The sequence below is a fragment of the Bradyrhizobium sp. AS23.2 genome (genome assembly GCF_001908185.1).
Classification (GTDB): Bacteria; Pseudomonadota; Alphaproteobacteria; order Rhizobiales; family Xanthobacteraceae; genus Bradyrhizobium.
The window spans coordinates 1-55,841 of the sequence record NZ_LGHM01000121.1; the positions used below are offsets into that span (position 1 = coordinate 1).

General features: G+C 64.0%; 54 protein-coding genes, 2 tRNA genes and 2 pseudogenes. 20 read left to right on the top strand and 38 right to left on the bottom strand.

Annotated elements, in window-relative coordinates:
• Window positions 1–182: pseudogene (locus AC630_RS24970) on the top strand (AEC family transporter); the annotation flags it as partial.
• Between the two features lie 612 nt (window positions 183–794).
• On the opposite strand, the gene AC630_RS24975 reads toward AC630_RS24970, so the two are convergent.
• Together AC630_RS24975 and AC630_RS24980 are read right to left on the bottom strand one after the other, a co-directional pair.
• On the bottom strand, window positions 795–1,187 hold the full coding sequence (locus AC630_RS24975; RefSeq protein WP_074121079.1) for a DUF4435 domain-containing protein: 393 nt from the start codon (window positions 1,185–1,187) through the stop codon (window positions 795–797).
• Complete coding sequence (locus AC630_RS24980; RefSeq protein ID WP_074121080.1) at window positions 1,180–1,674, bottom strand: AAA family ATPase; 495 nt, start codon at window positions 1,672–1,674, stop codon at window positions 1,180–1,182. The genes AC630_RS24975 and AC630_RS24980 overlap by 8 nt, the downstream gene beginning before the upstream one ends.
• Before the next feature lie 141 nt (window positions 1,675–1,815).
• Between AC630_RS24980 and AC630_RS24985 the strand changes: the two genes are divergently transcribed.
• Window positions 1,816–2,373: a hypothetical protein gene (locus AC630_RS24985; RefSeq protein WP_143198293.1), complete on the top strand. Its 558-nt coding sequence runs from the start codon at window positions 1,816–1,818 to the stop codon at window positions 2,371–2,373.
• Window positions 2,374–2,491: 118 nt separating this feature from the next.
• On the opposite strand, the gene AC630_RS24990 is transcribed toward AC630_RS24985, so the two are convergent.
• Window positions 2,492–2,568, bottom strand: a tRNA-His gene (locus AC630_RS24990).
• A gap of 68 nt (window positions 2,569–2,636) precedes the next feature.
• On the opposite strand from AC630_RS24990, the gene AC630_RS44205 reads away from it, so the two are divergent.
• Window positions 2,637–2,780 carry a hypothetical protein gene (locus tag AC630_RS44205; protein WP_245330511.1) on the top strand — a complete coding sequence of 48 codons (144 nt, stop codon included), beginning with the start codon at window positions 2,637–2,639 and terminating at the stop codon, window positions 2,778–2,780.
• Window positions 2,781–2,801: 21 nt separating this feature from the next.
• Here the strand turns inward: AC630_RS44205 and AC630_RS24995 are convergent, their stop codons facing one another.
• The 4 genes from AC630_RS24995 to AC630_RS25010 form a co-directional block, all read right to left on the bottom strand.
• Complete coding sequence (locus tag AC630_RS24995) at window positions 2,802–4,871, bottom strand: acyltransferase family protein (protein ID WP_083636383.1); 2,070 nt, start codon at window positions 4,869–4,871, stop codon at window positions 2,802–2,804.
• 368 nt (window positions 4,872–5,239) lie between these two features.
• Window positions 5,240–5,316 (bottom strand) — tRNA-His (locus AC630_RS25000).
• 193 nt (window positions 5,317–5,509) lie between these two features.
• Window positions 5,510–5,944: a phasin gene (locus tag AC630_RS25005; protein ID WP_074121083.1), complete on the bottom strand. Its 435-nt coding sequence runs from the start codon at window positions 5,942–5,944 to the stop codon at window positions 5,510–5,512.
• A 400-nt stretch (window positions 5,945–6,344) separates the two neighbouring features.
• Entirely contained in the window at window positions 6,345–6,728 is a 384-nt protein-coding gene (locus tag AC630_RS25010) for a phasin family protein (RefSeq protein WP_074121084.1), read from the bottom strand.
• A 390-nt stretch (window positions 6,729–7,118) separates the two neighbouring features.
• On the opposite strand from AC630_RS25010, the gene AC630_RS25015 reads away from it, so the two are divergent.
• Window positions 7,119–10,616: a PAS domain-containing sensor histidine kinase gene (locus tag AC630_RS25015; protein WP_074121125.1), complete on the top strand. Its 3,498-nt coding sequence runs from the start codon at window positions 7,119–7,121 to the stop codon at window positions 10,614–10,616.
• 576 nt (window positions 10,617–11,192) lie between these two features.
• Here AC630_RS25015 and AC630_RS25025 read toward each other — a convergent pair.
• From AC630_RS25025 to AC630_RS45600, 12 genes are all read right to left on the bottom strand, one after another.
• The gene (locus AC630_RS25025; RefSeq protein WP_074121085.1) at window positions 11,193–12,365 is read right to left on the bottom strand and encodes a thiolase family protein; all 1,173 of its coding nucleotides are present in this window, start codon (window positions 12,363–12,365) and stop codon (window positions 11,193–11,195) included.
• A 198-nt stretch (window positions 12,366–12,563) separates the two neighbouring features.
• Window positions 12,564–14,153, bottom strand: coding sequence for a phosphoglycerate dehydrogenase (serA, locus tag AC630_RS25030; protein ID WP_074121086.1), 1,590 nt, complete (start codon window positions 14,151–14,153; stop codon window positions 12,564–12,566).
• Between the two features lie 17 nt (window positions 14,154–14,170).
• The gene (locus tag AC630_RS25035) at window positions 14,171–14,686 is read right to left on the bottom strand and encodes an enhanced serine sensitivity protein SseB C-terminal domain-containing protein (RefSeq protein WP_074121087.1); all 516 of its coding nucleotides are present in this window, start codon (window positions 14,684–14,686) and stop codon (window positions 14,171–14,173) included.
• A gap of 107 nt (window positions 14,687–14,793) precedes the next feature.
• Window positions 14,794–15,966 (bottom strand): phosphoserine transaminase, encoded by a 1,173-nt coding sequence (locus tag AC630_RS25040; protein ID WP_074121088.1) that lies wholly within the window; start codon window positions 15,964–15,966, stop codon window positions 14,794–14,796.
• A 79-nt stretch (window positions 15,967–16,045) separates the two neighbouring features.
• Window positions 16,046–16,252 carry a hypothetical protein gene (locus AC630_RS25045; RefSeq protein WP_074121089.1) on the bottom strand — a complete coding sequence of 69 codons (207 nt, stop codon included), beginning with the start codon at window positions 16,250–16,252 and terminating at the stop codon, window positions 16,046–16,048.
• 158 nt (window positions 16,253–16,410) lie between these two features.
• Window positions 16,411–16,875 carry a GNAT family N-acetyltransferase gene (locus AC630_RS25050; protein WP_074121090.1) on the bottom strand — a complete coding sequence of 155 codons (465 nt, stop codon included), beginning with the start codon at window positions 16,873–16,875 and terminating at the stop codon, window positions 16,411–16,413.
• 16 nt (window positions 16,876–16,891) lie between these two features.
• A complete protein-coding gene (locus tag AC630_RS25055) occupies window positions 16,892–17,482 on the bottom strand; it encodes a glutathione S-transferase family protein (RefSeq protein WP_074121091.1) in 591 nt (196 codons plus the stop codon).
• Between the two features lie 71 nt (window positions 17,483–17,553).
• Window positions 17,554–18,372 carry an outer membrane protein gene (locus AC630_RS25060; protein WP_349539210.1) on the bottom strand — a complete coding sequence of 273 codons (819 nt, stop codon included), beginning with the start codon at window positions 18,370–18,372 and terminating at the stop codon, window positions 17,554–17,556.
• Between the two features lie 232 nt (window positions 18,373–18,604).
• A complete protein-coding gene (locus AC630_RS25065) occupies window positions 18,605–19,447 on the bottom strand; it encodes an outer membrane protein (RefSeq protein WP_167561275.1) in 843 nt (280 codons plus the stop codon).
• 227 nt (window positions 19,448–19,674) lie between these two features.
• On the bottom strand, window positions 19,675–20,940 hold the full coding sequence (locus AC630_RS25075) for an MFS transporter (protein WP_074121095.1): 1,266 nt from the start codon (window positions 20,938–20,940) through the stop codon (window positions 19,675–19,677).
• Between the two features lie 170 nt (window positions 20,941–21,110).
• Window positions 21,111–22,454: a phosphoglucosamine mutase gene (gene glmM / locus AC630_RS25080; RefSeq protein WP_074121096.1), complete on the bottom strand. Its 1,344-nt coding sequence runs from the start codon at window positions 22,452–22,454 to the stop codon at window positions 21,111–21,113.
• A 220-nt stretch (window positions 22,455–22,674) separates the two neighbouring features.
• Window positions 22,675–22,842 (bottom strand): hypothetical protein, encoded by a 168-nt coding sequence (locus tag AC630_RS45600; protein ID WP_167561276.1) that lies wholly within the window; start codon window positions 22,840–22,842, stop codon window positions 22,675–22,677.
• Between the two features lie 91 nt (window positions 22,843–22,933).
• Here AC630_RS45600 and AC630_RS25085 point away from each other — a divergent pair, with 91 nt between their 5' ends.
• Entirely contained in the window at window positions 22,934–24,076 is a 1,143-nt protein-coding gene (locus tag AC630_RS25085) for an alpha-hydroxy acid oxidase (RefSeq protein ID WP_074121097.1), read from the top strand.
• Between the two features lie 171 nt (window positions 24,077–24,247).
• On the opposite strand, the gene AC630_RS25090 is transcribed toward AC630_RS25085, so the two are convergent.
• The 9 genes and pseudogenes from AC630_RS25090 to AC630_RS25130 all read right to left on the bottom strand — a co-directional run bounded on the left by AC630_RS25090 (window position 24,248) and on the right by AC630_RS25130 (window position 33,784).
• Complete coding sequence (locus AC630_RS25090) at window positions 24,248–24,853, bottom strand: single stranded DNA-binding domain-containing protein (protein ID WP_502691535.1); 606 nt, start codon at window positions 24,851–24,853, stop codon at window positions 24,248–24,250.
• Window positions 24,854–25,040: 187 nt separating this feature from the next.
• On the bottom strand, window positions 25,041–25,667 hold the full coding sequence (locus AC630_RS25095) for a hypothetical protein (protein ID WP_074121098.1): 627 nt from the start codon (window positions 25,665–25,667) through the stop codon (window positions 25,041–25,043).
• Between the two features lie 56 nt (window positions 25,668–25,723).
• A pseudogene (locus AC630_RS25100) lies at window positions 25,724–26,564 on the bottom strand (shikimate dehydrogenase).
• A 52-nt stretch (window positions 26,565–26,616) separates the two neighbouring features.
• The gene (locus AC630_RS25105; RefSeq protein WP_074121099.1) at window positions 26,617–27,261 is read right to left on the bottom strand and encodes a YoaK family protein; all 645 of its coding nucleotides are present in this window, start codon (window positions 27,259–27,261) and stop codon (window positions 26,617–26,619) included.
• 66 nt (window positions 27,262–27,327) lie between these two features.
• A complete protein-coding gene (locus AC630_RS25110; RefSeq protein WP_074121100.1) occupies window positions 27,328–29,082 on the bottom strand; it encodes a SulP family inorganic anion transporter in 1,755 nt (584 codons plus the stop codon).
• Window positions 29,083–29,176: 94 nt separating this feature from the next.
• Window positions 29,177–29,449: a helix-turn-helix domain-containing protein gene (locus AC630_RS25115; RefSeq protein WP_027547696.1), complete on the bottom strand. Its 273-nt coding sequence runs from the start codon at window positions 29,447–29,449 to the stop codon at window positions 29,177–29,179.
• A 311-nt stretch (window positions 29,450–29,760) separates the two neighbouring features.
• Window positions 29,761–31,809, bottom strand: a complete 2,049-nt coding sequence (locus tag AC630_RS25120; protein ID WP_074121101.1) for an elongation factor G — start codon at window positions 31,807–31,809, stop codon at window positions 29,761–29,763.
• Between the two features lie 129 nt (window positions 31,810–31,938).
• A complete protein-coding gene (locus tag AC630_RS25125) occupies window positions 31,939–32,421 on the bottom strand; it encodes a DUF992 domain-containing protein (protein ID WP_074121102.1) in 483 nt (160 codons plus the stop codon).
• Window positions 32,422–32,581: 160 nt separating this feature from the next.
• Window positions 32,582–33,784, bottom strand: coding sequence for a pyridoxal phosphate-dependent aminotransferase (locus tag AC630_RS25130; RefSeq protein ID WP_074121128.1), 1,203 nt, complete (start codon window positions 33,782–33,784; stop codon window positions 32,582–32,584).
• A gap of 701 nt (window positions 33,785–34,485) precedes the next feature.
• Here AC630_RS25130 and AC630_RS25135 point away from each other — a divergent pair.
• From AC630_RS25135 to AC630_RS25150, 6 genes are all read left to right on the top strand, one after another.
• Window positions 34,486–35,136, top strand: a complete 651-nt coding sequence (locus AC630_RS25135; RefSeq protein WP_074121103.1) for a glutathione S-transferase family protein — start codon at window positions 34,486–34,488, stop codon at window positions 35,134–35,136.
• Window positions 35,137–35,280: 144 nt separating this feature from the next.
• Window positions 35,281–35,457: a hypothetical protein gene (locus tag AC630_RS45605; protein WP_167561277.1), complete on the top strand. Its 177-nt coding sequence runs from the start codon at window positions 35,281–35,283 to the stop codon at window positions 35,455–35,457.
• Window positions 35,458–35,494: 37 nt separating this feature from the next.
• The gene (locus tag AC630_RS44220; protein WP_143198296.1) at window positions 35,495–35,689 is read left to right on the top strand and encodes a hypothetical protein; all 195 of its coding nucleotides are present in this window, start codon (window positions 35,495–35,497) and stop codon (window positions 35,687–35,689) included.
• Between the two features lie 129 nt (window positions 35,690–35,818).
• Entirely contained in the window at window positions 35,819–36,631 is an 813-nt protein-coding gene (locus tag AC630_RS25140) for a PAS-domain containing protein (RefSeq protein ID WP_074121104.1), read from the top strand.
• A 97-nt stretch (window positions 36,632–36,728) separates the two neighbouring features.
• Window positions 36,729–37,184 (top strand): GNAT family N-acetyltransferase, encoded by a 456-nt coding sequence (locus tag AC630_RS25145; RefSeq protein WP_074121105.1) that lies wholly within the window; start codon window positions 36,729–36,731, stop codon window positions 37,182–37,184.
• A gap of 260 nt (window positions 37,185–37,444) precedes the next feature.
• Window positions 37,445–38,386 (top strand): aldo/keto reductase, encoded by a 942-nt coding sequence (locus tag AC630_RS25150; protein WP_074121106.1) that lies wholly within the window; start codon window positions 37,445–37,447, stop codon window positions 38,384–38,386.
• Window positions 38,387–38,402: 16 nt separating this feature from the next.
• On the opposite strand, the gene hmuQ is transcribed toward AC630_RS25150, so the two are convergent.
• The 5 genes from hmuQ to AC630_RS25180 form a co-directional block, all read right to left on the bottom strand.
• On the bottom strand, window positions 38,403–38,726 hold the full coding sequence (gene hmuQ / locus AC630_RS25155; RefSeq protein WP_074121107.1) for a heme-degrading protein HmuQ: 324 nt from the start codon (window positions 38,724–38,726) through the stop codon (window positions 38,403–38,405).
• Window positions 38,727–38,859: 133 nt separating this feature from the next.
• A complete protein-coding gene (locus AC630_RS25160; protein ID WP_074121129.1) occupies window positions 38,860–40,077 on the bottom strand; it encodes a DUF1501 domain-containing protein in 1,218 nt (405 codons plus the stop codon).
• Window positions 40,078–40,079: 2 nt separating this feature from the next.
• Entirely contained in the window at window positions 40,080–41,639 is a 1,560-nt protein-coding gene (locus tag AC630_RS25165) for a DUF1800 domain-containing protein (RefSeq protein WP_074121130.1), read from the bottom strand.
• A gap of 397 nt (window positions 41,640–42,036) precedes the next feature.
• Window positions 42,037–42,735, bottom strand: a complete 699-nt coding sequence (locus AC630_RS25175; RefSeq protein WP_074121109.1) for a glutathione S-transferase family protein — start codon at window positions 42,733–42,735, stop codon at window positions 42,037–42,039.
• A gap of 112 nt (window positions 42,736–42,847) precedes the next feature.
• The gene (locus tag AC630_RS25180; protein ID WP_074121110.1) at window positions 42,848–43,555 is read right to left on the bottom strand and encodes a glutathione S-transferase N-terminal domain-containing protein; all 708 of its coding nucleotides are present in this window, start codon (window positions 43,553–43,555) and stop codon (window positions 42,848–42,850) included.
• Window positions 43,556–43,759: 204 nt separating this feature from the next.
• Here AC630_RS25180 and AC630_RS25185 point away from each other — a divergent pair, with 204 nt between their 5' ends.
• Together AC630_RS25185 and AC630_RS25190 are read left to right on the top strand one after the other, a co-directional pair.
• Entirely contained in the window at window positions 43,760–44,875 is a 1,116-nt protein-coding gene (locus AC630_RS25185; RefSeq protein WP_143198299.1) for an MBL fold metallo-hydrolase, read from the top strand.
• Window positions 44,872–45,486, top strand: a complete 615-nt coding sequence (locus AC630_RS25190) for an SCO family protein (protein ID WP_074121112.1) — start codon at window positions 44,872–44,874, stop codon at window positions 45,484–45,486. The genes AC630_RS25185 and AC630_RS25190 overlap by 4 nt, the downstream gene beginning before the upstream one ends.
• 6 nt (window positions 45,487–45,492) lie before the next feature.
• On the opposite strand, the gene AC630_RS25195 is transcribed toward AC630_RS25190, so the two are convergent.
• Together AC630_RS25195 and AC630_RS25200 are read right to left on the bottom strand one after the other, a co-directional pair.
• On the bottom strand, window positions 45,493–45,723 hold the full coding sequence (locus AC630_RS25195; RefSeq protein ID WP_074121113.1) for a hypothetical protein: 231 nt from the start codon (window positions 45,721–45,723) through the stop codon (window positions 45,493–45,495).
• Entirely contained in the window at window positions 45,720–46,499 is a 780-nt protein-coding gene (locus AC630_RS25200; protein WP_074121114.1) for a sulfite exporter TauE/SafE family protein, read from the bottom strand. Before AC630_RS25200 ends, AC630_RS25195 begins: the two co-directional genes overlap by 4 nt.
• Window positions 46,500–46,829: 330 nt before the next feature.
• On the opposite strand from AC630_RS25200, the gene AC630_RS25205 reads away from it, so the two are divergent.
• From AC630_RS25205 to uvrB, 4 genes are all read left to right on the top strand, one after another.
• On the top strand, window positions 46,830–47,747 hold the full coding sequence (locus tag AC630_RS25205; protein WP_074121115.1) for a LysR substrate-binding domain-containing protein: 918 nt from the start codon (window positions 46,830–46,832) through the stop codon (window positions 47,745–47,747).
• A gap of 124 nt (window positions 47,748–47,871) precedes the next feature.
• Window positions 47,872–48,096 (top strand): hypothetical protein, encoded by a 225-nt coding sequence (locus AC630_RS25210; protein ID WP_074121116.1) that lies wholly within the window; start codon window positions 47,872–47,874, stop codon window positions 48,094–48,096.
• Between the two features lie 56 nt (window positions 48,097–48,152).
• Window positions 48,153–48,383 carry a hypothetical protein gene (locus AC630_RS25215; RefSeq protein ID WP_074121117.1) on the top strand — a complete coding sequence of 77 codons (231 nt, stop codon included), beginning with the start codon at window positions 48,153–48,155 and terminating at the stop codon, window positions 48,381–48,383.
• A gap of 93 nt (window positions 48,384–48,476) precedes the next feature.
• Complete coding sequence (gene uvrB, locus AC630_RS25220) at window positions 48,477–51,473, top strand: excinuclease ABC subunit UvrB (protein ID WP_074121118.1); 2,997 nt, start codon at window positions 48,477–48,479, stop codon at window positions 51,471–51,473.
• A 17-nt stretch (window positions 51,474–51,490) separates the two neighbouring features.
• Here the strand turns inward: uvrB and AC630_RS25225 are convergent, their stop codons facing one another.
• The 3 genes from AC630_RS25225 to AC630_RS25235 all read right to left on the bottom strand — a co-directional run bounded on the left by AC630_RS25225 (window position 51,491) and on the right by AC630_RS25235 (window position 52,814).
• Complete coding sequence (locus tag AC630_RS25225; protein WP_074121119.1) at window positions 51,491–51,805, bottom strand: hypothetical protein; 315 nt, start codon at window positions 51,803–51,805, stop codon at window positions 51,491–51,493.
• 117 nt (window positions 51,806–51,922) lie between these two features.
• Complete coding sequence (locus tag AC630_RS25230; protein WP_074121120.1) at window positions 51,923–52,309, bottom strand: hypothetical protein; 387 nt, start codon at window positions 52,307–52,309, stop codon at window positions 51,923–51,925.
• A 271-nt stretch (window positions 52,310–52,580) separates the two neighbouring features.
• The gene (locus AC630_RS25235) at window positions 52,581–52,814 is read right to left on the bottom strand and encodes a hypothetical protein (protein ID WP_074121121.1); all 234 of its coding nucleotides are present in this window, start codon (window positions 52,812–52,814) and stop codon (window positions 52,581–52,583) included.
• Window positions 52,815–53,201: 387 nt separating this feature from the next.
• Here AC630_RS25235 and AC630_RS25240 point away from each other — a divergent pair, with 387 nt between their 5' ends.
• The 3 genes from AC630_RS25240 to AC630_RS25250 all read left to right on the top strand — a co-directional run bounded on the left by AC630_RS25240 (window position 53,202) and on the right by AC630_RS25250 (window position 55,559).
• A complete protein-coding gene (locus AC630_RS25240) occupies window positions 53,202–53,642 on the top strand; it encodes a nuclear transport factor 2 family protein (RefSeq protein WP_074121122.1) in 441 nt (146 codons plus the stop codon).
• Between the two features lie 268 nt (window positions 53,643–53,910).
• Entirely contained in the window at window positions 53,911–54,810 is a 900-nt protein-coding gene (locus AC630_RS25245; RefSeq protein WP_074121123.1) for a hypothetical protein, read from the top strand.
• Between the two features lie 323 nt (window positions 54,811–55,133).
• On the top strand, window positions 55,134–55,559 hold the full coding sequence (locus tag AC630_RS25250) for a hypothetical protein (protein WP_074121124.1): 426 nt from the start codon (window positions 55,134–55,136) through the stop codon (window positions 55,557–55,559).
• Window positions 55,560–55,841: the final 282 nt, after the last annotated feature.

Genomic DNA, 55,841 nt, shown 5'->3' on the forward strand with positions numbered 1-55,841 from the left:
CGCCGCTTGCTGCCGGCGTGGTCGTGCTGTTCGCGGCGATGCCGACCGGCGCGAACGCGTACATCTTTGCGGTTCAGTATCAGCGGCTGGTGAACCCGGTGTCGGGCGCGGTTGCGCTGGGAACGTTGCTGGCTGCGGTGACGTTGCCGGTGGTGGTGATGCTGGTGGCGGGGGCTAGGTAGCGTTGTGCGCGACGTGCTGGCCGCTCAGACCATCACGGAACGAAGGCGTGCGCTGCGCGTAGCGGACAAAAGGACGTCAGAGCAGCACTGGCCAGACCAGCAGCGCGAGGATGCAGAGGCTCGAGCCGACGCCCAAGGCATAGCCCAGATCGACTGGACTCAGAAGATGAGGTTGGGACTAAGCTAATTCAAAAACTGAACTACAACAGAAATGAGGCCTTCGCCCTCTGCAATAAGCTGAAGATTGAAATTCTTGAGAATGCGCCTGAGGCGAGTGCAGTTCTGAACGCAATTAAAAAGGGAATACGCGACACTGAGGTAGTGTATTTGCCGACATACCGGCGAATTGAGTTGGCAATTGCACCCGTGGCAGACCGGTACGGAAGATCGCGAAAAACAACCATTCCCTCAATCAGAACCAGCCTTTATTCGGGCGAGATTCAATTCGGCCTTGCAGATATTCTAGAGCGATTGGCTCAACTGAACCAGCGGATCGTCCTCGACTCCAACCTTGGCTATCGAGAGATTAGCGCTAGCATCATCAATGAGCTGATCGACGGGAGATTCGATCAAGTAAATCCCACTATCGAAGATATTCCTGACAAAGACGAACTAGAACTCTTTTTCTCTCGCCTGAAAGATCAGCGCCAGCGTCCTCGCTTTGGCGTTCTCTTCATGACCGGCGAGGTCATCGAAATCGCGGTCGATGAAAAAATGCACTCGCGATGCCAAGCCGGTAAGATCGCGGCGTAACATCTCGCGAAATAGAAACACCTGCTTCTTTCCGTCACACGGGAACGGTTCGTAAGAGAGGTCTGGCCGAATGCGACGGACCCACTGGAAGTAGACTGCCTTGTCGGCATCGCCCTCGAATGCAAAGACGAGGCAGTTCGGCAGTTTGCTTCTTAATATGGCAAGCTTAGTTTTTAATACCGCTGGGCTCTTTCGTGCATCCTTTAGCTTGGCAATGTACGCGTCACTCGTCTTTTTTGTCTCCTCATTCATGAGTATCTTCCTCGGCGTCGTCAGCCGCGACGTCAATGAAAGATGCAAAGGATCTGGCGAAAGGCTCCAGAGCGTTGTCGAAGATGAATGGTGAATGGGTAATCGCAATCACCTGCTTACAAAGTGGTGCGTTTATTACATCGACCAAAATCTGCTTTTGCCAGTCGATAGAAAGCGAAAGCTCTGGCTCATCAATTAAGATGATCTTGTTGTCTGGATATAAGAACAGTTTCGCTAGTAGGGAGATCATCTGCTTCTCGCCAGACGACAGGGCATCTAGAGGTATTGTGCGGCCTGCCTTCACGCTACGAACTGTGACCTCCAAGTTCCGCCGACTCAAAGTGAGTATCTTGTCGTCAACGTCGCCGCCTTCTGAGTGCCCCTCGCGCGGTAACGATGTGCTGGGATCAACCGAGGAAAGGTAGCGATTGCAGTTGTCAATGAAATCTCGGACTAGGCTTTCGATGTCCCTTGTCGCGCGTATCACCGCATTGAGCTTTGCGAGAAAGTACCTAAGAAATTTGTTTCTCTCGTCTGAGATATCTTGGCCTGTGTATATCCGGTCGATGTTCGGGAGCGATAGCTCATCGATGTAGGGGCCAATACGTTCGTGACGGATCAGTATTCAGTGGAGAATTATCTGGTCGCCAAAGACGTTTTTGAGGAGCTGCTGAAGGACGAATTCCACTGCCATGCGGAGCCACAGGTACGCGAAAAGGTCATCGTAGAATTTGAACGCCGCTTCTCCGAGTTTTTGCAAGTCACGAAAGAGATAAACAGAAGACTTTTTATAGCTCGGCGGCTTGGATTGCGTCTCGCCAAAGGCTTACCAAAATCGATCAATCATCTGGCCGTCGTCGGGTTGCGTAGCGTTGCAGCGGGCGCATTCTCGCCCGAGGCTATTGTTGCGTTCGAAACCGAGCCCCCGAAGGAAGATCATGATCAGCTGACCGATGAATTTCTAAAGCTCGACCCACAGACACGCTACCGCGGTAAGTTCAACCATTTATTTTTCATAAAGTGGCTCGATTTGCTTTGCTCGGAGCGTCGGGAAACAGATTCTGAAATTTTCGGTCGATTACAAAAGCCACGCACGGTGAGCATTCAAAGCATCTCGCTCGGAATGTTGGCATCGAAGTCGAGCCTGCCTGCAGGACTTTCGGGCTTTATCGAAGCGGTAGAGTGAGAAGTATCAATCACAAACGTATCATGCATGACACGCTCACTCACCATTTGAGATCTTGAGCGTCTTGGACCGGTCACTAAGCGCCGCCCTTCAAAAACCTGCAAGCATTTGAAATCACTGGTACATTTTGGTGGGCTCGAACCACCGACCTCCTGTTCCACAGACAGGCGCTCTAACCAACTGAGCTACAACTGCATCCTTGCGAGCCGCCGCAGGGCGGGCCTTGGACAGGGCGGTCACCGAGGGGGAGGCTGTTCGCGGCGATGCCGACCGGCGCGAACGCGTACATCTTTGCGGTTCAGTATCAGCGGCTGGTGAACCCGGTGTCGGGCGCGGTCGCGCTGGGCACGCTGCTGGCTGCGGTGACGTTGCCGGTGGTGGTGATGATCGTGGTGGGGTCGAAGTAGCGTTGCGTGTGATCGATGGTCCTATCGCTTTCCCAAAGCCGATTTGAAGGCAGCATCGAACAAGCCCCGGTACTGAAGCGCATTGACGTTGGAAATGTGGGCTGTATCGCGGAAATTGGCTTGCCCGTTCCTGACCAGATAACACTCGTTGCGCTCGCAGACCACGGACTGCGGGTCCACCAAGACCAGTCGCGGGTTATCTCTGTGCTTGCTAAGATGTTGAGAAATTTCGGCCCTGAGGCCGCTCATCGTCAGGCTGGGGTCGGCGTCCACCTTCCATTCATCAATCTCCTGACCGGCCCGAACCTGGTTTTCGATCCATCTCTGCGGCAGGTCGAAACCGACGTTCAGCAAGGGCATGACCAGCACAACCGTCTTGCCTGAAGAAAGCAATCTGTCGGTCAGCGAAGAAACCTCAAGGGCACTTCCCCAATTGCCTCCAAGGACAACGATGCCCGGTTCCGTATGGCTCTGCACGAAATCCAGTGTGCTGCGATTGAATTCCCGGCACGGCTGCTGATCTGCGGAGTTCCTGACAGGATCGTCAAGGAATGGCCTGCATGCGCTCTGTGTCGCGATCAAGCCGTGTATCCCGTTGGCAAGCGCTGCAGAAGAGATGGGCTCAAGGTACTGGTTCGCGAACGAGTCTCCCCACAAGATTGCAGACGGCGTCCCCGCGACCTCCTCGCTGCCGAAACTGCAATAAGTCGGCGAAGCCGTCTTGGCAGAGTTCGCGTTCCTGAAACACTCGTCCCGTGGCGTGTTGGTTCTCCTCGCCTCTTCGGCTGGCCGCAGATAGTCCGGCAGCCTGTTGGGGAAACCGTTGGTCAGGAAGGCCAGCGCAGTGAAAACGAGCAGCAACGCAAATGCTGCACCAGAACTGGCCAGCAGCCGGCGCGGCGTCCAGAAGTCCCGCCGCGTTCTGAACGGTTGCTCCACGTAACGATAGCAGGCGATGCTGATCGCAAGCGTCGCCAGCACCATCAGCACCTTCTGCGTGGCATCGACGCGATGTCCACGCAAGGACAGCCAACCAAGTGCGAAGACCCAGATCGGCCAATGCCAGAGGTAAATCGAGTAGGACCAGTCGCCCAATCGCTGAATGCCCGACATCCTCAGCAAACTCGCTTCCCCAATCCATTGTCGCGCTCCAACTATCATTGTTGCGCCAAGGATCGGCAGGATTGTGAGCGCACCTGGCCATCGCGATTCAGGAAGAGGATAGACCATGCAACCGACGACCAGCATCCAGCCTGCAGCGGCGGTTGTCCGCGTCTCGAGCCATGGAATTTTGCGACCACCTTCAAATCGTCGCCGGATCTCCGCGACAGCGATCAATCCACCAGCCAATGGCTCCCAAGCTCTCGCACGCAAGGAGAAAAACGAGGAGCCCATTGCGTCGCTGTAGCTCTGCCACAAGCACCACGCCAGGGAGAGGGCAGCCACGACCTGAATCGTCGTTGTCACGGCGCTGATCCCAGACTTCGAGCGGGAGCCTAGACGCCAGACTAGCGATGCGACCAAAGGCATCCAGATGTAGAATTGCCACTCCACCGAAAGGGACCAAGTGTGCAAGAGGGGCTTGGTCTGGGCGGCCATGGCGAAGTAGCCATTGTCACTATCGAAAGCAAAATTGGAGACGAATGTCAGCGCGGAAAGCGCCTGTAGCAGGTGCTTCAGGTATTCGCGTGGCAAGGTCACAAACCAGCCAGCGACGACCGATGACAGAATCATAACTGCAAGCGCAGGACAGATGCGCCGCATCCGCATCACCGTGAAATGACGGAAGGAAAAGCGACCCAAAGCGAGTTCGGCCAACACCTTACCCGTCATCAGATAGCCGGTTATCACGAGGAAGGCGTCGACGCCGACAAATCCCCCCGCGAACCCCGGTATTTGGAAGTGATAGCCAACGACAGCGGCGACTGAAAGCGCGCGCAAAGCGTTGATGTCCAGGCGGAAGACGCCGGCGTCACGCTCCACTCCCGGAGACAGCGGACGAAAGCTCAAAAGCGAGGTGCGCCCGCCGAATGGTGCAGCCAGCGAAGTGCTCTGCCGCACCTCCGGTTGAGCGTCAAACGAAGAAGACAAGTGAGGCCCCCCGCCCCTTTGCGAATGCTGGTGGAGAGTATAGGGCGTCCGCTGCTACCTCGCCAACGACACCGTTGTTGGCATCGCGATCCCGCCTTTCCACCAGATGGCACCGAGACAGCTCGAAAGTTCGAGCTATGCAGAAGGGAGCCGCTGGAATTCCGGGGCGGCCGTTGTCTAGATTCTAAATGGTCGATTGTGCGGTGGACTGGCTTTCGCCGTTAGTGGCAAGCCGGAAACGACCGCGACGAAGTGAGCAAGACTCACCATCCAACCTTCCTGGACGGCGCTAAGACCGGCCAAAACTTGATGACCGAGGGCATTGCAACTTTGCGGGCCTAGTTTGCGGGCCAAGTCATTGCCGGCGCTGGTACAGTTGGGTGGGCTCGAACCACCGACCTCCTGTTCCACAGACAGGCGCTCTAACCAACTGAGCTACAACTGCATCCTTGCGAGCCGCCGCAGGGCGAGCCTTGGACAGGCCGGTCACCGAGGGGGGCTGGACGGGGCGGAAACTAGGTGCAACGGCCTCCTTTGGCAAGGCCGCAATCCCGTCGAATCGTCCCTTAAGCAACGTTATTTCCAGAACAAAACCCGGGCCCTGGGGCCCGGGTTTCTTAACTTAAACGGCCGATCGCTTAGGCGGCGGGCTTGTAGAACTTCGAGGCGCTGGCCTTGATCGGCTCGGCGGTCTCGGCGGCGACGCGCTGGCCGATCTCGGCCAGCTCCTTGGCCTGGACCTGGAACGTCTCGAACTGCTTGCGGGCGTGGCCGCTCCACAGCTGCATCGCCTCCGTCGGCGACTTGATGCCGAGCAGCTCCTGGGCGAAGTCCAGATGGGCGCTGGTGTTGGCCTTCATGAACTCCATCAGCTTGGCGGTGTACTCGCTCGCGCCCTTGCTGGCGCAGGTGAACACGGCCTCGATCGTGCCGTTCTGGCTTTCGGCGGCATCCTTGAACTTCGCGTAGCTCTCCCGGGCCTGCGAAACGCCCTTTTCGGCGAACGCCCGCATCTGCTCGGGGACCTCGAACGGAATGATCGAGGCAGAGAATGGATCAGTCGCACCTGTCATGGTTGTCCCTCACGCTAATGTAAAATGGAGTGAACTTTCCGGCGCGCCCGCTGGCCCCAATCTGGGCCTGAATTCAGCGGGTACGAAGACTGGAGACGCGAAACAAACGAGATGGCTCGCCCAGCGTCCAGCACTATTCCTGCCTATCATGTCAACATTGTGCATCGCAATGCATCCTGAGGTGCATCGCGGCAATTTAATCCCGGCCAGGATGCGGTTCCGAGCCGGGGAGCTCAGGGTTGAGGTATTTAGGTGCTGAAAACGCGATATCGGGCTCCCGTCATTCCGGGGCCCGGAGCGGAGCGAAGGGAGCCCGGAATCCATCGGGCCGCAGAGTTGGTGGAGGAATGGATTCCGGGCTCGCCTCTTCGAGGCGCCCCGGAATGACAGCGGAGGGGGCTCAGTGCTTGGGCCTAGTCGCATCCATCGCGGCGCGGCTGACGATCTGGCCCATTTCGTTGGCCTGCTCGGCCAGCGCGCGCATCTGGGCCTGCACATATTCGCTGTGCAGCCGCATCACCTCGGACACGTCCCTGGCGAGAACCAGCGACTGGGCGTAGTCGAGCGAGGCCTGCACGTTGGTCTCGGCAAAAGCGATCGCCCGCGCGCCGATGTCCCTGGCGCCGGCCCGCATGCTGGCGCCGCGCTCCTCGATCGAGCCGGCGGCGGCTTCGGCGTTGGCGAGAAACTTCTCGAACGCCTCGCGCGCCTGCTTGAAGTTCGATTCCGCCATCGATCGCATCTCCGGCGGAAGTTCGAAACGCTCATGTCCCTGGTCGGTCATCCCTACCACTCCTGTTGTCCTGCCGATTTGTCCCCGGCGCGCCCGCGTCAAGCCTAATGCGCGATGAGATTGGGATGAATCGTCATCGCGCTTTAGGTTGTTGTTTGACCATGATCTTTCCGGAAAACCGCTTCGCACTTTTCCGGATCATGCTCTACCGGCAAAGGGTATTGCCGGTATGACGAGAGGCCGCGCACGAATCCTGCGGATGCAACGCCTGCGCGGGCTTGCGGGTTCATCCACATTAAGGTTATCGCGGCTTTAGGCTGCCCCTTGAGGACCGGGACGTGGACCTGCCCGCGCCCGCGCGCGATACTAACCCTTTCTTAAGGCTGTCATTCCCGGCAGCCGCCATGCCAGATGCATGACAGCGAGAAGCAAGCCGGTCGGATGAGCAGTTCGGAATTCCAGTTGCGAGGCGTGGGCGATCCGCGGCTGGCCCTGCATGCGACATCCCCGCTGCCCGCATGGCTCTGGTCGATCGACGGCACGCGCGTGCTGTGGGCCAATCCGGTCGGCATAAGGTTGTTCGGGGCGCCCAACGCCGCCGCGCTCGCCGCGAAGACCTTCGGACCGGCGGATGTACATCGCCGCCAGGTGACCCAGCTCGGCCGCCGGCTGCCCGCGGGCGGCGCTACCAGGCTCGAACGGCTGCGCGGCTTCGGCGCCTCCCTCGGCACCCTCATGACCTGCGCCTGCGCGCGGCTCGACTTCGCCGATGGCGGCCATTTCGCCGAAAGATCTGGCGTGCTCGTCACCGCGCTGGACCCCACGGGGCGCACCATGCCGCTGGTCGAGCGGCTGCACCGGCTGGTCGAGGGCGCGAAGGTGCCGATGGCGGCATTCGCGCCCGATGGACTGTTCGTCGGCGCGAGCGAAGCCGCCCGCCCCCTGCTCGGCTTCCGCGATCTCGGCGAAGCCGGCCTCGAACAGGCGCGCAGCGATGCGCTTCGCCAAGGCCGCGCGGAGACGCCGATCGGCATCGGCCAGATGGTGCTGCAACGGGTCGGCCAGGGTGCCGATATCGGCCTGGTCGCGCTGATCGAGCCTGCCGTACAGCAGGCGGCGACGACGACGGATGCCGCGCCTGACGCGACCGAAGATACTGTGCGCGAAGGAGTCGCGCGCGAAGAGGCCGCTGCACCCGCGCCCGAGGCCCCGTTTCCGGCCGCGGTGCCGGACCATGCGCAGCCGGCGCTGTCGAACGAGGCACCGTCCGAATTCGCGCTGTTCGACGCCTTCGCCGAGCCGGTCGAAACGCCTGACCCAAGCGAGACGATCGCGCACGCGCCCGAGCCGCCCGCAGGCGAGCCGACGCCGGAGGCCGTGCCGGTCCAAGAAACTGTGCAGGAGACTCTTCAAGCGACGGTCGAACGGGCCATCGAAGCCGGGCCTGAATCTCCGGTTGAAAACACGCCGGAGGCCATTGTATCGCCGCAGGCCGGGCCGATCACGGCCGGCATGGCCGACCCGCCGTCAGCAGAGCCGCCCGCTCCGCGTCAGCATCCGCTGCGCTTTCTGTGGCAGATGGATGCCGAGGGGCGCTTTGTGCTCGGCTCCGACGAGTTCATCCGCCTGATGGGCGCGCACACCGCGGCCGGCTTCGGCCGCCCCTGGCGCGAGATCGCCGACGAATTTTCACTCGATCCCGAGGGGCGCGTCGCGCAGGCGCTTGCCAGCCACGACACCTGGGCCGGGATCACCGTGAACTGGCCGGCCGATGGCGGCGAGCATGTGCCGGTCGAGCTTGCGGGTCTGCCGATTTACGACCGCGAGCGCAACTTTGCGGGCTTCAGGGGTTTTGGCGTCTGCCGCGATCTCGACGCCCTCAACCGGCTCGATGCTATCAGGCGCTTTGAGCTGTTCGTCGAGCCACCCGCGCAGCACGCGCTGTCCGCCGACGTCGTCGAGCCCGAGTCCGAGCTCAAGTCCGAGCTCGAGGCCAAGCTCTTGGCAGAGGCTCCGCTGGCAGAGACTCCGCCGCCGATCGAGCCGCCCGCACCTGAGCCTGAAGCTGAACTGCCCGAACCCGTCACCGAAGCGAATTCACATCCAACCGATCCGGAAACGCCAGTGGAAACGCCTCCCAATGTCGTGCCGTTCCGCGCGCCCGGCGATGCAAGATCGCCGACGCTGACGCCCGTCGAGAACAGCGCGTTCAACGAGCTCGCCCGGCAATTGTCCGAGCGACTCGAACGCGAGCGCGAGACGATCGCTTCTGTAACCTCCGAGCCGCCGGCGGCGGAGATCACACCCGAACCACTGACGCCAGAGCCTGAGGCTCCGGACGCGCCGGCAGAGTGGCTCACCGAACCCGCGCCGCCGGCGTACGGCCACAGCACGCGCGACCGCACGCTGCTCGACCTCTTGCCGACGGGCATCCTGATCTATCGCCTCGACCGCCTGCTTTACGCGAACCCCGCCTTCCTCGCGCGCATGGGCTATGCCAGCCTCGGTGCGCTGGAGGATGCCGGCGGGCTCGATGCGCTCTATGTCGAACCGGGCGTGTCGCCCGCGAGCAGCACGTCGCAGGCCGGCACGCCGGTGACCATCAGCGCAACCGTCGCCGACGGCGAGCGGCCGCTCGCGACGACCGAAGCGCATCTGCACACGATCGACTGGGACGGCGAGAGCGCGCATGCGCTGATCTGCGCGCTGCCCGAGGCTACAACTGTCATCGCTGCACCCGCTGTCGCGGCGCCCGCGTTCGTCGAGACCGTCGTCACCGAGTCCCTGGCAACAATCCCTGACGCGCCCGAGGCTGAACCCGAAGCGGGCGACGCCGATGCCGAGGATCTCGCCGCGATCCTGGACACCACGGCCGAAGGCATCGTCATGTTCGATGCCGAAGGCAACATCCACGCCTGCAACCGCAGCGCCGAGGCGCTGTTCGGCTATGACGGCGAAGAGCTGCTGCAGCAGACTCTCATGACGCTGTTTGCGCCCGAGAGCCAGCACGTCGTCGTCGACTATCTGGAAAACCTCAAGGGCCAGGACATCGCGAGCCTGCTCGACCACGGCCGCGAGGTGCTCGGACGCGAAAAGAAGGGCGGTGTCATTCCGCTCGCCATGATCATGGGCCGCACCCGGCCCGACGGCCCGAACTTCTTCGCCGTGTTCCGCGACCTGTCGCAGAGCAAGAAGGGCGAGAGCGAGCTGAAGCAGGCGCGGCGCCTCGCCGACGGCGCCGCCAACGCCAAGGCCGACATGCTGGCGCGGATCAGCCACGAGATCCGCACGCCGCTCAACGCCATCATCGGCTTCGCCGAGGTGATGATCTCCGAGCGCTTCGGCACGCTCGGCAACGAGCGCTACGGCGAATACCTGAAGGACATCCGCGCCTCCGGCGAGCGCGTGATCGCGATCATCGACGATCTCTTGGAGCTGTCGCGCATCGAGACCGGCAAGCTCGACCTCAACTTCGCCAATCTCAACCTCAACGATCTCGTGGAAGCCTGCGTTACGGTGATGCAGCCGCAGGCCAATCGCGAGCGCATCATCATCCGCACCTCGCTCGCCCATGCACTGCCGCATGTGACCGCGGATGCACGCGCGATGCGGCAGATCACCATGAATCTGATCTCGAACTCGATAAGGCTTGCGAGCGCCGGGGGCCAGGTCATCGTCTCGACCGCGCTGACCGATCGCGGCGAGATTGCCTTGCGCATCCGCGACACCGGCCATGGCCTTTCCGAGCGGGAACTCGCAGCCGCGATGGAGCCGTTCCGCACCCCGCCGCCCGGCGATGCCTCGGATAGTACGGCGCTCAACCTGTCCCTGACCAAGGCGCTGGTCGAAGCCAACCGCGCCCAGTTCAACATCAAGAGCGCAGCCAATTCCGGCACGCTGATCGAAGTGGTGTTCGCACAGGCGCTGGCGAAGGCGTAAGGTCCAGAGCCATTTCCGTTCCGATGGAATCGGAACGGCGCTCTAGATTCTTGTGGCGCGTTTTCTTTACGCGAACCGGTATCCACTTCGCTCGAAAACGCTCTAGATCAGGTTGGACTTGATTGATGCCGCGGTGTGTTTCGCCGCGGTCGCCATATCGTGAAAGCGGACTGTCGCGATCACGCGGCCATGACGGGGAATATTGCGTCTCCAAGGCAAATCCAGATGTCAGACCCCCGCATGCAGGGCGGGATCCATTTGGAGACACATATGATTACCTCAAAGATGCTGGTTGTGGTCGCGATCGTATCGACAATGAGCACGGTGTCCGCGCAATCCTTTCATCCTTCGGCGGCTGGAAAGGAAACGACCACCAGGCCCTGGACGGCGCCGGTCGGCCACCGGCAACCCCACGCGTCGGACGTTCCCGCGACAACCCCGGGATCGCAGTATGTCCTTGATCAGGAGGATGCCGCCATCGACCGCAAGATCAGTGGCATTTGCCGAGGTTGCTGATCGAGCCAACAAAAAGGGCACGGCTCACGCCGTGCCCTTTCGCATTCAATGAGACTTGGTTCAGCTATAGATCTCGAACAGGCCGGCGCCGCCCTGGCCGCCGCCGATGCACATGGTCACGACGCCCCACTTGGCCTTGCGGCGCGCACCTTCCTGCAGGAGATGGCCAGTGAGACGCGCGCCCGTCATGCCGAAGGGATGGCCGATCGCGATCGAGCCACCGTTGACATTGTACTTGGCGGGGTCGATGCCGAGCTTGTCGCGCGAGTAGAGGCACTGGCTGGCGAAAGCCTCGTTGAGCTCCCAGAGATCGATGTCGTCGATCTTCAGGCCATGACGCTTCAACAGCTTCGGCACGGCGAAGATCGGGCCGATGCCCATCTCGTCCGGCTCGCAGCCCGCCGAGGCCCAGGCGACGAAGCGGCCCATCGGATTGAGGCCGCGCTTCTCCGCATCCTTGGCCTCCATCAGCACCACGGCGGCAGCACCGTCCGAGAGCTGGCTGGCATTGCCGGCGGTGACGAACTTGCCGGGGCCCCTCACCGGCTCGAGCTTGGCGAGGCCCTCCAGCGTGGTCTCGGGACGGTTGCACTCGTCGCGGTCGACGACGTAGTCGACGATCGATTCCGCCTTGGTCTGCTTGTCGACGACCTTCATCCTGGTCTTCATCGGGACGATCTCGTCCTTGAACTTGCCGGCCTGCTGGGCGGCGGCCATGCGGCGCTGCGACTCCAGCGAGTACTCGTCCTGGTATTCACGGCTGAGCTTGTAGCGCTCGGCGACGATGTCGGCGGTGTCGATCATCGCCATGAAGATATCGGGCGCAGTCTTGAGCAGATCGGGATCAATCGATTCCTTCGGCGAGCCGCCGCCCGGGATCGAGATGCTCTCGACGCCGCCGGCGACGATGCAGTCTGAACCATCCGAGCGGATCGAGTTGGCGGCCATCGCGATGGTCTGCAGGCCAGACGAGCAGAAGCGGTTCACCGAAACGCCGCCGGTCGACTTGGGGAGGCCTGCGAGCAATGCGGCCTGGCGGCCGATGTTCGGCGCGCCATGCGCGCAATTGCCGAGATAGCAATCCTCGACATAGTCCTTGTCGACACCGGCACGATCGACCGCATGCTTGATGGCATGTGCGGCCAGCGACATCGGCGGAGTAATGTTGAACCCACCACGGCCGGACTTCGCCAGGCCCGTGCGCGCATAGGAAACGATGACGGCTTCACGCATTGTTTTCTCCCTTTTCAAACGATTGGTACGGAGCGTCCTGGGCGCCATTGGTACACAAAGTTTGAAGGCTGCGGGGAAAATAAAGCGCGGCGCTGCATCAACAAAAACGCCGCCCTTGCGAGAGGGCGGCGTTGTTCCGCATGTCGGAATATATGATGACCGTCATTCCGCGGTGCGCGAGCCCCGGATTGGCCAGCCTCAGAACGTCAGTGCCTTGACCTGCTTGACCTGCGGCAGGGCCTGCACCTTGGCGAGCACATCGGCCGGCACCGCGCCGTCGACCTCGACGAGCGCGATGGCGTCGCCGCCCTGCTCGACGCGGCCGAGATGGAAGGTCGCGATGTTGATCTTGGCGTCGCCCAGAAGCCCTGCGAACTTGCCGATGAAGCCCGGCTTGTCCTCGTTGGTCACGTAGATCATCGACTTGCCGAACTCGGCGTCGACGCGGATGCCCTTGATGTCGACGAGGCGCGGCTTGCCGTCGTGATAGACGGTGCCGGAGACCGAGCGCTCCTGGCGTTCGGTCGCGACCGTGACTGTGATCAGGCTCTCATAGTCGCTCTGCGCGGCGCGGGTCACCTCGTCGACCACCATGCCGCGCTCCTTGGCGACGACGGGGGCGGACACGACGTTGACCTCGCCCAGCATCGGCCGCAGCAGGCCCGACAGCACCGCGGAGGTCAGCGCCTTGATCTTCATCTCGGCGACGTGGCCCTCATAGGTGATCGTGACCTTCGAGATGCCGGTCTCGGTGAGCTGGCCGGCGAACGAGCCGAGCTTCTCGGCGAGCGCGATGAACGGTTTCAGCTTCGGGGCTTCTTCCGCGGTGATGGACGGGAAATTGATGGCGTTGGAGATCGCGCCGGAGATGAGGTAGTCCGACATCTGCTCGGCGACCTGCAGCGCGACGTTCTCCTGCGCTTCCGTGGTGGACGCGCCAAGATGCGGCGTGCAGATCACGTTGGGATGGCCGAACAGCACGTTCGAGGTCGCGGGCTCCTCGACGAAGACGTCGAAGGCGGCGCCGGCAATGTGCTTGGAGTTCAGCGCATCCACCACCGCCTGCTCGTCGACGAGACCGCCGCGGGCGCAGTTGATCAGGCGCACGCCCTTCTTCATCTTGGCGATCGCGGCCGCGTCGATGATGTTCCTTGTCTTCTCGGTGAGCGGGGTGTGCAGCGTGATGAAGTCGGCGCGCTTGAGCAGGTCGTCGAGCTCGACCTTCTCGACGCCGATGTCCTTGGCGCGCTCCGGCGACAGGAACGGATCGAAGGCGACGACCTTCATGCGCAGGCCGAGCGCGCGGTCGGCGACGATCGAGCCGATGTTGCCGCAGCCGATCACGCCCAGCACCTTGGCGGTGATCTCGACGCCCATGAAGCGGTTCTTCTCCCACTTGCCGGCCTGGGTCGAGGAGTCGGCCTGCGGAATCTCGCGGGCCAGCGCCAGCATCAAGGTGATGGCGTGCTCGGCGGTCGTGATCGAATTGCCGAACGGCGTGTTCATCACGATGATGCCCTTGGCGGTCGCCGCGGGAATTTCGACGTTGTCGACGCCGATGCCGGCGCGGCCGATCACCTTCAGGTTCGTCGCCTTGTCGAGAATCTTGGCCGTGGCCTTGGTCGCGGACCGGATCGCGAGGCCGTCGTAGTTGCCGATGATCTCGGCGAGCTTGTCCTTGTCCTTGCCGAGGTTGGGCTGGAAGTCGACCTCGACGCCGCGGTCCTTGAAGATCTGCACGGCGGCGGGAGAGAGTGCGTCGGAAATGAGAACTTTCGGTTTGGACATGGGGATTCTGCCTGTTGTTATCTGAACAGCTTCTGGAACAAGCCGCGCTTGGCGGCGGGAATTGGAATTCCGGTACGCAAGGTCGATGCGAGAGAACTGTGTTCGAGCGGCACGGCGTCGAGCGGCCGCCCCTTCAAGACATTGCCGGCGATCGCCCGATTGATCGCCGCCTGCACGTTCGACCACGATCCGTCGTGATCGACGCCCAGCATCCAGCTCTGCTCGGGATGCCCCGCCCGTGCCGCCAGCATCAGCCAGGCGCCACGAATGGTTTTCTCCGCGCTGAACTCACGCGAGAGCGCCGAGATCAACTGGTCCGGCACATCGCTGGGATGGCCGAGCAACAACTGCTCGCCGGCGGGAAGCGTGATCGTCTCGGCGCCTTCCTCGAAATGGCCGGCAAGCAGCCGCTTCACCTCGGCAGGCGTGAACTCCTTCTCGGCGTCGATCAGCGCCCGCGCGAAGGCCGGACGTTCCAGCGGCTGCGCAGCACGCATCAGCATGCGCTCGATCTCGTTCTCGGGTTCGAACATGACGGGCCTGTGGAGATCAGGCCGTGCGGGGTATTCCGCACGGTGTCAGCTCACGGCGTTGTCAGGCTGCCTTTCTCAGGCAGCCTTTTTCTCAGGCCGCCTCTTTCTCAAGCAGCCTTGGCCAGCGCGGCCTTGGTCTCGGCGAAGGCCCAGTCGATCCACTGGGTCAGCAGCTCGACGTCCTTGGCTTCGACGGTCGCGCCGCACCAGATGCGCAGGCCGGCGGGCGCATCGCGATAATACGCGAAGTCGTAGCCCGCGCCTTCCTTCTCGACCAGCGCGACCAGCTTCTTGCAGAAGTCGGCCTGCGCGTCCGCCGAGAGCGAGTTGATGGCGGGATCGGTGAACTTCAGGCACACCGAGGTGTTGGAGCGGATCGCGGCTTCCTTCGCCAGGAAATCGATCCAGGGCGTCTTCGCCTTCCAGTCGGCGAGCACCTTGGTGTTGGCGTCGGCGCGCGCGATCAGCGCCTTCAGGCCGCCGATCGACTTGGCCCAGTTCAGCGCGTCGAGATAATCCTCGACGCAGAGCATCGAGGGCGTGTTGATGGTCTCGCCGACGAAAATGCCTTCGTTGATCTTGCCGCCCTTGGTCATGCGGAAGATCTTCGGCAGCGGCCAGGCCGGCTTGTAGGTCTCGAGCCGCTCGACGGCGCGGGGCGAGAGGATCAGCATGCCGTGAGCGGCCTCACCGCCGAGCGCCTTCTGCCAGGAGAAGGTGACGACATCGAGCTTGGCCCAGTCGAGCGGCTGCGCGAACGCGGCCGAAGTCGCATCGCAAATGGTCAGGCCTTCGCGGGTCGCGCTGATCCAGTCGGCGTTCGGCACGCGCACGCCGGAGGTGGTGCCGTTCCAGGTGAAGACGACGTCGCTCTTGGGATCGACCTTGGAGAGGTCGGGGATTTCACCATAGGCCGCGTTGAGCTTGGTGACGTCCTTGAGCTTCAATTCCTTGACGATGTCACTGACCCAGCCCTCACCGAAGGATTCCCAGGCGAGCGTGGTGACGGGCCGCGCACCGAGCAGCGACCACAGCGCCATCTCAACTGCGCCGGTGTCGGAGGCCGGCACGATGCCGATGCGATAATCGGCGGGCACTTCGAGGACTTCGCGCGTCAGATCGATCGCGAGCTTGAGCTTGGTCTTGCCGACCTTCGCGCGATGCGAACGGCCGAGTGCTGCGTCCTTGAGATTTTGGGCGTTCCAGCCGGGGCGCTTGGCGCAGGGGCCGGAGGAGAAATGCGGCACGTTCGGCCGCGAAGCGGGCTTCGCTACAGTCATATTCTACCCTTCCAGATAGTAAGCCTCCCGTTGGGGGGAGGTGTCCCGCCGCGGCTGATACGGGAATCGGGTAGAGCAGTCAAGGAAGTTCCGGCGCCTCACGGCGGAGTGATGGCTCTTCCGGCGCGATACCAGGGGATTCGACACGAGTGAGCGCGTTCAACAAGTCCGTCGCCTCGCTGATCAATTGCGCGGCTTTGCGGCGGCTGCTGACTTTCAAAATGCATTTGTCATTGGCCTGCACAACGTAGTCGTTGCCGACCTTGATCATCGAATAGATTGTCATCGAAATCCCCGAACCGACCCAGCTCGGTGTCCGACGCTCCCGTAGCACCGTTCGTTCCTGGTTCCACGTGAACGACGGCTGGGTAGTTTATCAGCTCTTAATATGAACGAACGCGCGATCCGATTTCGCTGATCGCGCAATGCTTGCGTGGTACTGCCTCAAAAGCGGACAGTCATGCCGACGTGGCTCGATGCAAATCCGAGTCGCTTGTAGAAGCGCTGCGCATCAACTCTGCTCGCGTGCGTCAGCAATTCGACCAGATTGCAGCCGCGCGCTTTCGCTTCCGTCACCGCCCATTGCACCAATTGCTCGCCGATGCCGCGGCTGCGGCAATCGGAAGCAACGCGGACATCTTCGAGCAGACCACGCACGCCGCCCTGCGAGCTGATGCCTGCTAGCACCGCGAGCTGCAGGCAGCCGACCACCCTGCCCTCGCTCTCCGCAACCACGAGCGTGAGATTCGGATCGCGCTCGACCCGCTCGAACGCCGCGTAGTAGGTCGCAGGCAGCGGATCCTCGACGCGCTCGCGGGCACGCCCGAGATGATCGTCGGCGAGCATCGCGACGATCGCGGCGACGTCCTCACGGCGCGCGGGACGAATGGAAACGGATTTATCGTTCATGCTGGAGACTCCGGACTCAGCGCGCGGGCGACAGGCCGAGATAGGCTTCGGCCTCGCCGATCCAGCGGCGGATGGCTGCATAGCGGCCGAGATCGAAGCCGCCTTCATGCGCGAGGCGTGTATAGGCGAGCAGCGAAACGTCGGCGAGCGAAATAGCGTCGCCGGCGAAGAAGCGGCTTGCCGCCAGATGCTGCTCCATGCGGTCGAGCGCCGCATAGCCGCGCTTGACCTTGTCAGGATCGAGCTCGGATACTTCCTTCCCGAGATAGACAAGCTGGAAGCGGCACACCGCGATATAGGGCTCGTGGCTGTACTGCTCCCAGAACAGCCATTCATCCATCTTGGCCGCAGCGAAGGCATCGCGCGGAATCAGCGCGCTGTCGCGGGCGAGATAGCGGATGATGGCGTTGGACTGCGCCAGTGTGCGGCCGTCGTCGAATGCGACGGTGGGCACCTGGCCGGCGCTGTTCATCTTCAGGAATTGCGGCGTGCGGGTCTCGCCCTTACGGGTGTCGATTTCGATCCAGCGATAGGGTAATGCGAGCTTGTCGCAGACCCACTTCACCTTCAGACAATTGCCGGAATTCGTGTCGCCGTAGATTTGCATCGCTGCCGCCCTGCCTTGGGCGACAGAGCATCAGGACGACGCGGCCGTGTCAACCGACGGCCTACGCGCGTCTAGAACTTGTACCCGGCGCCAACGCGGAAATTGTTCAGATTGACGGCAATGTTCTTCACGTTCGCGAAGCCGACGTATTCCCATTCGCCGCGAAGGAGGAAGTTGCCGCAAATCGCGTATTCGACACCGATGCCGGCCGTCCATCCGTACATGAAGCTGTTCGTGCGCTGCTCGACCTGGGACAACGTGTCTGAACCGGCGGGCAGATGCCGATGAACCGTTGTGGACAGGCCGCCGCCACCGACTACGGTCTCGTCAAAGTCATCCCATTTCTGCCAGGAAACGGTCGCGAATCTCGAGACTTCAGCGCGCCCGATCGCCAGGCCGGCAAAGGCATACGGCATGAAGTCGCCCCCGTCCCAGCCGATCCGGCCGCGGAACGTCGCGTAATCCTTGAGCTTCAGCGAAGCACCGCCGCCGAGCCAGGTGTCGTAGGTATAGGTATGGCCGGTCGGAGCCGGTTCGCCAGCGAGAATTCGCCCCATCGAGTCGCTGGCCGTGCTCGATATGTTGTTCATGTAGCTGTAATTGGCTTCGACGCCCATCACGGCATCGTAGATCTGCCAGTTGCGACCTACATAGGCGCCGAACCCGGTCGATTGCACGTGATTCTTCGGCAGCAGCGACCATCCGCCGACTGGCGCCTGGAGGATGCTGTTGCGAAGCATAAAATCGGTCATCGATTTCGGGGCGTGGCTGAAATCGATGTTGGTCGTGGCAAAGCCGAACTGGCCGCCGACATAAAAGCCGTCCCAATTATGGGAGGTCGTCGACAGGCCTTCGATGAAGCTGCCGCGCAGGACGGGCAGATCCGGCATGTCGGCCGCGTGCGCGACAGACGCCGCTCCAAACATCGCTGCCGCCAACCAAAGCCTACGCATTGCAACGCTCCATCAACCCCGAACTCCTGCTCGTGATCATGGCTCGTTAACCTTAACCAATGGTTGCGTCGGACACTTTTGTCGCTGTTGCGCCATGAAAAATACGCAAAGCAAAACGGCGCGGGATGATCCCGCGCCGTTAAGAAAGTTTAAGCGATGGGGCGAACGATCAGCCTTTGGTGACGAGCGGCGGCGGCGCGTAGACCGGCGGGCTGTCGAGATTCCAGCGCAAGCCGAACTTCAGGTCGTTCGAGGTGATGTTCTTGATCTTGAAGACATTGCCGGTGGTGTTGCCGGTGAAGTCCGACAGCACACCGGTCTGGCCGTTGCCGAGGTTCACGTAGCTGTAGGCAAGTTCGAGGACCAGGTTCTGATTGACCTGATAGGCGAGACCCGCATGGGCCGCCCAGGCGAAGTTCCACTTTGAGCCCGTCGGAGCGCTCGCGAAGCCCGTCGTCGTGAACGGCAGGTTGTTGGTGCCCGTGTCAGTGAAGTTCGCAATCGAGACACGCGCACCGCCGATACCGGCACCGATGAACGGCGTAATGCACCACCAGGTACCGAGATCGACATAGGCGTTGGCCAGCACCAGCCATTCGGACTTGCTGCCGGTGTAGTTGTCGATGCCGTTGTAGGCTACGCCACCCGCCGTACCGGTGAAGCGATCGGTCGCCTTCAGGTTCGCATTGCCGCGGAATTGCCCGGTGACGTCGGCCCGGAACCAGTTGTTGAAGCGATAGCCGGCGCCGACGCCGAAGATGCCGCCGGTGTCGAATGACGATTGTTGATTGAACGAGGTGAGCTGCGAATAGGCCGACTCACGGCCGTAGTGGACGTCGGTAGTCCGCTGGTTGCTGAAACCGATGTCGCCGCGCAGATACCAGCCGCCGAAGTCGACGGGTGGCGCCGGCGCGTACATCGGGGGAGGTGCGATCGGCATGTCGGCGGCGAACGCCATCGACGAGATCAGGGTTGCCGCACCCGCGGCAAGGAGAGACTTAACGCAACGCATTGGCTTCGTCCTTATGGCCGGTGAGGCAAAATACGGGCGCCTCACGTTCTGGAAACTCGCAAGCGGACGATGGCAGCAAATGCTTAAGCGCCACTTAACCCTAATTTTTAAGGTTGATTTTCTCTGACTGCACGCGCGCGTGCGGCGAGAGCGTTGCAAAACTGCCGCGCCTGAACGCGGCAATTGCTAACGATGTATGAAGGTTCGCTGCGGCGAGAGAGGATGCGTTAACGCGCGTGCTGCGGCAGTTTCGGCAGAAACACCGCAAGCAGGCCGATCGCCGGCAGATAGGCGCAGACCTGATAGACGAACTCGATCGAGGTGTGGTCGGCGAGCTTGCCGAGCACGGCCGCACCCAGGCCGCCGATGCCGAAAGCGACGCCGAAGAACACGCCGGAGATCATGCCGAAGCGGTGCGGCACCAATTCCTGCGCGAACACGATGATCGACGACGTCGTCGAGGAGATGATGAGGCCGATGATCACGGACAGCACCGCGCTGCCGGCGAGCCCGGCATAGGGCAGCGCCAGCGTGAACGGCAGCGCGCCGACGATCGAGATCCAGATCACGATCTTGCGGCCGAAGCGATCCCCCAGCGGTCCGCCAAAGAACGCGCCGACCGCATTCGCGGCGAGGAAGATGAAGAGATAGATCTGCGCCGCCTGCGTCGACACGCCGAAGCGGTCGATCAAATAGAAGATGTAGTAGCTCGACAGGCTCGAGACGTAGAGCTGCTTGGAGAACAAGAGCGCCACCAGCACGGCAAGCGCGACCGCGACACGGCGCGGGCTCGGCGCGTCGGGATGAGCCTGAGCCACCGCAGTCTTCTTCGCCTTGATCTGCGGTTCATACCAGCGGCCGATGCGCCAGAGAATGACGATGGCAAGGAACGCGATCGAGGAGAACCAGGCGATACTGCCCTGCCCGAACGGCACCACGATCAGCGCGGCCAGGACCGGCCCCATTGACGTGCCGAAGCTGCCGCCGAGCTGGAAAACCGATTGCGCAAAACCGTAGCGGCCGCCGGAGGCGAGCCGCGCGATGCGCGCGGATTCGGGATGAAACACCGCCGAGCCGAGACCGACCAGCGCGGCGGCGACAAGGATGACGAGGTATTGATGCGCGGCGCTGAGCAACAGCAGGCCGAAGAAGGTCGAGCTCATGCCGATCGCCAGCGAATAGGGCTGAGCCTTCTTGTCGGTGTAGTGCCCGACCACCGGCTGCAGCAGCGAGGCCGTGAACTGGAAGGCCAGCGTGATCATGCCGATCTGCGCGAAGTCGAGCGCGTAGGTGTCCTTCAGGATCGGATAGACCGAGGCGATCAGCGACTGCATGGTGTCGTTGAGGAAGTGCGAGAAGCTGATGCCGGTAAGCACGATATAGGCCGACCCCGCGGCCGCCTTGGCAACAGACTTGGCGGCGACGGGCGCCACGTCGCTGACGACGACGGGCTCGGTCAGCGTTTCCTCGGAGACGACGACAGGCTTGTTCAAATGGAGCTAATCCGGCGGGCGCGGCGAACCACCGCAATTGCTCGTTACGCTGCAAGGAGCAGCGGAACCACCGCCAATCGCCCATGGCTGGGATGCGCTTCGCGCTCCGGGCTTCACCTCTCCCATCGGGAGAGGTTAAGGGATCGCGTCCGCGGAAGCTGAAGTGTCTGTTAAGCCGCCGCCTGGCCGAGCGCGGAGACGATGGTGTCGACGACGTCCTCGACCAGGATGCGGTCCTCGCCCTCGCCCATGACACGGATCACGGGTTCGGTGCCGGAGGAGCGGATCAGGAGGCGACCGTGGCCGTTGAGCCGCTTCTCGCCGTCGGAGATCGCCGATTTGACGTCGGAATCGTCGAGCGGCTTGCCGCCCTTGTGACGGACGTTCTTGAGGATCTGCGGCAGCGGATCGAACCGGTGGCAGACCTCCGACACGGGCCGACGCAGCTTCTGCACCACGGCCAGCACCTGCAGCGCAGCAACGAAGCCGTCGCCGGTGGTGGCGTAGTCGGACAGGATGATGTGGCCGGATTGCTCGCCGCCGAGATTGTAGCCGCCGCCCAGCATCTGCTCGAGCACGTAGCGGTCGCCGACGGGCGTGCGGATGAGATCGAGCCCCTGCTCTTTCAGGAAGCGCTCGAGCCCGAGATTGGACATCACGGTGGCGACGATGCCCGGCCGCGACAGCCTTCCGTCTTCCTTCCAGCTCTGCGCGATCACCGCGAGCAACTGGTCGCCGTCGACGATATGGCCGCGTTCGTCGACCAGGATGACGCGATCGGCGTCGCCGTCCAGTGCAATGCCGATGTCGGCGCGCATCTCGCGCACCTTCTTCGACAGCGCTTCCGGCGAGGTCGAGCCGCATTCCTTGTTGATGTTGAAGCCGTCGGGCTCGACGCCGATCGGCACCACGTCGGCGCCCAGCTCCCACAGCGCTTCGGGCACCACCTTGTAGGCGGCGCCGTTGGCGCAATCGATCACGACGCGCAGGCCGTCGAGCGACAGATCGCGCGGCAGCGTGCGCTTGGCGAACTCGATGTAGCGGTCATGCACGCCGTCGATACGGCGGGCGCGACCGAGGCTCGCGCTCTGCGCAAGCCGCTTGTCGAGGGATTCGTCGAGCAGCTGCTCGATCTGCCTCTCGACGTCGTCGGAGAGCTTGAATCCCTGCGGACCGAACAGCTTGATGCCGTTGTCCTCGAACAGATTGTGCGAGGCCGAGATCATCACGCCGAGATCGGCCCGCATCGACTTCGTCAGCATCGCAACCGCCGGCGTCGGCATCGGGCCGACCAGCAGCACGTCCATGCCTACCGAGGTGAAGCCCGCGACCATCGCGTATTCGATCATGTAGCCGGACAGGCGGGTGTCCTTGCCGATCACGACCCGATGGCGATGATCACCGCGCTGAAACGCAAGGCCTGCCGCCTGGCCGACCTTGAGCGCGAGCTCCGGCGTGATCAGTCCGTTGGCCCGGCCCCGAATCCCGTCCGTCCCGAAATATTTGCGGCTCATATCGTCCCCCACGCAACAACCAGGGATCCCCTCTACAACCACCGGGTGCCCGAACGGGCCCCGCATCCCTGATGCGCTGGGGTCTTATAATGCCTGCGCGGCCAACTTGGCTTCAAAAAATATGATAAATCGTTACGGAACCGGGCGCGCCGCCGCGCCGGTAATATATTGTTAATATTACATTTCCTGACCGAGCCGCCGAAACGGGGTGGAACCCGCCCTAGTCGGTGCGTTTCACATGGCCGTCCTCGCGGGACGGCGGCGGCTGGGTGACGTTGACGGGATCGGAGCCCGGAAAGGTCTCTTCCAGGCCCTCCTCCAGCGCCTCCTCGAGCCGGCGCTTCTCCTTGATCTCGTCCGGCTTTGGTTCGCTGCGCGGCCTTGTCATGGCGTCTTCCTCTCAAACGATTTGGCTGTGCATCCAACCATGCTAGATGACCCCTCAATGTTCTGATGCAAGACGGGCCGGGAAAACGTTCATGAAGCACATCACCTGTATCGACGATCTTCGCGCATTGCATAAGCGCCGCGTGCCGAAGGCGTTCTTCGACTATTGCGACCGCGGCTCCTATGCCGAGGAAACGCTGCGCGCCAACCGCGAGGACATGCAGGCGATCAAGTTCCGCCAGCGCATCCTGGTCGACGTCTCCAAGCGCGACACCTCGACCACGATCCTCGGCGAGCCCTCGGCCATGCCGCTGATCCTCGCGCCGGTCGGCCTGCTCGGCATGCAGCACGGCGACGGCGAGATTCATGCCTGCCGCGCCGCGCAGGCCGCCGGCATTCCGTTCACGCAATCGACGATGTCGATCTGCTCGATCGAGGACATTGCCGCCAACGTCGAGAAGCCGTTCTGGTTCCAGCTCTACGTCATGAAGGACCGCGGCTTCATCAAGGATCTGATCCAGCGCGCGATGGCGGCGAAGTGCAGCGCGCTCGTGCTCACCGTCGACCTCCAGGTGATCGGCCAGCGCCATGCCGACATCAAGAACGGCATGACGGTGCCGCCGGAATGGTCGCTGTCGAAGCTGATCGATTTCGCGACCAAGCCGGCCTGGGTCGCCGGCGTGCTGCAGGGCAAGCGCCGCACCTTCGGCAACATCGCCGGTCACGTGAAGAACACCGAGGATCTCAACCGCCTTGCCGAATGGACGGCGTCGCAGTTCGACACATCGCTGAACTGGAAGGATGTCGACTGGGTCCGCAGCATCTGGCCCGGCAAGCTCATCATCAAGGGCATCCTCGACGTCGAGGACGCCAAGGAGGCCGCCAAGACCGGCGCGCAGGCGCTGGTCGTGTCCAACCATGGCGGCCGGCAGCTCGACGGTGCGCCGTCCTCGATCGAGGTGCTGCCCGAGATCGCGGATGAGGTCGGTGACAGGATGGAGATCATGTTCGACGGTGGCATCCGCTCCGGCCAGGACGTGATGCGCGCCCTCGCGCTCGGCGCAAAGTCCTGCATGATCGGCCGCGCCTATGCCTACGGCCTGGGAGCCGGCGGCCAGGCCGGCGTCGCCAAGGCGATCGACATCATCCAGAAGGAGCTGCTCACGACCATGGGCCTGTGCGGCGTCAACAAGGTCGACGAGATCGACGATCACATCATTGCGGTAGCGCCGTAGTGCCGTAGGGTGGGCAAAGCGTAAGCGTGCCCACCAACTTTCGCGAAATGTGAAAAACTAACTCGTCGTTCCGGGATGGTCCGAAGGACCAGACCCGGAACCTCGAGATTCTCAGGTGCGCAAGTGCGCACCATAGTTCGCGCTTCGCGCGCCCCGGAATGACACTTCGTGTCACATCGGCGGCGTCACGCCGTCGCGGCCGACATTGACGCGGTTGGCTTCCAGGGAACCGTCGTCCTTCTTCGCCGCACCGAAGATGATCAGTTTTGCGCCAGGCTTGATCTCGGACTTGTCGCTGGCGATGAAGGTCACGACCGGCGTGTCCGGCGGCACCACCACCTTCTTCTCGCCGTCCTTGTACTTGACCAGGATGTTCTGGCCGTCGGTGCCCTTCACCGTCTGCGCCACGGTGGCGTTGGTCATGGTCGAGTTGGCGCGCGCATCCCAGGGACGAAAACCTTCGGCCGCGCCGCGCTGGTTCTCCGGGAAGATGTGCACGGCGATCGCCTTCTGGGTGCCATCGGGCTCGGGCATGCCGGTGACGCCGATATAGGACCCCTCCTTGACCTCCGACAGCGAAGTCTTCACGACCGCGAAGACGGCGACGTTGTCGGTCATGCGCACCTTCACGTCGCTGCCTTCGCGCGTCTTGATGCCGAGCATGTTGCCGTCGACACTCTCGATGGTGCCGCGGATTCGAACCATCGGCGCCTGTTGCGCGGGGACGGATGAAACGAAGATGCAGGTGGCAAACGCAGCCACGACGGCGCGTGGCATCCAGTTGCTCGGCTTCGGCATGGCCTTGTCCCTCCAGGGCGTTGCGGTGATGGCATTGCAGCGGTCAACCACGGCAACCCCGCGCGACCGCGGCTATTCCCTCAATTTTTTGAGCATGATCTTTTCGGAAAACCGCTGCACACTTTGCGCTAACGCGGCCCTTCGGGTCCGGATCATGCTCTGCCGATCACATCGGCGGTGTGAGGCCGTCGCGGCCGACGCTGACGCGGTTGGTCTCGAAGGAGCCGTCGGGCAACTGCTTCATGAAAGCAATGACCTTGGCGCCGGCCTTCAGATCGGCCTTGTCGCCGGGCACGAAGGTCACCACCGGTGTCGTATCGGCGACGAACACCTTCTTCTCGCCGTCCTTGTACTTCACGAGCAGCGTATGACCGTCATTGCCGACCACGCTCTCCGACACCGTTGCATTGGTCATGCTGGAGTTCGGCTTGAGGTCGTAGGGCCGCGAGCCCTCGCCGGTGCCGCGCATGCTCTCCGGAAACACATGCACCTCGACGGCGTTCTGGCCGCCGTCCGGTCCCGGCACCGTGGTCGCCCCCACGAAGGAACCGACCTTGATGTCGGACAGCGAGATCCTGGTGATGCCGGACACGCGCACGTCGGATGCGATGTGGAGCTTGACGTCTTCACCGCTGCGCGACTTGACCTGCATCGTGTCGCCATCGACGCTCTCGATCGTGCCGCGCACGCGCGTCGGAACAGGTGCTTTCTGCGCAAATGCACAAAGGGTCGAAGTGGCCACCATCGCGACGGCGATAAGCGGACGTGTGAAAGTTGCACGTTGAACAGTCATGACGGTCTCCGATTGTCCCCACGGGGATAGAACTCCGGAGACCCTGCGCTATTCTTTCAAGACTTTGTGAGATCGGCCTCGATCAGCGCGCGCAACTCCGCCGTCACCTGCGGCCTTTGGCCGAACCACAATTCGAAGCCGCGCACCGCCTGATGCAGGAGCATGCCGAGCCCGTCGGCGGTCTTCAACCCGCGCGCTTGTGCAGCCGCCAGCAGCGGCGTCACCAGCGGGACATAGACGAGATCGGCGACGACGGCCTGTTGCGGCAGGCGCGCCACGTCAACTTCGAGTGAAGGCTGGCCGTGCATGCCGAGCGATGTCGTGTTCACGAGAAGTCTTGCGTCGGGCAGCACATCGTTGACCGCATCCCATCCGATCGGGTGCACGTTTGGGCCGAATTGCCTCGCGAGCACCTCCGCGCGCGCGAGCGTGCGGTTGGCAAGATGGATACGACCAATGCCGCGTTCGAGCAGGCCGAACACGACCGCGCGCGAGGAGCCGCCGGCGCCCAGCACCAGCGCCTCGCCGGCCTTGTCCCAGCCAGGCGCGCTGGCATCGAGATTGCCGATGAAACCTTCGACGTCGGTATTGGTCGAACGCAGCTCGCCATCCTCGAACCACAGCGTATTGGCGGCGCCCACGGCTTTTGCGCGCGCATCCGGCGTCGACAGCGCCAGCACGCCCTCCTTGTGCGGGATGGTGACGTTGGCGCCGACGAAGCCGCGCAGCGACAGCCGCAGCACGAAATCACGCAGGTCATCCGGCGGAACCGCCTCGATGACATAGCCCCCCCTCGATACCGAGCGTGCGCAGCCAGTAATGATGGATCAGTGGTGAGCGCGAATGCGCGGCCGGCCATCCGATCAGACAGGCTGCGGGAGTTTTGGGCGCGGTCATCTTTCCCTCGGGTCGTATTCGAGGCGATCCATTTCGCGTCCCGTGGGCGCTGTCAAGCGCGCGGACGCCGCGTCGCCGCAGCCACGGTCGCGGCCAACGCCAGCGCAGCGCCTGCGGCGAACCAGATCGCGGCAAGGTTGATCCGGACATAGGCCAGCGCGCCGGCCGCCGAGCCCGCAACGAGCGCAGCCCACAACAGCAGATTCGGCGCCCAGCTCCAGCGCGGCCCGCCGCTCAGGCTGACGGCGAGGAGCTGGCCGACCTTGACCAGCGCGCCGGTGACATAGGTGAGGCCGAGGCCCGCGCCGCCCTCGATCCGGAACACGGCATTCTCCAGGCCCATCGCGAGCACGATTCCCGCGATCGCGAGGTTCGACAGGCCGTACGCGTGGCAAAGCGCGGCAGCAGCGAGCAGCATGGCCTCGATGAGCAGCAGCCAGGGTTGCCGCTCGGTGCCGCCGCCGAGCACCACGATGCTACCAGCCGCAGCACCCGCCACGAACAGCGCGATCAGGCCGAACGCGCCGGCGGCCTGCCACCACTGGGCTTCGGCGAGGCTCACGCCGAGCCGCGTGGAGTTGCCGCTCATGAACGAGACGAACAGGCCGCCGAGATGCAGAAATCCGATGCCGTCGACATAGCCCGCAAGCATGCTGAGCGCGCAGGCCAGCGCAATATTGCGACCCGAATTGAGCATTCCAAAACACCACCGCCGTGACGCAGCAGTGTCGATCAAATCGGCGACATTGAGAAGTGCGCGTTGCTAGCTCGTGGCTGCGTCACCGGTCGCAGGCTGCGCCACGCCGGCCTTGATGTCGGCGACCGCGCGCGCGATGGTCTCGCGATATCGGGCGCGTGACCGGCTCACACCATGGGTCAATAGCGCGCGTCGGACCACGGGCGACGCCCCGGTGATGAACAGGCGGATGCCCTGGCGCTGCGCCTTGGCGGCGACGCGACCGATCACGTTCGCCGCGGTCGAATCCAGGAACGGCACCGCGGCGAAATCGACCACGAAGGCCTTGCGCTCGTCGGCGACGCCATCGAGCACGCCTCCGATCGCGGACGCTGCGCCGAAGAAGAACGCGCCGGTGATGCGATAGACCAGCACATCGCGATCGAGCGCAAGGGCGGGATCGTAGGGAACACGCTCGCCATTGCCGTCATCAGGACGATCGGCCGCCACCAGCGGCGAGCGCGCCTCGATGCCCGTCATCTCCGCCATGCGGTGAATGAACAGCACCGCGCCGAGCGCGAAGCCGACCAGAATGCCTTCGGTCAGGTCTCGGAAGATCGTGAGCAGGAAGGTCGAGAGCAGGACGACAGCATCGCCCCAGGAGGACCGCAGCAGCGTGGCGAATTCGTGCTTCTCAGCCATGGTCCAGGCCACCACGACGAGCACGGAGGCCAGCGCGGCGAGCGGGATGTAGCTCGCGAGCGGTGCCGCGATCAGCATGAACAGCAGCAGGAAGACCGAATGCAGCATGCCCGCGAGCGGCCCTCGCGCGCCGGCGCGGATGTTGGTGGCGGTGCGCGCGATCAGGCCCGTGACACAGATGCCGCCAAACAGCGCCGCGCCGATATTGGCCGCTCCTTGCGCGACCAGCTCGCAATTGGAGCGGTGACGGCGTCCGGTCATGCCGTCGGCCACCACCGCCGACAGCAGCGATTCGATCGCGGCCAGCAGCGCGAATGCGATCGCATCCGGCAGCACCGCTGTTGCCTTCGCAAGCGAGAACGCCGGCAATGCCGGCGACGGCAATTCGCGCGGAATTCCGCCGAAGCGCGAACCGATGGTCTCAATCGGCAGCGACAGCACGGCACTCGCGACCGCCGCGAGCACGACCGCGATCAGGATGCCGGGCCAGGACGGCCGCCAGCGCCGCAGGCCGGCGATGACGGCAATGCTGACGACCGCGACGGCAACCGCGGACGGGTTGATGGTATGCAGGCCGCCGGCGAGCGCGACGAGCTTCGGAACGAACTCGCTGGGCTCCTTCGCGACAAGCGTGATCCCGCCGAGATCGCGAAGCTGGCTCGCGAAGATGATCACGGCGATGCCCGCGGTGAAGCCGACGGTGACCGGATAGGGAATGAACTTGATGTAGGTGCCGACGCGCAACAGGCCCGCGGCGATCAGGATCACGCCCGCCATCATGGTGGCGAGGATGACGCCGTCGACGCCGTGCCGCTCCGCGGTCACCGCGACCAGCACGATGAAGGCGCCCGCGGGTCCGCCGATCTGGAACCGGCTGCCGCCGAGCAGCGACACGATGAAGCCGCCGACGACCGCGGTGTAGAGGCCCCGATCCGGCGTCACGCCCGAGGCGATGGCGATCGCCATCGACAGCGGCAGCGCGACGATCGCGACGGTGAGGCCGGCGAACACGTCGGCGCGAAAATCGGCGACGCCATAACCTTCGCGCCAGACGGTGACGAGCTTTGGCAGGTAGAGTTCGACAAAGGTCGGCCGACGGAGCTGATGCAGCCCGCCTACGTGATCGCTAGTGATGCTCATGCCCCACAATGCTCCAATGCATCGTACGGCCCTTGCTTCCGCGTGCGCGACGATGTCCTAGGTCATCCTGATCCCGAGCACGATCAACGCGCGATCATGCTCCTACGCGGCGCGGCGGCCCCGGCTCCCTCAGGCGAACGCCACGCCCGCCGCTGTCGCTGCGCGCCTGCTCGCCGATCAGCTCAACGCCGGCCCGGTCGAACGCCTCGACCACCTTGATCAAGGTCTCGACCACGCCGCGAACATTGCCGGTGCTGGCTTCCATCCGCTGGATGGTCGGCAGCGAAACGCCGGCGAGCTCGGCCAGGGTTTTCTGGTCAATGCCGAGCAGCGCCCGAGCTGCCCGCATCTGGAATGACGTGATCACCTTGGCCTCACGTATCAGAGCTTATAAGTGATATTTGGTACATATACAATGATGCAAAATACATCATTGTTTAGCGAACGCAAGAGGACTCTCGCCAACTCCGTCATTGCGAGGAGCCAACGGGTCCGCGCGAAGCGCGGCCCGATGACAGGCTCCGCGACGAAGCAATCCAGCCCGCCTCCTCGGAGACAGTCTGGATTGCTTCGCTGCGCTCGCAATGACGATGGTGAGAGGCGCTGCCTTGCTTCTCCCTCTCTCCGCAAGGGCGGGGAGAGGGAGAGAACGGTGCGTGCCTTACCGCGCGAAACCGATCACGCCGCGTGCTGATGTGCGGCAATAATCTGGTCGGCGGCGCGTCCGGTCACTTCGGCCATGTGATCGAACTGACGAGTGAAGCTGCCGGCGCCGGCAGTGGCCGAGCGCAACTCGACGATCAGTTCGCCGATCTCGGCTTCCGGCATCATGGCGCGGACGCAATCCCAGCCGCTCCAACCGTCGCGGGTGTCGAAGCCGAGGATCTGGCCGCGCCGCGCCGACAGGATCGCGTTGATCTTGGCGGTGGCATCGGTCGGACAGACGATCTCGACCACGTGGATCGGCTCCAGCAGCACCGGCTGGCATTGCGGCAGGCCTTCGTTGAGCCCGACCCGCGCCGCCGTGCGGAACGCGAGATCGGAGGAGTCGACGCTGTGATAGGAGCCGTCGGTCAGCGTCACCTGCACGTCGGTGACGGGGAAGCCGAGCGGACCGCGCGTCAAGCCGTCGACGACGCCTTCCTCCACCGCCGGGATGTAGTTGCGGGGCACCGCACCGCCGACCACCTTCTCGGTGAACTTGAAGCCGTCGCCGCGCGGCAGCGGCTTGATGTCGAGCACGACGTCGCCGAACTGGCCGTGGCCGCCGGACTGTTTCTTGTGGCGGCCGCGCTGGGTGATCGGCTTGCGGATCGTCTCCTGATAGCCGATCGCGGGCGGATGCGACGAGATCTTCACGCCGAAGCGGTCGCGCAGCCGCTCGACCTCGACGCGCAAATGCATCTCGCCCTGGCCCCACAATACGGTGTCGTGGGTCTGGGGGTTCTGCACGATCACGAGCGAGGGATCCTCCTCGTGGAGACGCGCCAGCGCCTGGCCGAGCTTGACGTCGTCCTTGCGGTCGTTGGCCGCAATCGAGGCCGCGAGCACCGGCGGGCTCGGCTCGACATTGATCAGCGCGGCGGGCTGGGTCTTGCCGTTCGAGACCGTGTCGCCGGTCTTGATCGGGTCGAGCTTGCCGAGCGCCACCGTGTCGCCGGCTTCGGCCGAGGTACGCTTGCTGTCTTGCGCGCCGTTGACGGCGAGGATGCCGGAGACGCGGCTGGTCCCGCCGGAGGAGGATTGCAGCGCCGCGCCGTCGTCGAGATGGCCGGTGAGCAGCCGTGTCAGCGACAGTTTTCCGCCGTGCTGCGAATGCAGCGTCTTGAAGACGTAGCCGAGCGCATCGTTGCTTTCGGGAACGCCGAGACGCTTGGCGGTTTCGGCGATACCAGGCGCTTCGTGGCGCAGCGCCTTCATCAAGCGTAGCACGCCGTTTTCGCGCGCGGCTGAACCGAGCAGCACGGGACAGATCAGCCCTTCGCGCAGTTCACGGGCGAGATCGTCGAACACGGCATCGCGCGGCGGCTGGATGTCCTCCAGCAACTGCTCCATCAGCGCGTCGTCGTGATCGGCAAGCTTCTCCAGCATCGAGAAGCGGGCCTCCTTCTCGCGATCGAGATTGCCGCCATCGAGCGCGACGACCTCGGACGCCTTGTGCTCGCGATAGACGAACGCGCGCTCCAGCGCGAGATCGACGAAGCCCTCGATTAGCTCGTCTTTCCAGATCGGGATCTGGCGCAGCACCAGCGGTACGCGCGAGGCGGGCTGGAGCGTTGCGAGCGTCTCGCGGATGCGCTTGTTGGCGCGGTCGATCTTGTTGAGGAACAGGAAACGCGGGATCTTCATCTCTTCCAGCTCGCGCAGGATGATCTGAAGCTGCGGCAGCTTCTTCTCGTCGGCCTCGCAAACCACGACGGCGGCATCGACCGCGGGCAGCGCGGCGCGCATGTCGTGGGCAAACTCGACGGAACCGGGACAATCCAGGAAGGTGTAGCTGTCGCCCATGAAACTCGTGGTGGCGGCAGTCAGGCCAACGGTCATCTTGTGAAGACGGGCCTCGGCACTGGCGTCGCCGACGGAAGTTCCGGCATCGACGCTGCCGGCGCGCGGGATTGCGCCCGTTCGCGCCAGTATTGCTTCGAGAAGTGTGGTTTTACCGCTTTGGAAAGGGCCCACCAGCGCAATGCACCGTGGACCTCGGGGACTTCTGACGTCTTGTCCCATTCGCCGCCTCCTTGGTGTGGAGCTCGGCCCGTGATTGGGTCGGCAAGCGCGGATGCTCTGCCCGTCCCCGAGGTTTGGCAAGCAGCAAACGTCGCTGCGGTGCGTCGTCAGTTGGATTAGGTCTTGCTCTTAGCGGCCGGGGCGGAGTTCCAGATCCGCGAGGCCGGCGGCGACGTTGAGACCGACCTGGCCCTGCACGCTGAGCGGCTGGAGCGCGATCGAATTGTTGGAGCCGCCGACCAGCACGTTGCCACCTAAGCCGACACCAACCGAGGCGCTGCCCTGTGCGCCCGCGTAATTGCCCGAGAGGTCGCCGGGCCCGAGCCGTTCGACCGGCGCGAACACGCCCCACGCCAAAGCCGTCTCCTGCGTGATGCCGATGTCGAGACCGACCTTGCGGATCGTCGCGACATAACGGTCTTCCGGCAAACCCTCGGCGCGCAGCACACAACCGAGATTGGTCACCGATCCCACCACGAAGCCGACGCTGGCGCCGCCGCGGCATTCGAGTACGCCGACCCGCACCATCCGCTGCTGCTGCGCTCCGCTGTTCACGACGGAGGCAACGAGGCTCGCAGCGGCAAGCCCGGCGAGGAGGAGTGAGCGGCGCATGAAATGTCTCCGGCTAAGAATGTGATGCGAGCAGAGAGGGCGCCCCGCGAGCGAAGCGCGATGCTCTATGCCACAAGAGTTCCGAGCGTGCCAGATTGCGCGCGGCAAATAAAAGGCCCGCTTGGAAAGCGGGCCTTTTCGATGTCGTGTTACGGCAAGCTCAGCGCAGATTGCCGCAGAAGCGCTGGATGCGCTTGCAGGCGTCTTCGAGGTCCGAGGTCTTGGTCGCGTAGGAGATACGGAATGCCGGGCCGAGGCCGAAGGCCGAACCCTGCACCACGGCGACGCCTTCGGTCTCAAGCAGCTCGGTCACGAACTGCTCGTCGTTCGAGATCACGTTCCCCGACGGCGCTTTCTTGCCGATCGTGCCGGCGCATGACGGATAGACGTAGAACGCACCCTCGGGGCGCGGGCACTCGATGCCATTGGCCTGGTTGAGCATGGAGACGGCGAGGTCGCGGCGCTCCTTGAACACCTTGTTGTTGGCGGGGATGAAGTCCTGCGGACCGTTGAGCGCCTCCACCGAGGCCCACTGCGCGATCGAGCACGGGTTCGAGGTCGACTGCGACTGGATCGTCGCCATCGCCTTGATGAGCTGCGCCGGACCGCCGGCATAGCCGATGCGCCAGCCGGTCATGCAATAGGCCTTCGACACGCCGTTCACCGTGAGCGTGCGGTCGTAGAGGCTGGGCTCGACCTGCGCGACCGTGCTGAACTGGAAGTCGTCATAGACGAGGTGCTCGTACATGTCGTCGGTCATCACCCACACATGCGGATGCTTGACCAGCACATCGGTGAGCGCCTTCAGCTCGGCCTTGGTGTAGGCCGCGCCGGTCGGGTTCGACGGCGAGCACAGGATCACCCATTTGGTCTTCGGCGTGATCGCGCGTTCGAGCGCCTCGGCCTGGAGCTTGAATCCGGTCGCGGCGGTGCAGACCACCGGCACCGGCTCGCCGCCGGCGAGCGCCACCATCTCGGGATAGCTGACCCAGTAGGGCGCGGGGATGATCACCTCGTCGCCCGGATTGATGGTCGCCATCAGCGCGTTGTAAAGCACCTGCTTGCCGCCGGTGCCGACGATGATCTGGTTCGGCTTGTAGGCGATGCCGTTCTCACGCTGAAACTTCGCGATGATCGCGTCCTTCAGCTCGGGAATGCCGTCGACGGCGGTGTACTTGGTCTTGCCGGCTTCGATGGCACGGATCGCCGCCAGCTTGATGTTGGCGGGCGTGTCGAAGTCGGGCTCGCCGGCGCCGAGGCCGATGACGTTGCGGCCCGCCGCTTTCAGCGCGCGTGCTTTATCCGTGACCGCGATGGTCGCGGACGGCTTCACACGGTCGAGCGCAGCGGCAAGGAAGGACATCGTCATCTCCTGACAAGCGTCGTGAACCCTTTGGCCTCACGACTCTGATTGTGGGAATGGAAACACCCTAAAACGTGTGCCGCTGCACCGCAAGAAACTTCGGCCCAGTCCCGACAAAGTTTACGGATTTCGAGCGTTCCGAGGCGCGATGTCCCGCAATATTCCGCAACTTTGCCGTCCAAATCCCTCATATCCGGCAAGGCCTGTCCTCGGAGCAATTTTGCGTTGCGTGTCACCGTGAAACCAGAACGTCGTCATGCTCGGGCTTGCCGTCTTCGCTGAAGCTTCGCCGGCCCAACACCCGGTAGCCCGGCGAAGCCTTGGCGGAGCCGGGTCCCGGGCATCCACGTTCTTTGTACCGCGTGGCAAGGCGTGGATGGCCGGGACATAGGCGAGCGGAAGCGACGCCGTCCTTCGGACGGCTAAGCCCGGCCATGACCATGCGGACGCTTCAACGCCGGGACCCGCTTGCTTTGTCCGTTCACAAATACGCGGCGCGATGCATCCGCATGTTGACGCAAGCGTGATCTGATCTGCATCGTCGCGCGAAAATGATCTTCCGCAGCGCTGCAGTGCGGTAGGGTTTTCGAGTTTTTCTATGGGCCAGCCCTTGCGGCGGATTCGCATCGGCATCATTGTTTAGCCGCGCTGCGGGACAGCAACCGCAGCGCTTTCCCGTCCATTGGAATCGAACTCCCGGAATGTACAAGCTCTATTCGATGCAACGATCGGGCAACAGCTACAAGGTCCGCCTTGCGCTTGCGCTGCTGAACGTTCCCTACGAAGCGGTCGAGGTGGACATTCTGCGCGGCGAGAGCCGCACGCCGGACTTTCTGACCAGAAACCCGTCGGGCCAGGTGCCGCTGCTCGAGGTCGGCGGGGACCGCTATCTCGCGGAGTCCAATGCCATCCTCTGGTACGTCGCCGTCGGCACGCCGCTGGCGCCGGAGAGCCGCATCGATCGCGCTGAGGCGCTGCAATGGATGTTCTTCGAGCAGCACGCGCTCGAGCCGAACATCGGCGCCGCCTATTTCTGGCTGTCGCTGGTCAAGGGCGGTCGCGACCTGCAAACCCACGCGCTCGAGGACTGGATGGAGCGCGGCTATGGCGCGCTCCAGGTGATGGAGAACCACCTCAAGACCAACGCCTACTTCGCCGCCCGCCAGCTCACCGTCGCCGACATCGCACTCTACGGCTACACCCATCTCGCCGACCGCTGCGACTTCGACCTCTCGACCTTCCCGGCGATCCGGGACTGGCTGAAGCGCGTGGAAGCCGCGCCCGGCTTCGTGGCGATGGACTGGCGGCCGGCCGACATCGACGATCCCGCCAGCATCGCCGCCGGCGCCTGATAGCCGTCGAATAGCGGGTATAACGGTAGTCCTTGCCGCAATCTTGCCATATTTTGGGTGATAGCCGCCCCAATGTTGCCGGTTGAAATGGTGAAATTCCTGGGCGTCGCGGGTGATTCGCTCGCACGTTGAAGGATTTAGACCATGATTCGGGCGTCCGGCACGGCAGGCTTTCAGGGCCGTCCCGCTACCGTCGCGTCTTCCCGGCTGACCAATGCGGTCGCGGCCTCGCTCGCCGTTGCCGCCCTGTCGCTGTGCCTGATCGTCACCCTGACGGTGCTGTCGACCAAGGCGACCATGGCGATGGGCCTGCCGGTCTGATCCCCGTTTCATCCTGGGCCAGCCTTCACGGCGCCGCGTGACCCGCGCCGACCGGCATCGCGACAGGACGCCAATGAAATCGCATGTGATAGTTGTTGCAATCACCCTGACTGCGGCCATCCTGGTCGCGGCGTCGCTGCTGATTTTCACCGGCATGCGCAAGAGCTCGGGCACGTCGACGCTCAATGCGCCTGCGCTGCAGCAACGCGCAAGGCAGGCGCACTTGGTCTAAAATCATCCGAAAGCTTTGCCCGCCTTCGCAGCCTCCCCTTAAGCGTGCCGCGCGAAGCCGCATTGCGCTCGCGCAACCATAGGTCAGTCTGACGGTCTTGCCTCGTCCAGGGAGGAACGAGAAAGGCCCATGCGGTTCGGATGGCGTGCGATCTGCGGTCCGGCGCTGACGGCGGCGATCGCGCTGCTGGCGATCCTGCTCGATCGCTACGTCGCTGTCCCCTCACCTGCGCCGCTGTTCGTCTGCAGCGTGGCCCTTGCCGGCGCACTGTCGGGTTTCACCTCAGCCATGACCGGCGCAGCCCTCGCGGTCATTGGCGCGGCGCTGTTCGTCCTCAACCACCGCGCTGTCCCCTTCGATCCCACAGCGGATCTGGTCCAGCTCGGGCTTCTGGCCGCGACGGTCGCGGCCACCGCAGGCATCACCGGCCTGATGCGCCAGCGGCTGCTCGGCACATTTGCCGCCGAGCGCCGGAGCCACGCCACCGCCGCGCGGCTGTCGGCCGCGCTCGACCAGGTCGATATCGGCATCGTGCTGCTCGATGCCGAGACGCGTGCCGAATTCATCAACCGCGCGTTCCGCGATTATTTTGCGGTGCCGGACGACGTCGCCGACGGCAAACCGCCTTTCATCGCGCTGATGTATCACGGCCGCGATACCGGCGCGTTCGAGCTGCCGGAGGACGAACTCGGCACCTTCATCGCACAGCGCATGGAGATGGTGCGGATCGGCGATGCCACGCCGATCAACATCAACTTGCGCGGTGGCGAGGTGCTGCGCTTCGTCTGCACCGTTCTGCCCGACGGCGGGCGCATGCTGAGCTATACGCCTGTGACCTATCTCGTGCGCCATACCGATGCGGCCTCACGCGCCGACTACCACCGCTCGCTGCGCGATCCCGCGAGCCGCAAGCTGATCCGGTACCTGCGCGTCGTCGAGTGATGCGACGACACGATTGATCGGCAGCGCGATCATCACGTATGAAGGACGCTTCATCGGGCTCTCTGCCTTGCCTCCTCCGAGATCGCGGAATTCACAGATGTCCCTCACCATTCGCTCCGTCACGCGGCAGGATTACGATCAGTGGCTGCCGCTATGGGACGGCTACAATGCCTTCTACGGCCGCTCCGGCCCGACCGCTCTCGCTGGCGAGATCACGCGCGTGACGTGGCAGCGCTTCTTCGATGCCTATGAGCCGGTGCATGCACTGGTCGCCGAGAGCGACGGCCGCCTGCTCGGACTGACGCACTATCTCTTCCATCGCAGCACCACCGCCATCGAGCCGTCCTGCTATTTACAGGATCTGTTCACGTTAGAGGCCGCGCGCGGCAAGGGCGTCGCCTCAGCGCTGATCTATGGCGTCTATGAGCGCGCGAAGCTCGCGGGATCGCCGCGCGTCTACTGGCAGACGCACGAGACCAATCTCACGGCACAGAGCCTGTACGACAAGGTTGCCGAGCGCTCCGGCTTCATCGTCTATCGCAAGATCTTCTGATCTTCGCAGCCTCGGGGCCCTGTGGATAACGCGCCTGTCACCTGCGCGTAACACTCAGGGGCTAGGATACGCCCTGCGTCTGATCAGGCCCCCGTCACCGATCAAGCGCCCCAAAGCGGTCCCCGTCAGTCGCCGCGTCTGACAGGGGCCGCATTTTTTTTACCCGCAATTGTCAGCATGGCGGCAACGCAGGCAGCGGCTTGCCGGTAGCGCGTACCGCGGTCACAATGCCGCGCTGCTCATCTCTGACAGGATCTCCCATGGAAATTCGTAATCTCGGCGCCTCCGGCCTTCGCGTATCTGCGGTCGGACTCGGCTGCAACAATTTCGGCCAGCGCACGGATCTGGAGACCTCGCGCAAGGTGATCCATCGCGCGCTCGATCTCGGCATCACGCTGTTCGACACCGCCGACATCTATTCGAACATGGGCGGCTCGGAAAATGTGCTCGGCGCCGTGCTGGGCGATCGCCGCAAGGACATCGTGCTGGCGACGAAATACTCCAAGCCGATGGCGGAGGACGGAACCAAGCAGGGCGCCTCGCGCCGCTATATCATGGAGGCGGTGGAAGCGAGCCTGAAGCGGCTGAAGACCGATTACATCGATCTCTACCAGCAGCACGACTATGACCCGCTGACGCCGATCGAGGAGAGCTTGCGCGCGCTCGACGATCTCGTCCGGCAGGGCAAGGTGCGCTACATCGGCAACTCGAACTTTCCGGCTTGGCGGGTCGCCGAGGCGGAATATGTCGCACGCGCGATGAATGTCAGCCGCTTCGTCTCCTGCCAGGACGAATATTCCCTCGTCGTGCGCGACATCGAGAAGGACTTGCTGCCGGCCGCGCAGGAATACAAGCTCGGATTATTGCCGTTCTTCCCGCTCGCCAGCGGACTTCTGACCGGCAAATACCGGAAGGGCGAGGCGGCGCCTGATGACACCCGTTTCGGCAAGGTGCAGCGGCTGCGCGACCGTTACGTCACGCCGCGCAACGAGGACATCGTCGAGAAGCTCACGGCCTTCGCGAAGGCGCGTGGCCATTCGATGCTCGAGCTTGCCTTCTCCTGGCTCGCCGCGCGCCCGCAGGTGTCGAGCGTGATCGCCGGCGCGACCCGCGTCGAGCAGATCGAGGAGAACGTCAAGGCGATCGCCTGGAAGCTCAGCGCCGAGGAGATGGCGGAGATCGACAAGATCACCAAGGGCTGATGTTTGCGGCGCGGCGCTACTTCGCGCCGCGTCCCACCGTCTGCATCACCTCGAAGCCTTCGAACTGGGGATGGCCGAGATAGAGCGGCTTGTTATCGCCCGCCCGATTATGCGCCGCGCGAAACGCTTCCGACTTGGTCCAGGCCTCGAACGCGGCGTGGTTCGCCCACACGGTGTGCGAGGCGTACAGCGTATGATCCTCGAGCTCGGGTCCCCTGAGCAGATGGAATTCGACGAAGCCCGGCACCTTGTCGAGATGCGTGTCTCGGGTGAGCCAGACCTGCTCGAAGGTAGCTTCAGAGCCCTTGGCGACGCGGAAGCGGTTCATGGCGATGTACATGCGGATGGTCTCCTACAGTTCGGCTCATCATGTCGTCATTCCGGGATGCGCCGCAAGGCGCAGGCCCGGAATCCATGTTTCCGCGGATAGATGGATTCCGGGCTCGCGCTGGCGCGCGCCCCGGAATGACGGTCTAGACAACCAATCCCTTCATCGGGCGTGCGGCGGCGCTGTCGGGGAAGACCGTCTCGGCCAGCACGCGATCGGACAGGCCGAACTGGCCCTGCAGCACGCCCTTGATCACCGAGCGCAGATCGGTGGTGGGCTTGAGGTCGCGGGCCTCATAGAGGTTGGCGAGCTTCAGGCCCGGCCAGTCGGAGATGACGCGGCCGCCTTTCACGGCGCCTCCCGCGAGCAGCGCGATGGTGCCGGTGCCGTGGTCGGTGCCGTCGGTTCCGTTGATGCGCGCGGTGCGGCCGAACTCGGTGGCGACGACGACGACGGTGTCGCGCCAGCGACCGCCGAGGCCGCTTTCGAATTCGGCGAGCGCGCCGTCGAGCCCGCCGAGCAGGAACGCCAGACGCCCGACCGGACCGCCTTCATTGGCATGGGTGTCCCAGCCGTCGAAAGCGAGCGCCGCGATGCGCGGACCATCATCGGCCGCCATCAGTTTTGCCGCGCCGCGCGCGACCTGGCGCATCTGCGCGACGGCATTGCCGCCCTTCGGCTTCATGTCGTCGCCGCTCGCGACCTTCTCGAGCTGGAGGCCTTGCGACAATGCCGAGGCCAGCGCGGGATCACGGTGACGGTAGAGATCGACGAGACGCATCGCGGTGTCATCGTCGGCCTGCGGCAGTGCGACCGGCGCCCAGCCGACGGTCGGCGCATTTCCGCGCAGCACCAGCGGCGTGGTCGGCCCCACCGCAAGACCGCTCGACACGCGCTCGCCGCGCGGCAGCGCTTCCAGCGCGCGGTTGAGCCAGCCGGACTGCACGCGGCCGGGACCGGCGTAGCCGCTTTCAAGCACGTCCTGGCCATCGAAATGCGAACGGTCGCGATAGGGCGTCGCGACCGCGTGGATCACCGCGGCATGCATGTCGCGATACATGCGCGCGAACTCCGGCATCGCCGGATGCAGCGCGAAGAAGGGGTCGAGCATGATTGCGGGATGCGCACCGCTCGCCGCGAGCGCGATCGAACCATGCAGGCCGGCATAATCGGGATCACCGATCGGCGCGACGGTCGCGAGCCCGTCGAGCGCGCCGCGCAGGATCACCACGATCAGCCGCGGATCGCGCCCGTCGGCCGCACCGGCGAATTTCGGCAAATAGGCCCAGGCCGCGAAGGAGGCGCCGCCGAGCAACAGGCCGCGGCGCGAAGTGAGGAGCCGGTTCTCGACGCAATCCAACATCATCACCTCCTCTGCATTTCCGGCGACATCAACAGCAGCGCCAGCGCCTGCTGGCGCGACTCCGCGCGCTCGATGGTCCGCCGCGTTTCGACCGAGGCCGCATCCGCCGCCGCGAATTCCAAGAGGTCGAGCGGGTCGATGTTGTTGCCGAGCCGCGCGCCCATTTGCGCTGCGATGTCGAGCCGGAGCTTGATGCCTTCGGGCGCGGCCCAGGCCGCGCTGGTATCGGGAAAGCCATTGGGGCCGGCCGGCGACCACAGCGGCTGTCCCAGCAGGTTGAGATTGTTCAGATAGGCGCCGGGATCCTCCGGCACGCGCGCGAGCAGCCGGCCGCTTGCGACCACGAAGTCGTAAGGCGAGCGCATCTTGGTCAGCGGCGCCTTCCACGCCTCATCGGAATCGACGAGCGCAACCGCCATCGCCTTGAGGTCACCCTCGGTCTTGACGAAGACGTCGCGCAGGCGCGCGACCAATGCTTGTGGCGGATCGTCGGCAACGAAATGCCGGACGAATTTCGTGGCGATGAACGTCGCCGTCGACGGATGGCGCGCGATGTCGGCGAGCGCAGCCTCGCCCTGCCCAAGGCCCGTCGCCTCGTAGGTCTTGCCGAGCAGCACCTGCGGCCCGGGCTGGTGCGCGTTGGTGTTGAAGACGAAGGAGCCGGGGGTGCCGAGCTGCCCTTGCCGGCCGGCAAAGGTCCAGCCCGTGATGATGCGCGCGAGCGAGGTGACGTCCTCCTGCGTGTAACCGCCGCCGACGCCGAGCGTATGCAGCTCCATGATCTCGCGCGCGAGATTCTCGTTCAGCCCGCGCTTGCGGTTCTGTCCTGCGCGCGAATCCGGTCCGAGCGATTGCTGGTTGTCGAGGAAGAACAGCATCGCCGGATGCTGCTCGACGGACCTGAGCATGTCGGCGAAGCGCCCGAGCACATGCGGCCGGATCGCCTCACGCTCGAACGCGCCGGCCCACATCCGCGCCAGCTCGCCCTTGGCCGCGGAGATGCAGAAATGGTTGGACCAGAATACGACCAGCCGCTCGGTGAAGCCGCACTCGACCAGGGTTGCACGCTGCAATCGCGCCAGCGCCTCGGCGCGAAAGGTTTTCTGGATGACGTTGAGCGGCTGCGGCGCAGGTTTGGCGGCAGGCGGCACGGCCATGTTCGGCTGCATGGTCTCGGACTTCGCTGCGTTGTCGGCCGGCTTCGCCTCGGCCATCTGGCCGGCGATCTCGGTCGCAACCGCGTTCAGCGACAGGTTGCGGCGCAAGGCGGGCTTCTGATCGGCCGGCGCCTGCGGCAGTGACGTTTCGGCGGGCGCGGCGGCCTTCGCGGCCTCGCGCGCCTGCTTGACCTGGTCCTGATAGGCGAACACGGCCTGCCCGAGCTGCGGCGTCGACTGCAGGCCCGGCGCTTCCAGCAGCACCCCGCTGGGCCGGGACAATTCCGCCTTCACGAAACCTCTGGGATCGGAGGCTGCGTTGATGAGATCGCCAGATGCGCCGCCGCGGGCCCCGAAGCCGAAACGGTTGAGCGCAACGAGGGCGGCATGCGAATCGCGGGCCATCGATTTGTCCTTCGCGCGTTGCCAACCGCTTTTCGAGTCCATGCGCGACGGGTAATATAGCGCAGCGACAGATGAACCCGGCATGAAAATGACGGCGAAGCCTTTGCGTAAATCATGACAAATCCGAAAGAATTTTCATTGCCGGCATCGCGCCGCCTCGCCTGTTCCCGCTGCGGCGCCGAGTTCGGCTGCGATCTCTCGGGCACCTGCTGGTGCGCGGAGGAAACGGCACGCCTGCCGATGCCGATCAAGAGCGAGGATTGTCTGTGCCGGGAATGCCTGCGGAAGGCGGCCGCGGAGGCATCCGCGTAGCCCGGATGGAGCGCAAGCGTAATCCGGGAATCGTCCTGCGGGCGCGAATCCCGGATTTCGCTGCGCTCCATCCGGGCTACGAAGCTTAGACTGGATGCCCCGGCGATTTCCGCGCCATGCCATCGAACGCGTCGAGCAGTTTTTCCCGCCACACGTAGACCGGATCATCCGCCTCGAGCAGCTTGAACGGACTGACAGCCCGCGCCCACTGAAAACCGCCGAACACGATGTAGTCGGCGTAGTTCGGTGCACGTCCACCGAGATAGGGCTGCGTCTTGAAGGTCTGGCGCATCACCTCCAGAGACTTGCGGAAGGCAACCACGCCGGTGTCGCGGCTCGCCATGATCTCTTCCAGGCTCTTGCCGCCGAAACGGGCCTCGCGCGACTTGCGGAAATAGGCGGCGTCGACCTCAGCCAGATTCTTGGGGATGTCGGCGATGATCAGCGGAAAGATGCCGCCGACGATGGCGATGTCGCCCCAGGCGTTGAGCATGCGGGCCATGGCGCGACCGCCCTCGCCGCCGAACAGCGACGGCTGGTTTGGAAAAGTGTCCTCGAGATAATTCGCGATCGCCCAGGAATCGACGACCGGCTTGTCATCGTGCAAAAGCACCGGGACCTTCTCCGAGCCGTGCGGCGCGATCGCGCTCTTCTCGGTGAAGCGCCAGGGCAGCGTTTCCGCAGTCAGGTGCTTGTGTGCGAGCGCCATCCGCGTGCGCCAGCAATACGGGCTGAACGGGCGCGAGGCATCGGTGCCGACGAGTTCGAAGAGTTTGAGTGACATAGTGAGGTTCCGTCATTGCGAGCGCAGCGAAGCAATCCAGACTATCGCCGCAGAGACATTCTGGAATGCTTCGCTTGCGCTCGCAATGACGATGTGGGAGCAGCAGCGTGCGCTACCTCACCACCGATGCCGTTTGCCCGAACAAGATCTTGCGCTCCTCGTCGGTGCGGATCGCAGGCTTGCCGAAGTTCGGGTTGACCTCTTTCGCCAGCGCATAGGCACGTTCGGTGGCGGGACGGACGCGGATGGCTTCGAGCCAGCGCTTCAGATGCGGGAAATCGTCGATGTTCTGGCCCTGGTTCGCATAACCGACCACCCAGGGATAGGAGGCCATGTCCGCGATCGAGTAGTCGCCGGCGACGAATTCACGATCGGCGAGGCGCTTGTTCAGCACGCCGTAAAGCCGGTTGGTCTCGTTGACATAGCGGTCGATCGCGTAAGGAATCTTCTCCTGCGCGTAGTTGCGGAAGTGGTGGTTCTGGCCGGCCATCGGGCCGAGACCACCCATCTGCCAGAACGTCCACTGGATGACGTCGTAATGCGCGTAGAGATCGGTCGGGAGAAACTGGCCGGTTTTCTCGGCGAGATAGAGCAGGATGGCGCCGGATTCGAAGATCGACAGCGGCTTGGTGCCGCCCTTCGGCGCGTGGTCGACGATCGCGGGAATGCGGTTGTTCGGCGCGACGGCCAAGAACTCCGGCTTGAATTGCTCGCCCTTGCCAATGTTGACCGGGATGACCTTGTATTTGAGCCCGGTCTCCTCAAGGAACATCGTGACTTTGTGGCCGTTCGGCGTGGTCCAGTAATGCAGGTCGATCATGGCTGTGTTTTCCGGCTTCTGGCGGCTGCGAGAAGATGCAGCTGCATGAAGATTGCGCCATTCGGTGCGCCTGTCAATCGGACCGGCCTCACGCCGCGGTGATCTGAAATTCCCCGCAGCATCCGCCTCGCGCGTTGTGCCTGTTGCACATCGGACCTAAGCTCACGCCATTTTCGAGAAACTATAGATATCGGGGAGGAGTTTGTGATGAGCAGCATTGCGCGACGCGACTTTCTTCTTGGCTCGGCGGCGCTGGCCGCCGCGGCCGCGACCAACACCTTCACTTGCGTTGAGATTGCGAGCGCGGCGCCGATCGAGGTTCCGACCGTCGACAAGCTCTCGATCAGGGTGCTGGTGGATTCAAGCTTCGACCTGTTCTTTCGACCGAAGCAGATCAACGGCGTCTCCATCGCGCCTGCGGCGCGCACGCCCGACTTCCGCAAGTCCCTGCACAACGAATGGGGCCTGTCGCTCTGGCTGGAGTCGCAGGGCGGCGGCAATCAGCGCACGTTGATGTTGGACTATGGCTATACGCCCGAGGTACTGCTCAACAACATGGCGCTGATCGGCGTCGATCCCGCCAAGCTCGACGCGCTGATCGTCAGCCACGGCCATTACGACCACTTCGGCGGGCTCAACGGATTCCTCGACAAGTTCCGCGACAAGCTGCCGGCCGACGTCAAGCTCTACGCCGGCGGCGAGGACAATTTCTGCCATCGCGTCAACCCGACGCCGACGCAGGGGCAGTTCGCCGATTTCGGCACGCTGGACCGCCGCCAACTCGCAGCACAGAAGGTGACGACCGTGCTCTGCGAGACACCGACGGTGATCGCGGGCCATGCCTTCACCACCGGCAAGATCACCCGTCGCAGCTCGGAACGCGTGCTGCCGAATACGCTGGTTGAATTCGGCATGAAGGACGGCCTCGGCTGCAACGTCGGGCACTATCTGCCGGCGGAGATGGACGGCAAGATCGTGCCCGACGAGCACATCCACGAGCATGCGACCTGCTTCAATGTCCGGGATCTGGGTTTGGTCGTGATCTCGTCCTGCGGCCATGTCGGCATCGTCAATTCGGTGAAGCAGGCGCAGGAGGTTTCGGGCATCGAGAAGGTGCATGCCATCGTCGGCGGCTTCCATCTTGGACCGGCACCCAAGGACTACCTCACGCAGGTCGTCGGCGAGATCAAGGCGCTCAATCCCGACGTCGTCGTGCCCATGCATTGCAGCGGGCTCAACTTCGTGCAGGAGGCGAGTGCGCAAATGCCGGACAAGGTTATGGTGACGACGACCGGCAGTCGCCTCACCTTCGGCGTATGACATTGCGCATAGCCTGCTGGCTGGGCCTGTGGCTGGCGCTCGTGCCGGCTTGCGTAGGCGATGCGGTCGCGCGTTCGGCTGCCGAGACCATGGACATCCTGATGTGGAATCGGGAGCCCATCGGCGGACCGCTCGCGCTTGTCGACCACACCGGAAAGACGCGCACCGACCGGGACTTCCGTGGACATCTGATGCTGGTCTATTTCGGCTTCACCTATTGTCCCGACGTCTGCCCGACCGATTTGATGGCAATCGCGCAGGCGCTGGAATTGCTGGGGCCGGAGGGGGAGGAGGTGCAGCCGATCTTCATCACGCTCGATCCCGCACGCGACACGGCGGAGCATCTCGCCGAGTACGTGCCGCTGTTTCATCCGCGCCTGATCGGACTGACGGGCAGCGACGACGCGATCCGCAAAGCAGCAGATGCCTACAAGGTCTATTACGCGAAAGTTGCTCTGGGCAAGGAGGCCGACAACTACACGGTCGACCACACCGCCTACATTTACCTGATGGACCGTGACGGCAAATATCTCGGGTTCTTCCCGCCGGGCACGTCAGCCGAGCGCATGGTCGAGATCATCCGGCCACGGCTGACCAAGCCCGCGCGTTGAGAAGTGTCACCGTCCGTGCGTACGCAAAAACCTCTCACCGTCCGCCGTCACCGCGATAATCAGCCCGAGGCCGGGTAGCGTCTCGCGGGCGACATAGCCGCGGTCGGCGGCGTCCTCCCAGATGGTGAGGCGCGGGCAGGAGGTCTTCCAGGTCGAGATCACCTCGGCATAGGCGCGCGGCTCGCGCGCGACCCATTCGACGAAGTCCAGCACCAGCGGATCGGCGGTCTCGCTCATTGCAAACCTCCCTTGTCGATGGCCGCCGCGACCTGCGTGCCGAGCAGGAGCCAGCCTCCATAGCCGATGTAGTAGCAGGCAATGGTGGTAATCAGTTTGTTCGACCAGGCCAGGAATTGCTGGTCGGTCATGGCTTCGAGGATGCGCCGCGCCAGCGTGGTGCCGAGCATCGACGCTGCGATCGCGACGCCGGCGAGCACGGGATCGAGCGTCGCCGCCTGGTCGATCACGCCGCCGAAATAGACCAGCTTGGTGAAGTGGCTGACGAGCTGGCACATCGCCTTCGTCGCCACCTTCTCGCGCCGGCCGAAATCGCCGCCGAGGAAGAAGGTGTCGAGCAGCGGCCCCGACACGCCGGTCATCAGCATCAGCCCCATGCAGATCGAACCGTAGACGCTGCCCTGCCAGACGCTGTCGGGGTTCGGCTTGATGTTGGAAGGCAGCAGCCGCGCCATGAACGGCGTGATGCCGAGCAGCAAAAGCGCAACCGGCTTGTCCGGCACGTAGCGGGTGATCGACCATGCCGCGAGCGCGACGGCACAGCCGATCAGGTAGACCGCGACCGGCCGCCAGCGGATATGCGCCCGCCACAGCAGCGCGCGCCAGCCGTTCGAGGCCATCTGCGTGATCGCATGCAGCACCATTGCGGTCGGTAGCGGCATCAGCGCCAGCAGCACGCCGATCAGGACCAGCCCGCCCGCCATGCCGAACAGCCCCGACAGGAACGCGGTGGCGACCATCAGCAATCCAAGGGCAACGATCATGATGGGCGTCACGAAGGGATTCTCCTGTGGTGGGCACGTAAGGGACGCAAGCTGCTTCACTCCCTCGCCCCGCTTGCGGGGAGAGGGTGGGGTGAGGGGGAGTCTCCACAAGGGAGGTGGCAGTTGGACTCGCGGAGAGTCCCCCTCACCCGCCACGCTTCGGACGATGCTTCGCATCGCTCGGCGCGTGTCGGCCTCTCCCCGCGTGCGGGGAGAGGCGAAGAGCGGCGGCGCCGCTGAACAATTCAACCTGGAATTACACGCATTCTTGTGCCTCGCTTGCCCGTCGCCCGCAAACTGAGTTATCTTGGCCTGGCATCAGCTTTCCTGAGGGTCGGTCATTTGCGGCGGCTGCTGTTTCTCAACGGCATCAAGGCATTCGAGGCGGCGGCGCGGACCGGCAGCTTTGCCGCGGCCGGCATCGAGCTGAGCGTGTCGGCGGCCGCGGTAAGCCGCATGGTGCATCTGCTCGAAGAGCGGCTCAGCGTCGCGCTGTTCGAACGCAAGGCCAACAAGCTGGTGCTGACGCAGGCCGGCCGCGCCTATCAGGGCGGGCTGACGCCGATCTTCGATGCGCTGGCCAGCCTCACCGCGCAGGTGACGGCGCCGTCGAGTGTCCGCGTGCTCACCATCGGCGTCGGCCACACTTTTGCGATGCGCTGGCTGATCCCGCGCCTGTCGGAATTTCGCAGCGAGGAGCCCGACATCGAGGTGCGCTTCACCACCGGCGGCGCGGCGGTGCCGTTCGGCGAGGACTGGAGCTGCGGCATCAAGCTCGGCACCGGCGACTGGCCGGGGCTCGTCGCCGAACCCTTGTTCGCCGGCGATCTCACGCCGGTCTGCGTGCCCCGCCTCGCCGCCAGCCTGAAGCGCCCAGCCGATCTCAAGGGACCGAGCCTGATCCGCGTCGCGCATTCGCCCGAGGACTGGCCGATCTGGCTCAAGGCCGCGAGCGTCACCCGCATCAACGCCCGCGGGCCGGAGTTCCAGTTCTACGGTCAGGCGCTCCAGGCCGCCGCCGACGGGCTCGGCATTGCCATGGGCATCCGGCCCTATATCGACGACGACCTCGCAGCCGGCCGGCTGGTCGCCCCGTTCGACCTTTCGGTACCCAAGGGCATGCGCTGGTACCTGCTCTATCGCAGCTTCCAGACCGAGCAGCGCGATTTTGCCGCGTTCCGTCGCTGGATCATGCGCGCGGCCTCGGAGCCTGCAGCCCGCCCGGTGAGGCGGACCGGCCGGACTGCAGCGCGGAACTGAAACCGCGCGGGCAAAAAAAGCCCGGCCGCTTGTGAACGGCTTCACATCCGGAAATCTGCAAGCGTGGTGTCCTGCCCCTCCAACAAGACACCCCTCCAACAAGTCACCTTGGGAACTACCTACAATGACGACCCTCTACGACGGCTTTGACATCGAATCCTTCGAAGCTGGCAAGGGACTGTGGCACGCGCGTATCCGGCGCGCTGATTTCAGCCCGGTTGCCATCGACGGCGTGCTGTTTCCGGCCATGGAAGTCGGCTTCGCCTGGCCCGACAGCGATGCCGCGATCGCCGATGCCAAGCATCACATAGATCGCTTCCGCCGCCGGTCCGACAGCGACGACGAATAAGCGGCCAATCCGCAAGCAAGCCAGGGACAGCGCGGCGCTAGAGGGGGGAACCGGCCTTGTCAGTTATCGAAACTGAAGACGCGCCACGGCCTCGAATCTATGCCCGCAATGTGATGTCGAAATGCCCGGAATGCGACGGCGATCTCACGGTGCTCCGCGTGATCGGCGGCCGCGCCGGGTGCGAGTACTGGACCATGCGCTGCACCGGTTGCGGAGGCATCCATCTCGACGTCCTCGAGGCGCATCCGGCGCCCGAGGACGACGAGGGCCCGCTGCCCGTGGCGTGAGCGGGAGGCCTGCTGCCAACCTGCTGTCAGCAGGCCGCGTACGAACGGGTCTTCGCCCTTTTCTGGGGAGCGGACTCGTCCCATATTCGCCCCATGGCGAAGAAATCTGCATCCTCCGAAAAATCCGGCAAATCCCCGAAATCGAAGGCACCGAACTCGAAGGCGCCAAATTCTCGCGCATCACGCCCTGACGTGCAGCCGATCGGGCCGGCGCTGGCCGAACTGCTCAATCCCGCGATCAATCGCGGCGATGCCGGGCTTGGATCGGGCACCGGGTTGCAGCCGCCGCCGGACAATTCGCGCGACCGCCGCGCCGGCGGCGAGGCTGCGGCGCATCGCGCGCGCGCCTCGACGCCGAAGGAGTTTCCGCAGGACGCGGCGCGGCCGATGCCGCTGCGCCCCAATCCGCAGCCGCCGGGCGCCCGTGCATCGACCGAGAGCGGCGGTTTCGACGAAGCGCCGCAGGCCAATTACGGCACGGCGGCCACGATACCGACGCTCGATCCGGAACTGGCCCGTCAGCTCGGTTTGCCCACTGAGGAGGACGACGCCGAGGCGCTGGCGCGCCCTCCGCGCAGCAAGATGGAGGCGCTCGGCGTCAAGGCGACCGCGGACGCACTGGAATCGCTGATCCGCGAGGGCCGTCCGGAGTTCCGCAAGGACGACGGCTCCATGAAAGTGTGGACGCCGCACCGGCCGCCGCGCCCGGAAAAGTCCGAAGGCGGCGTGCGCTTCGAGATCAAGTCGGAATACCAGCCGCGCGGCGACCAGCCGACCGCGATCGCCGAGCTCGTCGAAGGCATCGAGCGCAACGACCGTTCGCAGGTGCTGTTAGGGGTCACCGGCTCCGGCAAGACCTACACCATGGCCAAGGTGATCGAGGCGACGCAGCGCCCGGCCCTGATCCTGGCGCCGAACAAGACGCTCGCCGCCCAGCTCTACGGCGAGTTCAAGAATTTCTTCCCGGACAACGCGGTCGAATACTTCGTCTCCTATTACGACTACTACCAGCCGGAAGCCTACGTTCCGCGCACCGACACCTATATCGAGAAAGACTCGTCCATAAACGAGCAGATCGACCGCATGCGCCACTCGGCGACGCGCGCGCTGCTCGAGCGCGACGACGTCATCATCGTCGCCTCGGTGTCGTGCATCTACGGTATCGGCTCGGTCGAGACCTACACTGCGATGACGTTCGCACTGAAGAAGGGCGAGCGCATCGACCAGCGCCAGCTCATCGCCGACCTCGTAGCTCTCCAGTACAAGCGCACGCAGGCCGATTTTACCCGCGGCACCTTCCGTGTCCGCGGTGACGTCATCGACATCTTCCCGGCGCACTATGAAGACCGCGCCTGGCGCGTGAACCTGTTCGGCGACACCATCGAGACGATCGAGGAGTTCGATCCGCTCACCGGCCACAAGCAGGACGAGCTCGAATTCATCAAGATGTACGCCAACTCGCACTATGTGACGCCGCGCCCGACGCTGGTGCAGGCGATCAAGTCGATCAAGTTCGAGCTCAAGCAGCGGCTCGACCAGCTTCACGACCAGGGGCGCCTCTTGGAAGCGCAGCGGCTGGAGCAGCGCACCACGTTCGACCTCGAGATGATGGAGGCAACGGGAAGCTGCGCCGGCATCGAGAACTATTCGCGCTACCTGACGGGCCGCCGCCCCGGCGAGCCGCCGCCGACGCTGTTTGAATACGTGCCCGACAACGCGCTGATCTTCGCCGACGAGAGCCACGTCACCATCCCGCAGATCGGCGCCATGTTCCGCGGCGACTTCCGCCGCAAGGCGACGCTGGCCGAATACGGCTTCCGCCTGCCCTCCTGCATGGACAACCGCCCGCTCCGCTTCGAGGAATGGGACATGATGCGGCCGCAGACCGTCGCGGTGTCGGCGACACCGAGCGGCTGGGAGCTCAACGAGAGCGGCGGCGTGTTCGTCGAGCAGGTGATCCGTCCCACCGGACTGATCGATCCTCCCGTCGATATCCGCCCCGCCCGCACCCAGGTCGACGATCTCGTCGGCGAGGTGCGTGCCACCGCGCAGGCCGGCTATCGCTCGCTGATCACGGTTCTGACCAAGCGCATGGCGGAGGACCTCACCGAATATCTGCACGAGCAGGGCATCCGCGTCCGCTACATGCACTCGGACATCGACACCATCGAGCGCATCGAGATCATCCGCGACCTCCGTCTCGGCGCCTTCGACGCGCTGGTCGGCATCAACCTGCTGCGCGAAGGCCTTGACATTCCCGAATGCGCGCTGGTGGCGATCCTCGATGCCGACAAGGAAGGTTTCCTGCGCAGCGAGACCTCGCTGATCCAGACCATCGGCCGCGCCGCGCGCAACGTCGACGGCAAGGTGATCCTCTATGCCGACAGCATGACCGGCTCCATGGAGCGCGCGATCGCCGAGACCAACCGCCGCCGCGAGAAGCAGGTCGAGTACAACAACGCCAACGGCATCACGCCGGAGAGCGTGAAGAAGCAGATCGGCGATATCCTCAACTCCGTCTACGAGCGCGACCACGTGCTGGTCGAGGTCGGCGGCCACGACATGACCGACGACGTCATCTCGATCGGCCACAATTTCGAGGCCGTGCTCGCCGATCTGGAAACGCGCATGCGCGAAGCCGCCGCCGATTTGAACTTCGAGGAAGCCGCGCGCCTGCGCGACGAGGTCAAACGCCTGCGCGCGACCGAGCTCGCGGTCGTCGACGACCCCACCGCGAAACAGCGCACCGTCCAGGGCAAGGCCGGCGCCTATGCCGGCACCAAGAAGTACGGCGACGCCGCCAACCTCCCCGTCAGCGCCATGAAGAAAAAGACCGTGAGCTCCGCCCTGAAAGCGAGCGGCGGCGGCAGTGGTGACGGCTCGAAGGTCCACAAGCCGCATCTCGACGAGATGCATGGCCCGGAGTCGCTGCCCTACCGCGAGAGCCGCGCGCTGCCGTCAAAGCCGTTCGGCAGCACGAGCCGGATCATCCAGCCGACGGACTCGCGGCAGTCCGGGCCGGAGTTCGGCCCCGCGCCGAAGTCGACGGGAGGTGCGCCGGGGCGACGGGGCGGGTGGAAGAAGAGGTAGAAGGACCTTCGTGGCGCTCAGCCCTTGGCCGAGAGTGGCTCAAAGCCGGGAGGCGCAGCAAGCGCCGGGTCGAGCGTACGAAGCACTCTGTGAATTTTCACATTGCCGCCGATCCCTGCATTGCGCACGTACTGCTCGATAACCTGCTCGCTCTCGACGACCACGAGGCCGAACAGCTTTCGGTCGTCTGTCGCAAATGTGCACAACCAATGCATCTTGCCTTGCGTAGCGACGATGGCGTCGAGGGCAATCCGCGCGTGGCGGGCCGCCTGTGCATCGTCAGTTACATCGAAGCCTGCCGGAAGATCGCGCTCGATAAGGATCTTGATCACGGTACTCTCCCATCATTGGCGGACGACATCGACCTACCCTGACATAGGATCACGCTCTCGACATGCGCAGATACCTCTACCGTGAGATGAGCAGGCAAGGGACGGAGCGTCGCCCCCTCACCCCACGCTCGCCGTCACCACCGCCATCACCGACAGCAGCAGCACGATGGTCACGAGTTGGAGCGAGGCGACCGGCTGGGTGCGCCATGCGGTGATCTTGTCGGCGAGCGACAGGCTGGCGTCGAAGAGCTTTGGTTCGTAGACGGTCTTGAAGAAGGCCGGGAAGCGCGGCCCGAAGGTGACCGCGAGCAGCGCGTGGGCGAGCGAGGCGAAGGCGACGAAGATGGCAACGCCGGGATCGCCGACGAGGTCGTGGTTGCCGCATAGCTTGAGCAGGAACGCGGCGGCGGCGAAGGTCGGGAAGCTCTGGAGCGTCGCGGTCAGCACGAGGCCTTCGAGCGCGTTGTGCAGGCGGGACTTTCTCGCGGCGACGGTGGCGACCATGGCACGTCTTCCTGATGACATGCGCATGAAGCTAGCCGCGACGGGAAGAGGGCGATGTGAGTTGGGTCACGCCCTGGCACCGGCTCACCTTCACCTCGCCCCGCTTGCGGGGAGAGGTCGAATTCAAGCGTAGCTTGAATTCGGGTGAGGGGGACTCTCCGCGAGTCTAAACTCTCACCGCCCCCGGGGAGACTCCCCCTCACCCCACCCTCTCCCCGCAAGCGGGGCGAGGGAGTAGACCGACGATGCCGTGCCCTGGAATGACGAGGAGCTACAGCTTGCCCTGTCCGGTCGTCTGGCTCTGTTGCTGCTGCTTTTCCTGCGCCTTGGCGTGGTGACGGCCGTAGAGGCAGCCGGCTGCGGCACCGAGCACACCGTGATGGCCGGCATAATGACCGGCGACGCCACCGACGACGGCGCCCTTGATGCAGCCCTTGGCGTTGGCCGCGGACGTCGCGCCCAGCATCAGAAGAGCCGCGGCGACAGTGATGAGCGGGGATTTCATGGATCGATATCTCCGGATGCGGTGCCGGAATCCCAACGGGCGTGGGCGGGTCGGGGTTCCAGTGCGCTGTTGCGCCGACGAGGTCGGTGGGAGCCGCGATCGGCGGGATCGGCGGCGCGCTGCTGTTCGGCCTGCTCGCGCTGCGCGACGACGCCATCGCGATCGAACGGGAACCCGCGCGGGGAGCGCTCGGCTGGGACCGGTAAAATACGGGGTTTTATTGCAAATCTCACAAAGCGCCCTCAATTGTGCATTGCAAAAACGTGATTTGCGTTTTGGCCGAAATTGCATATTTATTCGTACACAAATGAATTGAGCGGCCCCTCGGCACCTGCTGTGCATGGGGTTGTTTTTCGTTTCTGCAAGCCAGCTTCAGGACTGCCCCAGATGACAGAGCACAGCCTCTGGCGTTTCTCGCGTGCGTTGCACCGCGCGATCAACGACCGGCATTTCGAGGATATCGAGGCCCTGATCGACGAGGACGTCGAGTGGGCGCTGTACGGCCCGATCGACATGTTTCCGTTCTTCGGCGCGCGCCAGGGCAAGGACGCCGTGCTCGACGTCATCCGTCAGCTCGCCGACAACTTCCACGTCCGCCGCTTCGACCGCGAGAGCATCATGCTCGGCGTCGATTCCGCCGCCTCCATGCTGCGCTATTCGCTGACCGCGCTGGATTCCAGCAAGCCGATCTCGCTGCGGGTGGCGCAGTTCGCCCAGTTCAAGGCGGGCAAGCTCATCAGCATACGCGTCCTGATCGACACTTTTGACCTGGTCGAGCAGGCACTCGGCCGCGCGATTCATCTGCCGAAGATGAACCGCACCGGCTGAGGGGGACGCCAACGGGCCCCGCAATTCGGGACCGATGACGACGCTCACATGACGTCCTGGCCCCCAGCCCCGCCGGATGCCGTCGTGTCAAAAGCTCGTTATCGGGCGCGCGCCTTTCGCGCGGCCCGTTGGTTCGCATCTCGAGGCGAGCCGCCACAATTTCGCAACGATAGATCAACATGTAGTGCGCGGACCGAATGGTGCATGGTCATTGCGAAAGGCCGTATTATATTGGCCGAAAGCATACGCTGGGCTCGCGGGCAGGACGATGGAATTCTCGACAGGTTTTGGCTGGACCAGACTGCCGGTGCTGGCGGCCGCGTTCATCTTGGGCTCGGTGCTGACGGTCTCGGCGCAGATCATTCCGGCCGCGGCGCCTGACGAAGAGGCCGAGGCCGCGGAGGCCCCCGACGTCAATGACCCCGACGTGCTCAAAGGCATCGACGTCGACAAGCTCGACTGGGGCCAGCTCGCAATCGACGCCGGCACGCTGAACGAGGTCATCGCCGCGAAGAAGCGCGCGCAGGCCGCGGCCAAGGACGGCCTGAACTGGTCGTCGAACGCCAACGCCAACGGCTCCTCCGCGGTGACGGTGAAGCAATCCGTGTTCTCGTTCTGGGACACGCGGATCGGCGCCGACATGACGGTGACGAGCGAGCCGCGCACGATGTCCGAGCTGTTGGCGCAGAAGGCCGCCAATGGCGGCACCCTGCCGCAATCCTCCGGCAGCGCCTGGGCAGCGGCGACCGCGCCGGGCGCAGGCTCGATCTGGGACAAGACCGCGGTGGAAGCCCGCGTCGATCCCGGCGCCGAGCAGAGCAAGATCGGCGCCTCGCTCACCAAATCGGTGCCGCTGTCGAGCGACTATTCGCTGACGCTCCAGAACGGCTACAGCGTCAACCAGCAGGGCACGACCGCGCTCCCCGGCATCGGCGGGCACACCACCCGCAATTACGAGACCGACCAGACCGCCAAGGTCACCGTCACCGACACTGGCACCAGCATCACCGCCGGCCAGACGCTGTCGACCACCGACGACAAATGGCTGCGCAAGGTCGGCGCCGAGCAGAAACTGTTCGACAACGTCACCGTCTCCGGTTCGGTCGGCGAGACCTCGCAAGGCGCGATCAACAAGAGCCTGACGGCCGGCTTCAAGAAGAGCTGGTAGCAGCTGCCACGCGCCCCCCTCTTTCCCCTCATCCTGAGGAGCGCTCCGAGGGAGCGCGTCTCGAAGGATCGAGGCCCCAGCTACGTCAGTCGGGCCTGCATGGTTCGAGACGCGCTTCGCGCTCCTCACCACGAGGGGGACAGGGGTTCGGTTCCTCGGTAGCGTTCAGACATTCCTAACCATACGCCACGGCAAAGCCCCCGAATGGTCCGCCCTTGCCGTATCTCGGCCAAGTTGCGGCCAAAATCCGACGCCCTAGTCCGCCTATACGTCGTCGTGCGGGGGACGCTCGCGCTACGCCCAACGCGAACAGGGGAACAAGCATGAACGCCATTCGTCCGGAAAAGATCGAAGCCACCGAGACCGAGACGGTCGACAGCAACCTCGCCGCTGTGACCGAGGTCGAAGCCGGCATCCGTGACTTCGTCCGTAACGACATCGCCTATCTGCGCCGGCCGGCATCGACCGCCACCACCGACGCGCCGCCGCTCGATCCGAGCGCGGAGGCCACCGTCACCAACGTCAACTCGCTGATCCAGCGCGTCGCCGGCACATCGCTCGCCGAGATCGAGAACCTGATCTCCGAGCTCGAGAGCCTGCGCGACCTGCTCCATGCCGAAGGCCAGCGCGTCCAGCGCGAGATCTCCGGCTACGCCCAGCTCAGCCAGGCCGCGATGAAGTCGACCCGCATGATCTCCGACAACGTCTCGCAGTGGAAGCGCGCCGCCGACGGCCTGCGCAACAGCTGATCGCAAGCACCAGGCATCACCGGCCGCCGCGTTCCCGAAAGGGAGCGCGGCGGTTTTGATTCGTGGTTTTGAATCATGGGGTCGTCTCCCTCTCCCCGTCCTTACGGGAGAGGGTTGGGGTGAGGGGCTGCTTCAGCAAATTCGGTAACAGACGAACTCGCGGAGAGTCCCCCTCACCCGAATTCGATCTGCGATCGAATTCGACCTCTCCCCGCAAGCGGGGCGAGGTGAAGGGACTACTGCTTTGAACCTTCCGCTTGCCCCCGGCGACCAATGACAAGC

Excerpts from the sequence above, each read along its gene's own strand:
- AC630_RS24975 (WP_074121079.1), bottom strand. The coding sequence starts at position 1,187 with ATGAATGAGGAGACAAAAAAGACGAGTGACGCGTACATTGCCAAGCTA.
- AC630_RS44205 (WP_245330511.1), top strand. The coding sequence starts at position 2,637 with ATGCCGACCGGCGCGAACGCGTACATCTTTGCGGTTCAGTATCAGCGG.
- AC630_RS25005 (WP_074121083.1), bottom strand. The coding sequence starts at position 5,944 with ATGACAGGTGCGACTGATCCATTCTCTGCCTCGATCATTCCGTTCGAG.
- AC630_RS25010 (WP_074121084.1), bottom strand. The coding sequence starts at position 6,728 with ATGACCGACCAGGGACATGAGCGTTTCGAACTTCCGCCGGAGATGCGA.
- AC630_RS25015 (WP_074121125.1), top strand. The coding sequence starts at position 7,119 with ATGAGCAGTTCGGAATTCCAGTTGCGAGGCGTGGGCGATCCGCGGCTG.
- AC630_RS25025 (WP_074121085.1), bottom strand. The coding sequence starts at position 12,365 with ATGCGTGAAGCCGTCATCGTTTCCTATGCGCGCACGGGCCTGGCGAAG.
- serA (WP_074121086.1), bottom strand. The coding sequence starts at position 14,153 with ATGTCCAAACCGAAAGTTCTCATTTCCGACGCACTCTCTCCCGCCGCC.
- AC630_RS25035 (WP_074121087.1), bottom strand. The coding sequence starts at position 14,686 with ATGTTCGAACCCGAGAACGAGATCGAGCGCATGCTGATGCGTGCTGCG.
- AC630_RS25040 (WP_074121088.1), bottom strand. The coding sequence starts at position 15,966 with ATGACTGTAGCGAAGCCCGCTTCGCGGCCGAACGTGCCGCATTTCTCC.
- AC630_RS25045 (WP_074121089.1), bottom strand. The coding sequence starts at position 16,252 with ATGACAATCTATTCGATGATCAAGGTCGGCAACGACTACGTTGTGCAG.
- AC630_RS25050 (WP_074121090.1), bottom strand. The coding sequence starts at position 16,875 with ATGAACGATAAATCCGTTTCCATTCGTCCCGCGCGCCGTGAGGACGTC.
- AC630_RS25055 (WP_074121091.1), bottom strand. The coding sequence starts at position 17,482 with ATGCAAATCTACGGCGACACGAATTCCGGCAATTGTCTGAAGGTGAAG.
- AC630_RS25060 (WP_349539210.1), bottom strand. The coding sequence starts at position 18,372 with ATGCCGGATCTGCCCGTCCTGCGCGGCAGCTTCATCGAAGGCCTGTCG.
- AC630_RS25065 (WP_167561275.1), bottom strand. The coding sequence starts at position 19,447 with ATGCGTTGCGTTAAGTCTCTCCTTGCCGCGGGTGCGGCAACCCTGATC.
- glmM (WP_074121096.1), bottom strand. The coding sequence starts at position 22,454 with ATGAGCCGCAAATATTTCGGGACGGACGGGATTCGGGGCCGGGCCAAC.
- AC630_RS45600 (WP_167561276.1), bottom strand. The coding sequence starts at position 22,842 with ATGACAAGGCCGCGCAGCGAACCAAAGCCGGACGAGATCAAGGAGAAG.
- AC630_RS25085 (WP_074121097.1), top strand. The coding sequence starts at position 22,934 with ATGAAGCACATCACCTGTATCGACGATCTTCGCGCATTGCATAAGCGC.
- AC630_RS25090 (WP_502691535.1), bottom strand. The coding sequence starts at position 24,853 with ATGCCACGCGCCGTCGTGGCTGCGTTTGCCACCTGCATCTTCGTTTCA.
- AC630_RS25095 (WP_074121098.1), bottom strand. The coding sequence starts at position 25,667 with ATGACTGTTCAACGTGCAACTTTCACACGTCCGCTTATCGCCGTCGCG.
- AC630_RS25105 (WP_074121099.1), bottom strand. The coding sequence starts at position 27,261 with ATGCTCAATTCGGGTCGCAATATTGCGCTGGCCTGCGCGCTCAGCATG.
- AC630_RS25110 (WP_074121100.1), bottom strand. The coding sequence starts at position 29,082 with ATGAGCATCACTAGCGATCACGTAGGCGGGCTGCATCAGCTCCGTCGG.
- AC630_RS25120 (WP_074121101.1), bottom strand. The coding sequence starts at position 31,809 with ATGGGACAAGACGTCAGAAGTCCCCGAGGTCCACGGTGCATTGCGCTG.
- AC630_RS25125 (WP_074121102.1), bottom strand. The coding sequence starts at position 32,421 with ATGCGCCGCTCACTCCTCCTCGCCGGGCTTGCCGCTGCGAGCCTCGTT.
- AC630_RS25130 (WP_074121128.1), bottom strand. The coding sequence starts at position 33,784 with ATGTCCTTCCTTGCCGCTGCGCTCGACCGTGTGAAGCCGTCCGCGACC.
- AC630_RS25135 (WP_074121103.1), top strand. The coding sequence starts at position 34,486 with ATGTACAAGCTCTATTCGATGCAACGATCGGGCAACAGCTACAAGGTC.
- AC630_RS45605 (WP_167561277.1), top strand. The coding sequence starts at position 35,281 with ATGATTCGGGCGTCCGGCACGGCAGGCTTTCAGGGCCGTCCCGCTACC.
- AC630_RS25140 (WP_074121104.1), top strand. The coding sequence starts at position 35,819 with ATGCGGTTCGGATGGCGTGCGATCTGCGGTCCGGCGCTGACGGCGGCG.
- AC630_RS25145 (WP_074121105.1), top strand. The coding sequence starts at position 36,729 with ATGTCCCTCACCATTCGCTCCGTCACGCGGCAGGATTACGATCAGTGG.
- AC630_RS25150 (WP_074121106.1), top strand. The coding sequence starts at position 37,445 with ATGGAAATTCGTAATCTCGGCGCCTCCGGCCTTCGCGTATCTGCGGTC.
- hmuQ (WP_074121107.1), bottom strand. The coding sequence starts at position 38,726 with ATGTACATCGCCATGAACCGCTTCCGCGTCGCCAAGGGCTCTGAAGCT.
- AC630_RS25160 (WP_074121129.1), bottom strand. The coding sequence starts at position 40,077 with ATGTTGGATTGCGTCGAGAACCGGCTCCTCACTTCGCGCCGCGGCCTG.
- AC630_RS25165 (WP_074121130.1), bottom strand. The coding sequence starts at position 41,639 with ATGGCCCGCGATTCGCATGCCGCCCTCGTTGCGCTCAACCGTTTCGGC.
- AC630_RS25175 (WP_074121109.1), bottom strand. The coding sequence starts at position 42,735 with ATGTCACTCAAACTCTTCGAACTCGTCGGCACCGATGCCTCGCGCCCG.
- AC630_RS25180 (WP_074121110.1), bottom strand. The coding sequence starts at position 43,555 with ATGATCGACCTGCATTACTGGACCACGCCGAACGGCCACAAAGTCACG.
- AC630_RS25190 (WP_074121112.1), top strand. The coding sequence starts at position 44,872 with ATGACATTGCGCATAGCCTGCTGGCTGGGCCTGTGGCTGGCGCTCGTG.
- AC630_RS25195 (WP_074121113.1), bottom strand. The coding sequence starts at position 45,723 with ATGAGCGAGACCGCCGATCCGCTGGTGCTGGACTTCGTCGAATGGGTC.
- AC630_RS25210 (WP_074121116.1), top strand. The coding sequence starts at position 47,872 with ATGACGACCCTCTACGACGGCTTTGACATCGAATCCTTCGAAGCTGGC.
- uvrB (WP_074121118.1), top strand. The coding sequence starts at position 48,477 with ATGGCGAAGAAATCTGCATCCTCCGAAAAATCCGGCAAATCCCCGAAA.
- AC630_RS25230 (WP_074121120.1), bottom strand. The coding sequence starts at position 52,309 with ATGGTCGCCACCGTCGCCGCGAGAAAGTCCCGCCTGCACAACGCGCTC.
- AC630_RS25235 (WP_074121121.1), bottom strand. The coding sequence starts at position 52,814 with ATGAAATCCCCGCTCATCACTGTCGCCGCGGCTCTTCTGATGCTGGGC.
- AC630_RS25240 (WP_074121122.1), top strand. The coding sequence starts at position 53,202 with ATGACAGAGCACAGCCTCTGGCGTTTCTCGCGTGCGTTGCACCGCGCG.
- AC630_RS25245 (WP_074121123.1), top strand. The coding sequence starts at position 53,911 with ATGGAATTCTCGACAGGTTTTGGCTGGACCAGACTGCCGGTGCTGGCG.
- AC630_RS25250 (WP_074121124.1), top strand. The coding sequence starts at position 55,134 with ATGAACGCCATTCGTCCGGAAAAGATCGAAGCCACCGAGACCGAGACG.